Origin of the sequence: Streptomyces phaeochromogenes (genome assembly GCF_001418655.1) — a bacterium.
GTDB classification, from domain to species: Bacteria; Actinomycetota; Actinomycetes; order Streptomycetales; family Streptomycetaceae; genus Streptomyces; species Streptomyces phaeochromogenes.
In genome coordinates this window covers 1-56404 of record NZ_LIQZ01000036.1, presented here as the reverse complement: position 1 = coordinate 56404, position 56404 = coordinate 1, and the positions used below count along the sequence as shown (strand labels likewise).

Below are 56404 nucleotides of genomic sequence, written 5' to 3'. Positions count from 1 at the left end.
GGCCATCGCGTCGCTGGCGCTGGTGCTGCCGCGTGACGACTCTCATGCCCCCGCCGCCGGACTGCGTGGCGAACTGGCCGCGCTCAAGTCGCTGCCGGTGTGGCTGGCTCTGGGGACCACTGTCGCGGGATTCGGTGCGCTCTTCTCGGCGTACAGCTACATCACGCCGATGCTCACGGACTCCGCCGGTTACGCCGACTCCAGTGTGACGCTGCTGCTCGCGCTGTTCGGTGTGGGCGCGACCATCGGCAACCTGCTCGGCGGTCGCCTGGCCGACCGGTCGATGCGGGGCACGTTGTTCGGCGGGCTCGTCTCGCTGGTGGCGGTGCTGGCTCTCTTCCCGGTTCTCATGGGTACGGCCTGGAGTGCGGCCCTGGCCGTGGTGCTGCTCGGTATGGCGGCCTTCGTCACCAGCTCGCCGCTTCTGCTGATGGTCATGGAGAAGGCTTCCTCGGCCCCGTCCCTGGCCTCCTCCGCCAATCAGGCCGCGTTCAACCTCGCCAACGCCGGTGGCGCGTGGATCGGCGGCCTCACGCTGGCGGCGGGCTTCGGCACGACGTCGCCCGCGCTGGCGGGCGCGGGGCTTGCGGTTCTGGGTCTGGGGGTCGCCGTGGTCGCGTACGCGGTGGACCGCCGCCGGGTGACCGTCCGTGCCGGACGGGTTGTCGCCGGGGGTGTTCCGCGACCTGTGGAGACTGCCGCCCGTCGGTGACGTCCGGCGGTTGCCCGCGGGCCGGGGGTGGCCGGTCGCGCAGTTCCCCGCGCCCCTGAAAGCGGGCTGCGCCCTTGCTTTTCTCTTTGGGGCGACAGCCCCTGCTTTTAAGGGGCGCGGGGAACTGCGCGCTCAGCCCTCACCCACCTCAGGGGTGCGGGGAACGGCGCGACCAGCCCTCGCACCCCGCAGCCGACGAACATGCGAAACGCACCCCACGCCCCGATCATGGGCGTCAATGACCACGTCACGCACGGCCGTCGCCGCCCTCCTGGGCCTCGGCGCGCTCACCTACACCGCGTGGGCACTCGAAGCCGTCCTGACGACGGACCTCGCCCCCGCGCACACGTACGTGAGCGAACTGGCCGCCCGGAACCAGCCGCACGGCACCCTGTTCCGCACGGCGGACCTGCTCGCGGGCACCCTGGTGTGGGCCGCGGGCCTGCTGGCATCGCTTCGGCCGCCCTCCCCGGGGCGGTGGACCAGGGCCGGCTGGGTCGCACTCGTCCTCTTCGGCACCGCCACCGCCGTGGACTCCCGCCTGCCACTCAGCTGCGCACCCACCGCGGACCCGGAGTGCGCCGCACAGGAGCGCGCGGGCCTGCTGCCGTTGGCCCATTCCGCGCACTCCGTGAGCAGCACGGTCGCCCTGTGCGGCATCCTCGTCGCCATGGTGGCCCTCACCCTCAACGCCCGCCGGTACGCGCCCCGGGCGCCCCTCGCCCGCTCCGGCCCCGCCCTGGTGACGCTCGAACTGGCCGCCACCGTCTGGACGCTGGCCGCCATCGCCGCGCTGGAGGCGGGCCACGACGGCTGGGGCCTCGGAGTCGCCCAGCGCCTTCAGGTGGGCGTCATCGCGGTCTGGCTGGGCGTGCTGGCCGTCTCGTTCGTGCGCCCCACGACAGCCGGTACACCTCTTCGGAGCCGGGGCCTGGACGTGCGCGGCAAGGAACGGGTTGCGTCCGGTTCCGGAGACACCCGCCCATGACCTTCGTACGCATCCTCGGAGTCCCCCACCACATCCGCGTCGACGGCACCGGGCCCGTCTGCGTGCTCAGCGCCGGGCTGGGGATGGCGTGGTTCGACTGGGACCCGGTCGTCCCGCTGCTCGCCCCGCACCGCACGGTCGTCCGCTTCGACCGGCCGGGGCTCGGCCTCAGCGGCCACGCGCGCGCGTGGCCCACGCTCACCGGTGAGGCGGAGCGCATCGCGCGCGTGCTCGACGCCGCCGGGGTCGGGGCCGGTGTGCCCGCGACCCTGGTGGGGCACTCGCTCGCCGGGTTCCACTGCGAGGCGTTCGCCCGGCTGTTCCCGGAGCGGACGGCCGGGCTCGTGCTGGTCGACTCCAGCGTCGAGGAGGCGCCCCGGCCCAGGAGGGCCCCCGAGTTCGCGGACGCGTGCACGCGCGCGTGCGGCACGTTGCTGTCCACTGCCGGTGTCCCACGCGCGCTGGGCCCCTTCCTGCGGCGTACCGCGGTCCGGGCCGGACGGCACACGGGAGGTGACCCGGCCCCGTACGACCTCGTCCGCCGCGCCTACTCCACCAGCCGTTTCCTGCACGCCGTCCTCGCCGAGAACGGCCGCTACCGGGACCAGGCCGTCGAACTGGCCTCCCTGAGGGGACGGGTTCCGCTGGACGCGCTGCCCGTGACCGTGCTCGCGGCGTACGAGGGTGGCTCACGGCACTGGCTCGATCGGCAGAGAGTCCTCGCCGAGCGGCTCGGCGGAGTGCTGCGTGTATCTGCTCCAGCCGGTCATCTTGTGATGCTCGATCGTCCTCAGGATGTCGTGGACGCGATCCTGGGGACATGAGCGCGCCCGTCCCTCGTCGAGAAGATGGCGAGGGACGGGCGCCGAACACATGGGAAAAGCGTCAGCGACGGTATGACGTCACATAGCCGGGGGCGGGCGAACCCACCCCGGTGACGTCGTCGTAGCCCCGCACGGCCTTCAGCGAGCTGTCCTTGCCGAGGCTGCGGACGGAGGTCAGCAGACCCTCCGACGCGTCGAACGCGTTGACGAAGTCGACGCGCGCCACCGCGAGATCGCGGCCCGTCGGGCGGTCCGTGACGTCGTGGTAGAGCTTCGAGCCGTACCGGTCGTAGATCGCCGGGTTGGCGAAACCGATCGGGTGACCGCCGCGCTGCTGCTGGGCGAGCGCCTGGATGCCCGCGATGACGGGCGAGGCGAGCGAGGTGCCGCCGATGCGGTACTCGTCGTACTTCTGCGTTCCGTCAGGGAAGGTCTGCGACTGCCCGACCAGGAACCCGGTGTTGGGGTCGGCGATCGCGGAGATGTCCGGCACCGTCCGCATGGCCTGCTTGCCGTTCGCCTTCGCGAGCGCGGAGGGGACCACGCCACGCTGGTAGAACGGCTGCTTCACCGTCGCGCTGGTGCCGCCGCCCGCGCCCGAGGTGTACGCGCCCGGGAAGTCGGTCCAGCTCTTGCCGTCGTCCGACAGGGTGGCCCTGAGCGTGCCCCAGCCGGTCTCCCACTTGTACGTGTCGCCCTTGCCGACGGCCAGCGAGGTGCCGCCGACCGCCGTCACCCACGCCGAGTTGGCCGGGGTGTCGACCTGCTTCGTACCGGTGTTCGCGACCTCGTCGCCGTTGTCGCCGGACGAGAAGTAGAAGCCGATGCCCTCGATCGCGCCCAGCTGGAAGACCTGGTCGTAGGCGGCGGCGAGGTCCGGCGTCTGGTTGGCCTCGATGTCGCCCCACGAGTTGGAGACGATGTCGGCCAGATGACCGTCGACGATCTTGCCGAGCGAGTCGAGCAGATCGTCGTCGTAGCAGGACTCGGCGCCCACGTAGACGATGTTCGAGGCGGGCGCGACGGCGTGCACGGCCTCGACGTCGAGGGTCTCCTCGCCGTACCAGCCCGCCGCCCCGCACTCCTCGGTCCGCGTGTACTGCGTCGGCAGCACCTGGCTCAACTGCCCGCCGCGGTACGCCGCGTCGCCGTGCTTCGCCGCGTACGTGGCCGCGTCCGCCGCGATGGTCGGCGAGGCGTACGCGTCCGTGATCGCCACGGTCACGCCCTTGCCGGTCGCCCGGCCCGCCCCGTAGGCGGCCCGCAGCTGCTTGCCGGTGTAGCCCTTGACGGCGTACGGGATCTTCGTGCCGTACGCCTTCGGGAGCGTCGTCGCGGTCTTCGAGCCGTAGTACGAGGAGAACGGCCCGGCGTTGTGGAACACGGCGTCCGGCGGCGGCAGCGTGTCGGAGTGGTTCGCCTTGTGCGGGGCGTTGTCCAGGCCGGTGACGGTCAGGACGGCGCCGTTCAGGCCCGCGGGCGCCGAGGCGGTCTTCGAGGGCGCCCGGTAAGTCTTCTTGCCCTTGGCGTAGTTGTGCAGCTGGGTGCCGAACGCCTTCTCCGCGTCGGCCACTTCACCCGTCACCGAGAGGTAGTGCCGCGTCGTGTCCGTGACGGTCAGACCGGCCGACTTCAACCACGCGGTGACCTGGGCCACTTGGGCCTTGGTCGCGCCGAAGCGGGCGTCGGCCTGCCCCGCGCTCAGGTACTTCCCGTACGAGGCCGACGACGGGTCGGAGACGGCCTTGGCGTAGGCGCTCAGGCCCGCCGCGTCCCGGCCGGCGAGATAGACCCGGGCCGAGACCCGGGAGGCGTCCGCCGTGGCTCCCTTGTCCGCCTGGGCGGTGGCCCACAGCGGTTTGGTGCCCTGGAGCGTGTCGCGGCCGTCCGGGTCGGTCGACGCATGGGCCGCGGGTATGCCGAGTGCCAGCGCGCCGGCGAGCAGAGGCAGTGTCGCCGCCATGCTCACTCCGGCTCGCACCGCGGCTCGGTTGGATCTCATGGAGAACCCCCTAATGGATCTCTGGATGGGGGTCACTCTTGCGATGAACCATTCATGCCAGGGGAATGGCGGGGGCATGGCTGGGCCAAGAAGCGCCCAAGGAACCGCATGTGCAAAGGATTTGGGGCGCGATGCCCGACATAAAGCGGGTCGCGCCCCAGTGGCCTCCCGGCCGGGAGGCTTCCCGCCGGGCTCGGCTCGGAGGCTCAGCGCCGGGCGTAGGCCTGCGGCTTCGGAGCAGGCCTACGGACGTGGGCGCAGGCCTACAGGCTTGGGCTCAGGCCTGCGGCTTCGCGCCGCGCTTCTTCAGCAGGTCGGTGATGAGCTGCATCTCCGACTCCTGCGCCTGGACCATCCCCTGCGCGAGCCGTCGCTCGACGCCGACCTGGCAGCGCTCCACACAGCCCTTGGCCATGTGCACCCCGCCCATGTGGTGGGCGTACATGAGCTGCAGATAGCGGATCTCGGCGGCCTTGCCGTCGAGCTTGCCCAGCGACTCCATCTGGGCCGTCGTCGCCATGCCCGGCATCAGCGAGCCGTCCCCGGCGGACGGCATGCCACTCATGTCCATCCACGCCATCGGCTCCTCGGCCGACACCTTGGGCAGCTCCCACAGGTCCAGCCAGCCGAGCATCATGCCGCGCTGGTTGGCCTGCGTCTGCGCGATGTCGTACGCGAGACGGCGTACCTCTTCGTTCTTGGTCCGGTCGCGCACGATGTACGACATCTCGACGGCCTGCTGGTGGTGCACCGCCATGTCACGCGCGAAGCCCGCGTCCGCGGAGTCGGCCGCCGGGGCCTTCATACCGGAGTCGTCGCCGTCGGCGACCGCGTACGTGATCGCCCCGACCGCCACGACGACGGCCGCGGCGACTCCGGAGATCCAGCCGGCGAACCTCATCTTCCTCACTGCGACAGGCCGTTGGTGCAGGCGGCGCCCGGCTCGGGCGTCTGCTTGCCCTGGACGTACGTCTCGAAGAACTTGGCGGCGGCCGGGTCGCTCGCACTCGTCACCGTACGCTGATGGCCCCACGCGGAGAGCATGATCGGGTCCTTCTGGTCCTCGACCGGGCTCATCAGCGTGTACGGGGTCTTCTTGACCTTCTCCGAGAGCGCCTTCACGTCCGCGTCCGACGCCTTGCTGTTGTACGTCACCCAGACCGCGCCGTGCTCGAGCGAGTGCACGGCGTTCACGTTCTTGATCGCCTTGGTGTAGACGTCGCCGTTGCAGTTCATCCACACCTGGTTGTGGTCACCGCCGACCGGGGGCTCCATCGGGTACTTCACGTCCTTGGTGACGTGGTTCTGCGTGAGCTTGGTGCTCCACGTCTTCACCCCGTCCTTGCCCGTGACGAACTTCCCCGACGTCGACTTCGAGTCGCCCGACGCGCTGTCCTTGTCGTCGGACTGCGAGTTGATCAGGAACGCACCGCCGGCCACGAGACCGGCGACGACGATCACGCTCGCGGTGATCGTGAGGATCCGGTTGCGGCGCTCACGGGTCTGCTCGGCGCGCCGCATCTCCTCTATCCGCGCCTTGCGCGACTGGGACTCTGTCTTCTTGGCGGAACCCATGGGGTGGTCCTTCTGGGGAAAAGGGACAGTCAAGTGGTCAGCTGATCGTAGTGGGGGAGGAGTGGGTGTACGCGGGGAGGCCGGAGGAATGGCCAAATGAGGGTTTCGTCCCCTGCCCCGGAGACGGCAGTGGCCGGCCATTACATGTGTGGCACGCAACAGGCAAGATGGGCGTCAGAGCAGTACACCTGCCGTATGTCAGGCGTTCAGGCGGAGGTCGGCCGGGCGATCTGGGTCCGCAACGCGCATGAAATGCTGTTGTGGTGTGATGCGCAGGTGCCCGACCGCCTCCCTGGGACGGGAGCAGGCGGCCTGACCAGCAAGATTGGGTGGAAGCGGAAGATGGACAAGCAGCAGGAGTTCGTGCTCCGTACTTTGGAAGAGCGCGACATCCGTTTCGTACGCCTGTGGTTCACGGACGTGCTGGGCTTCCTCAAGTCGGTGGCCGTGGCCCCGGCGGAGCTGGAGCAGGCCTTCGACGAGGGCATCGGCTTCGACGGGTCGGCCATCGAGGGCTTCGCCCGCGTATACGAGTCCGACATGATCGCCAAGCCGGACCCCTCGACCTTCCAGGTCCTTCCCTGGCGTGCGGAGGCCCCCGGCACGGCCCGGATGTTCTGCGACATCCTCATGCCGGACGGCTCGCCGTCCTTCGCGGACCCGAGGTACGTGCTGAAGAGGGCCCTGGCCAAGGCCTCCGACCTGGGCTTCACCTTCTACACCCACCCGGAGATCGAGTTCTTCCTGCTGAAGGACAAGCCGGTCGACGGCTCGCGCCCGACGCCCGCCGACAACTCCGGCTACTTCGACCACACGCCGCAGAACGTCGGCATGGACTTCCGCCGCCAGGCGATCACCATGCTGGAGTCGATGGGCATCTCGGTCGAGTTCTCGCACCACGAGGGAGCCCCGGGCCAGCAGGAGATCGACCTCCGCTACGCGGACGCGCTCTCGACGGCGGACAACATCATGACGTTCCGCCTGGTCATGAAGCAGGTGGCGCTGGAGCAGGGCGTGAACGCGACCTTCATGCCGAAGCCGTTCTCGGAGCACCCGGGCAGCGGCATGCACACGCACCTCTCGCTCTTCGAGGGCGACCGCAACGCCTTCTACGAGTCGGGCTCCGAGTACCAGCTCTCCAAGGTCGGCCGCTCCTTCATCGCGGGCCTGCTGAAGCACGCGGCGGAGATCGCGGCGGTCACGAACCAGTGGGTCAACTCCTACAAGCGCATCTGGGGCGGCTCCGAGCGCACGGCGGGCGCCGGCGGTGAGGCCCCCTCGTACATCTGCTGGGGCCACAACAACCGCTCGGCCCTCGTCCGCGTCCCGATGTACAAGCCCGGCAAGACGGGCTCGGCGAGGGTGGAGGTCCGCTCCCTCGACTCGGGCGCGAACCCGTACCTGGCGTACGCGATGCTCCTCGCCGCCGGCCTCAAGGGCATCGAGGAGAGCTACGAGCTCCCGCCGGGCGCCGAGGACGACGTCTGGGCCCTCTCCGACGCCGAACGCCGCGCGATGGGCATCGAGCCGCTTCCCCAGAACCTCGGTGAGGCCCTGACCCTCATGGAGCGCAGCGACCTCGTCGCCGAGACCCTCGGCGAACACGTCTTCGACTTCTTCCTCCGCAACAAGCGCCAGGAGTGGGAGGAGTACCGCTCCGAGGTGACGGCCTTCGAGCTGCGGAAGAACCTGCCGGTGCTGTAAGCGCAGGTCAGCGAGGTATCCAGCTGACCAGCCGATTCGACACCTTGGGGCCGACGGTCGTGGACCGGCGGCCCCAAGGTGTCCTCCCGGAAGGAAACGGCCGACCCCAGACGCTCGCCGGGGCCCGGCCGATGCCGGGGCGGCGAAAAGGTTGGTGCGCGGGGCCGACGGAACCGGGTACCGTCTTTGTCATGTTCTTCCAGACGCCGATTTACGAGTGAGAGCGTGACGGGCCCCGCCCGTCCCCCACCGACGAAGCCGTAGATCATTTCACTTCATTACCGGGAGAACCCGTGACCGTGAGCAAGAACATCAACAATCCCGTGGGCATGGGCGGCGGCCAGCGCAAGAAGCAGTCCCGCGCCGAACGGCAGAACAACGGCCCGTACCGCAACCTCGACCGCCAGGGCGCCGCCGAACAGAAGGCGGAGCTGGTACGCAAGATGCGCGAGAAGGCCGCCGCAGCCGAGGGCGCCGAGCCGACGGGCGACGACACCACACAGAGCTGACACACCGCCGCCGCAGGGTCGGCGGCACCGCACGGGGCAGGGCCCGGACCGCGAGGCGCGGTCCGGGCCCTGCTGCCGTATCGGGGTTCTGGTGCCGTGGGGCGGAGCCTAGCCTCCGGACCGGCGAAGGCGACCGGACCGGGGTGGCCGCTACAGTCGCGGTATGGGTGGGGATCCAGTGGAGCGAACGCGGCCGTGCAAGTGGTGTGGTGTTCCGGTGCCGCAGCCGAGGGGTCGGTGGCGCAGGCGGCGGTTCTGCAGCAAGAGCCATCGTCGGCGGAACCGTGTCGTGTCGGCGATCATGAATGTTCTGGACGGCCTGTGACCGACGGCCTGCGACCGTCGGGCGGCGTGCTGCGACATCGGCCGCCTTGCGCCCGTGGTCTGCGCCTGGCTGGAACGCGGTGTCGAGCCGGCAGTCGTACGGCGCACGCTGACGGCCTCCCTGCCCCGGGAACTCGGCAATTCGGCCGGGCTCATGGCGCACCGTCCCGCCACGCTGCCACCGCCACCACGCTGCCATCGCCACCTGGTGGACGCGGTGAAGGGGGCACTTGCCGCCGAGTACGGCGCGGACGCCGTTCTGGCCCGGGACCTCCGCGACTTCCGGAACGTCCGTCCGCTCGGCGGCAGGCACACCCACTTCCGGATCCTCCCCGACGATCTCTGATCGTGGGGTCAGCCGGTGTGCGGACCTGTCACGGGGTCTGCTCGGCCAGGTCCGTCATCAGCTTGTGCAGGGGCTTTGTGGCGCGCTCGCGGAATTCCTGGATGGCCCAGCCGTTGCCGTCCGGGTCCGTGAAGTGCATGAAGGTGCCGCCGTCCTGGGGGGCGTACTGGACGGGCTCGCTGACGTCCAGGCCCCGGGCGGTGAGCTCCTCGTAGGCCGACTTGGCGTCCGCCACGACCAGCTGCAGGCCGTGGTACGTGCCCGGCTGCGGTGTTCCCGTCGGGATGGGTACGCCCTCGGCGAGCGCGATCGAACAGCCGGAACCGGGGGGTGTCAGCTGGACCACGCGGGCGCCCGGCATCACCTCGGTGTCGATGTCGACGTGGAATCCGACCTTGTCCTGATAGAAGGCCTTCGCCCGGTCGATGTCGGTGACGGGAAGCGTGATCACTTCAAGGGCCATGTCCATGGACGACTCCTTTGTCGTACGCATTGTCTTAGGCGTTCGTCGTAGCTGTCGTGTCTCTTGCAGCTGTCGTAGCTGTCGTAGCTGTCGTAGCTGTTGTCTTGGGCGTTGTGCCTTCAGGTCCTGCGTCCGTCGAACCGCCAGCGGGTCTGGCTGAACGGCTCTCCCTTACCGAAGCCGAAAACGGTCCCGGGCGCCACCGAGAAAACGAGGGCCTTTCCGGCGCCGTGCTGGAAGTGCCCGTCGCCGACCTCGAAGTGCCAGAAACTGCCGTACTTGCGCTCCCACTCCTCGGCCAGCTCGCGCAGCCTGGCGTCGTCGGACACCCGGACCGCCTCGCCCTCCACCACGAGGTCGTACCCCTTGTTCCAGGTGTTGGTTCCTGTGGTCAGTACGACGCTCGGGTTCAGCGCGAGGTTGCGCGCCTTGCGCTCCTCGGGCCCGGTGCAGAAGTGCAGCGCGCCGTCCGACCACACCGTCGGCAGGGGCGTCACATGCGGCCGTCCGTCGGGGCGTACCGTCGAGATCCAGAACAGCTCGGACTCGGCCAGCAGCGCCTCGGCCTCGGACCAGGGGCGTGCGGTGGCGGTCTCGTCGCTGTAGCGCGTGTCCAGCTCGGACCGTGCTTTCATGAGCTCTCCTCCGGACCTGGTGGATGACTGGATGATTCCTCACCAGGACAGACCCCGCCCGCCGACGGAACTCATCGGTCCCGCGGCCACGGCGTGGGCCGGCGACCGGCCACAGGACCTCCGCCCCGGGACATCCGCTCGCCGCGGCCGGCAGACCGGACGGGCTCGTGGACCCGCGCCGACCGGCCACGATGGTCGTGGCCCGCTGAAACCGCTGTCCCGCGTCCAGGCGCTTCCCCCAGGCTCTCCGGTTAGGCTCAGGGCCGTACGACCTTGATCCGTGGGAGGCAGGAGGCCGGGGATGATGGCGCCGGGGCGCAGGAGCAGTACCTTCTCGCGGCTGCTGCGGCACGGTTTCACCGATCCGTCCGCCGCGGAACGGCTCATGGAGAGCGCGGAACTCGCGCCGATACGGAACGATCCGGTGCTGCTCGACGCGCTCGGAGCCACCGCCGATCCGGACCTGGCGCTGCTCGGGCTCGTACGGCTCGTCGAGGCGCAGGACGGTCACACGGCCCAGCGCGAGCTGCTCGACACGCTGATCGCGGCCAAGCCGCTGCGCGACCGGCTGCTCGGGGTGCTCGGCGCGTCCGCCGCGCTCGGCGACCACCTCGCGCGGCATCCGCTCGACTGGCAGGTCCTCGTGACGTACGAGCCGCAGGACCTGCACCCGGGCACCGCGGAGTTCGAACGCGGGCTCGCCGAGGCCTCCGACCCCGTGACGCTGCGCGTCGCCTACCGGCGGTGCCTGCTGTCCATCGCCGCACGTGACGTGTGCGGGACGACCGACGTCGCGCAGACCGCCGCCGAGCTCGCCGATCTCGCGACGGCCACCCTGCGGGCCGCGCTCGCCATCGCACAGGCGGCCGCGCCCGAGGACGCCGCGATGTGCCGGCTCGCGGTGGTCGCGATGGGCAAGTGCGGTGGACACGAGCTGAATTACGTGTCCGACGTCGATGTCATCTTCGTCGGGGAGGCCGTCGACGGGGCCGACGAGGGGAAGGCCCTGCGGGCCGCCACCCGGCTGGCCTCGCATCTGATGCGGATCTGTTCCGAGACCACGGTGGAGGGGTCGATCTGGCCCGTCGACGCCAATCTCCGGCCCGAGGGGCGGAACGGGCCGCTCGTCCGGACGCTCAGCAGCCACCTCGCCTACTACCAGCGGTGGGCCAAGACCTGGGAGTTCCAGGCCCTGTTGAAGGCCCGGCCCGTTGCCGGGGACCTCGACCTGGGGGAGTCCTACGTCGCCACGCTCGCGCCGCTCGTCTGGCAGGCCGCCGAGCGGGAGAACTTCGTCCCCGACGTGCAGAAGATGCGGCGGCGGGTGGTCGAGAACATCCCCGTTGCCGAGATCGAGCGCGAGCTGAAACTCGGTCCCGGCGGTCTGCGGGACGTCGAATTCGCCGTGCAGCTGCTGCAGTTGGTGCACGGGCGGGCCGACACGTCGTTGCGCAGCGGGACCACGCTGGACGCCTTGAACGCGCTGGCCGCGGGCGGGTACGTGGGGCGCGTCGACGCCGTGCTGCTGGAGGACGCCTACCGGTTCCTGCGTTCCATGGAGCACCGCATACAGCTCTTCCGGCTGCGGCGTACGCATCTCGTGCCCGAGGAGGACGCCGATCTGCGGCGTATCGGGCGGTCGTTGGGGCTGCGCACCGACCCCATCGCCGAGCTGAACCGGGAGTGGAAGCGGCACGCCTCCGTGGTGCGGCGGCTGCACGAGAAGCTCTTCTACCGGCCGTTGCTCGACGCCGTCGCCCAACTGGCGCCCGGCGAGAGCCGGTTGAGTACGAACGCGGCGCGGGAGCGGTTGGTCGCGCTGGGGTACGCAGATCCTGCCGCCGCGTTGCGGCATCTGGAGGCGCTCGCCTCCGGGGTTTCCCGGAAGGCCGCCATCCAACGGACCCTGCTGCCCGTGTTGTTGGGGTGGTTCGCGGATTCCGCGGATCCCGACGCCGGGCTGTTCAACTTCCGCAAGGTGTCGGACGCGTTGGGCAAGACCCCTTGGTATCTGCGGCTGTTGAGGGACGAAGGGGCCGCGGCCGAGAACCTCGCCCGGGTGCTGTCCGCCGGGCGGCTCGCCCCCGATCTGCTGATGCGGGCGCCCGAGGCCGTGGCACTGCTCGGCGACGGCGACGGAGGCGGGCTCGAACCCCGCAGCCGGGCCCATCTGGAGCAGGAGATCCTCGCGGCCGTCGGGCGTGCCAGCGGGGGCGAGGCCGCGGTCACCGCCGCGCGTGGCGTGCGGCGACGGGAGTTGTTCCGTACGGCCGCCATCGACATCGTGAAGTCCTACGGGACGGAGGAGACGCCGGCCGACGCCGACCAGGGTGCGCTGGTCGACCTGGTCGGCGGGGCCGTCTCGGATCTGACGGCGGCGACACTCGCGGGGACCTTGCGGGCCGTGGTGCGGGACCGGTGGGGGGACACCCTGCCCACCCGGTTCGCAGTCATCGGGATGGGGCGCTTCGGCGGGCACGAGCTGGGTTACGGGTCCGATGCGGATGTGCTGTTCGTGCACGAGCCCTGGGAAGGGGCCGACGAGCAGGAGGCCTCCCGGGCCGCGAACTCCGTGGTCTCCGAGATGCGGCGGCTGTTGCAGGTGTCCAGTGCCGATCCGCCGTTGTTGATCGACGCGGATCTGCGGCCCGAGGGGAAGTCCGGGCCGCTCGTGCGGACGCTGAAGTCGTACGAGGCGTACTACCGCCGGTGGTCTCTCGTGTGGGAGGCGCACGCCCTGCTGCGGGCCGAAGTCGTCGCCGGGGACGAGGAGTTGGGGCAGAGGTTCATCGAGCTGGTCGATCCGCTGCGGTATCCGGCGGAGGGTCTTGGCGAGGATGCCGTGCGGGAGATCCGGCGGTTGAAGGCCCGGATGGAGTCCGAGCGGATGCCTCGCGGGGCGGATCCGACCTTGCACACCAAGCTGGGGCGCGGGGGGCTGTCCGATGTGGAGTGGACCGTCCAGTTGCTTCAGCTGCGGCACGGGTGGGAGGAGTCCGGGCTGCGGACCACTCGTACGCGGGAGGCTCTCGCGGCGGCCTGCGCGGCGGAGTTGATCTCCGGTGAGGATGCTTCGACGCTGGACGAGGCCTGGGTACTGGCTACGCGGGTGCGGAATGCCGTGATGCTGGTGCGGGGGCGGGCGGGGGACACGTTCCCCTCGGACGGGCGTGAACTTGCCGCCGTGGGGCGCTACTTGGGGTACGGGCCCGGGCATGTGGGGGACATGCTCGATGACTATCGGCGTACTACTCGGCGGGCTCGGGCCGTTGTCGAGGAGCTGTTCTACGGGGCCGCTGAACGGTAGGGGCGGGGTCGGACGGACGCCCCGCCACGTCCCCTCCTGATGTCTTGCGGGTGCGGGTCATCGCCACGCCGGCCAGGACCACTGCCATGCCCGCCCAGATGCGGGGGCCCGTGGACTCGTCGAGGACCAGGGCGCCCAGCGCGACGGAGACGACCGGGAGCAGGTAGCCGACCGTTGCCGCGCTGGTGGGGCCCTCGTCCGCGATGAGGCGGTAGTTGAGGTAGAACGTGACGCCCGTGCCGAGGATGCCCAGCGCCGTGATCGCCAGCAGGCCCGTGGTGTCGGTGTGCAGGGGGCCGGCGGTGGGGACGGAGAGGGTCGTCCAGGCTGTGGCGGCCAGGAGTTGGGCCGCCGACATGGCGATCGGGGCGCCCCGGTCGGTGAGTTTGCGGGCCATGTACGCGAAGGCGATGGCGTAGCTCGCCGCGGCGGCCAGGAGGGACAGGGCGCCCCAGGTCAGCAGGCCCGCCGAGCGCTGCCAGGGGGCGAAGATCAGGAGCGTGCCCGCGAAGCCCAGGAACAGGCCGGTCAGGCGGACGCGGCCCAGTCCGCGGTCGGTGCCCAGCAGGATGCCGAGCAGCAGGGACCACAGGGGAGTTGTCGCGTTCAGTACGCCCGCGATGCCCGAGTCGACCGTCTGCTCGCCGATGCTGAAGAGGGCGAAGGGGATCGCGTTGCAGAAGAGGGCCGCGACGGCGAGGCGGGTCCAGGTCGCACGGTCGCGGGGGAGGCGCTGGCCTGCCGAGCGGGCCAGGAGGAGGAGCACCGCCGTGCCCAGGGCGCAGCGGGTGATCGTGATCTGGGCGGGGGACAGGCCGTGGTTCAGGGCCAGCTTGATCCACAGGAAGCCGGAGCCCCAGAGGAGCGCCAGGGCGGCCATGCGGAGGGTCGATGTGAGCGGCATGCGTCCACGGTGGGGCAGACTGTGGTGTAAGGACAAGTGAAGGATCTTGCATGCACTGTTAAGCTCTGCTGCATGCTTGATGTGCGACGCATGCAGATGCTGCGGGCCGTGGTGACCAGCGGTTCCGTGACGGCGGCTGCCGCGCGGCTCGGCTATACGCCGTCCGCCGTCAGTCAGCAGATCGCCGTCCTGGAGAAGGAGGCTCGTACGCCCCTGCTCGAACGGGTCGGGCGCGGTGTGCGGCCCACCGCGGCGGGGCTGATGCTCACCGAGTACGCGGACGTCATCGGGCGGCAGGTCGCCGAGGCCGAGACCGCGCTCGTCGACTTGCTGGAGGGGCGTACGGGGCGGCTCGCCGTGCGGTACTTCGCCACCGCCGGGGCCGCGCTGGTGGCTCCGGCCGTGGCGAAGGTACGGGCCGAACATCCCGGTGTGCAGGTCGAGTTGAAGCTCGTCGACTACGAGGACTCGCTGCCGGACGTGAAGGAGGGGCGGGCGGATCTGGCGCTCGTGGTCCGGCCCTCGGAGGAGGCGGGGCCCGACGGTGTGCGGCTTGTGCGGCTGCTCGACGATCCCTACCTCGCCGTGCTGCCCAAGGGGCATCCGCTGGCCGGGCGGCGGACCGTCGCGCTGGCCGACCTCGCCGAGGAGCCGTGGGTGGGGAGCGAGTGGCCCGGGCCGTGCCTCGATGCGCAGCTCCTGGCGTGCGAGGCCGCCGGGTTCCGGCCGCGGGTCGTGGTGGACAGCGGGGACTACGCGACCGCGCAGGGGTTCGTCGCGGCGGGGCTGGGCGTGAGCCTTGTGCCTCGGCTGGGGCTGGGCAGCCGGCATCCGGGTGTGGTGGTGCGGGAGGTCCGGGGGCCGGAGCCGGTGCGGTCGATTTTCGCCGCGGTCCGGGAGGGGGCGCCGCGGCAGCCTGCCCTGCGGAGCTTCCTGGGCGCGCTGAGGGAGGCCGGCGGCGCGACCTGAAGGGGTCGGCCGGGTCGTGGCCGACGGCCGGTGGGGGCTAAGCCTTCGTCGGCAGCAAGCGGCGCCTCGGCGGTGTCTCCGGGACCAGTTGCGGCAAGGCGTACGGCATCGATCCGTACCAGAGCCTTGCCACCGTGTAGCCGAAGGCCAGGCAGATCATGCCGCCCACCGCGTCGAGCCAGAAGTGGTTGGCCGTTGCGACGATGACCACCAGGGTCAGCGTGGGGTAGAGCAGGCCGAGGACGCGGACCCAGGGGACCGAGGCCAGGGCGAAGATCGTGAGGCCGCACCAGAGGGACCAGCCGATGTGCATGGACGGCATCGCGGCGTACTGGTTCGACATGTTCTTCAGGTCGCCGGAGGCCATGGAGCCCCAGGTCTGGTGGACGACGACCGTGTCGATGAAGTCGCTGCCGTTCATCAGACGGGGCGGCGCCAGCGGATACAGGTAGTAGCCGACCAGGGCCACACCGGTGGTGGCGAAGAGGACCATGCGCGTCGCCGCGTAACGGCCCGGATGGCTGCGGTAGAGCCACACCAGGACGCCCAGCGTCACCACGAAGTGCAGCGTCGCGTAGTAGTAGTTCATCCCGACGATCAGCCAAGTCACCGAGTTCACGCCGTGGTTGACGGACTCCTCCACGGCGATGCCGAGGTGGTGCTCGACCTTCCAGATCCAGTCGGCGTTCTCCAGCGCCTTCGCCCGCTGCTCGGGGACCGCGTTGCGGATCAGTGAGTACGTCCAGTAACTCACCGCGATCAGCAGGATCTCGAACCACAGCCGGGGGCGGCGAGGCGTACGCAGGCGGCGCAGGAAACCTTGCCCCGCGCGGCTGTTCGCCTCGTCCGCGACGGGCTGGTGTGCGGCCTGCTCCTGGCCTTCCAGTGTCGTCACGGTGCTCTCACCCATAGAGACAGAGTCTGCCAGATAAGCCCTTCCCCACCGATCATCCCTCGGGTGGGTCCTGCCCGCACGTTCTACACCCGGAGTATGTGGGGCACTACTGCTTACGTACGATTTCGGTCCCCAGGAGCCGAAGCGGTGGAACCCCGCACCACCAGTTCCGGCATGAACACGAACTCACTGTGGGGCGCCGGTGTCCCGCCGATCTCCTCCAGCAACGTACGTACCGCGGCCTGGCCCATGGCCGGGACCGGCTTGCGGACCGTGGTGAGGGGCGGGTCCGTGAACGCGATCAGCGGGGAGTCGTCGAAACCGACGACGGAGATGTCCTTGGGGACGTCGAGACCGCGCTGCCGTGCGGCCCGTATGGCACCGAGCGCCATCATGTCGCTCGCGCAGACGATGGCCGTGCAGTCACGGTCGATGAGCGCCGCGGTGGCCGCCTGGCCGCCCTCCAGCGTGTACAGCGAGTGCTGGACCAGGCGCTCCTCGATGTCGGCCGCGGCCAGCCCCAGCAGGTCCTGCATCGTGCGGACGAAACCCTCGATCTTCCGCTGGACCGGCACGAACCGCTTCGGGCCGAGCGCCAGACCGATGTTGGTGTGACCCAGCGAGACGAGGTGGGTGACCGCGAGCGCCATCGCAGCCCGGTCGTCCGGCGAGATGAAGGGCGCCTGCACCTTTGGCGAGAAACCGTCGACGAGGACGAACGGCACACCCTGGCCGCGCAGCTGCTCGTAGCGCTGCATGTCCGCGGAGGTGTCCGCGTGCAGTCCGGAGACGAAGATGATGCCGGCGACGCCCCGGTCGACCAGCATCTCGGTCAGCTCGTCCTCGGTGGAGCCGCCCGGAGTCTGGGTCGCGAGGACCGGCGTGTAGCCCTGCCGCGTCAGCGCCTGGCCGATGACCTGGGCCAGGGCCGGGAATATCGGGTTCTCCAGCTCCGGGGTTATCAGCCCGACGAGCCCCTCGCTGCGCTGCCGCAGCCGTACGGGCCGCTCGTAGCCCAGCACGTCGAGCGCGGCGAGAACGGACTGGCGGGTGGTGGCGGCGACGCCCGGCTTCCCGTTCAGGACGCGGCTGACGGTCGCTTCGCTCACCCCCGCCTGGGCTGCGATGTCGGCAAGCCGTGTGGTCACAGGACTGGACTGTACCGGCCGGGTCTCGCCCTGCCCACCAAACGAACGACGGGTGCGGGCACTTGATCGGCCCGCTCGGGGCTGCTGCGTCATCGCGTTCCCTCGTGATTCTGGTCGGCACTTCGGTCGGCATTCCGGGCTGTGTCCGTCGCGTACACCGTGTGTGCGCCTGCGGGACGGGTGGTTCCTGCAAGGCGCCGCCGGGGCGATGATCCCCGTGACCGACGGGTATGGCAAGAGCTTGCAGAGTCTTGCACAGTGGTCCCGTTCCCGGTGAATGCCCATGAATCAAGGCTCAGGACGGTCGAGAAGAGGTCACGCCCGGGTAACTGTCCGTCGTTCTTGCACTTTTTTGCTGCAAGGTCTTTCGCGGCGCTTACATCGCTGTTACGTTCACGTCGCCCGGCGGCGGCAACGGTGCGGTCGGAGAGTCGGCAGGGACGGCGGACGGGGCCGATCCCTCAAGCACACGGGCTTTCACCCTCAAGGAGAACTCATGCGGCGTGGCATAGCGGCCACCGCACTGGTGGCGTCCCTCGCCCTCGCGGCGACGGCCTGCGGCGGCGACAGCGACGACAGTGGCAAGGCGGACGGCCCGGTCACCATCACGTGGTGGGACACGTCCAACGCCACCAACGAGGCACCGGTCTACAAGGCCCTCGCGAAGGAATTCGAGAAGGCCAACCCGGGCATCAAGGTCAAGTACGTCAACGTGCCGTTCGACCAGGCGCAGAACAAGTTCGACACCGCCGCCGGTTCCAAGGGCGCCCCGGACATCCTGCGTTCCGAGGTCGGCTGGACCCCCGCGTTCGCCAAGAAGGGCTTCTTCCTGCCGCTCGACGGCACCGAGGCCCTCGCGGACCAGGGCAAGTTCCAGCCCAGCCTGATCGAGCAGGCCAAGTACGACGGCAAGACGTACGGTGTGCCGCTGGTCACCGACACCCTCGCGCTGGTCTACAACAAGGCGCTCTTCGAGAAGGCCGGCCTCGACGGGGCGCCCACCACCTGGGCCGACCTCAAGACCGACGCCGGCACCATCAAGAAGAAGACGGGCGTCGACGGCTACTGGGGCTCCACCCAGGCCTACTACGCGCAGTCGTTCCTCTACGGCGAGGGCACCGACACGGTCGACGCCGACGCCAAGAAGATCACCGTCGCCTCGCCCGAGGCCAAGAAGGCCTACAAGACCTGGCAGGGCCTCTTCAGCGGCAGCGGCCTGCACAAGGCCGACACCACCGCGGACGCGTACGCCCACATCCAGGACGCGTTCGTCAACGGCAAGGTCGCCGCGATCGTCCAGGGCCCGTGGGAGATCACGAACTTCTACAAGGGCTCGGCCTTCAAGGACAAGGAAAACCTCGGCATCGCCAAGGTCCCGGCCGGTTCCAGCGGCGAGGCGGGCGCCCCGACCGGCGGCCACAACCTCTCCGTGTACGCGGGCTCGGACAAGGCCCACCAGGAGGCCTCGCTCAAGTTCGTGAAGTTCATGACCTCGGCGAAGTCCCAGGAGACGATCGCCCTCAAGAACTCCACGCTGCCGACGCGCGACGACGCCTACACCACCGAGGTCAAGGCCGACCCGGGCATCGCCGGCTACCAGGGCGTGCTCTCCGCCGCCCAGCCGCGCCCGGCACTGCCCGAGTACAGCTCGCTGTGGGGTCCCCTCGACACCGAACTGCCCAAGATCGCCGGTGGCAAGGAGTCGCTGGACAAGGGCCTGGGCAACGCGGAGACCGCGATCGCCAAGCTGGTGCCCGACTTCAGCAAGTGACCCGTGTGGCCGTCGGATCCGCCGGGCCCCCGCGAGACGGGGGTCAGGGGGGACGGATCCGGCGGCCATCGGCCGTGTCTCCAGAACGTGCGCCCAACCCCTGATTTTCCAGAAGGTGTCGAATCATGACAGTCGTCATCGACCGCGCGACCGGCAAGCGCCGCGGTGAGCGGGCTCCGCGCCCCGGACCGCTCCAGCGCATGAAGCACTCGTACCAGCGGTACTGGTACGCGTACGCGATGATCGCCCCGGTCGTCGTCGTGCTCGGTGTACTGGTGCTCTATCCGCTGGCGCGGGGCATCTACCTGACGTTCACCGACGCCACGAGCCTCAACTCGGCCCGCACGATCGGCGTCAACCACATCGACGCGACGTACAAGTTCATCGGCCTGGACAACTACGCCGACATCCTGTGGGGCCCCACCGCGTACGACCGCTTCTGGTCGCACTTCATCTGGACGATCGTGTGGACGGCCCTGTGCGTGCTGCTCCACTACGCCATCGGCCTCGGCCTCGCGCTGCTGCTCAACCAGAAGCTGCGCGGCCGGACCTTCTACCGGCTCATCCTGGTCCTGCCGTGGGCGGTGCCGACCTTCGTCACCGTCTTCGGCTGGCGCTTCATGCTCGCCGACGGCGGCGTCATCAACTCCATGCTGGACGCGGTGCACCTGCCGTCGCCCCTGTGGCTGGAGGACACCTTCTGGCAGCGGTTCGCCGCGATCATGGTCAACACCTGGTGCGGTGTGCCGTTCATGATGGTCTCGCTGCTCGGCGGCCTGCAGTCCATCGATGGCGTCCTGTACGAGGCCGCCGAGATGGACGGGGCCAACGCCTGGCAGCGCTTCCGGCACGTGACCCTGCCGGGGCTGCGGTCGGTCAGCTCCACCGTCGTACTGCTGGGCATCATCTGGACGTTCAACCAGTTCGCCATCATCTTCCTGCTCTTCGGCGACACCGCGCCGGACGCGCAGATCCTCGTGACCTGGGCCTACCAACTGGGCTTCGGCCAGCAGCCGCGCGACTACGCGCAGTCCGCCGCGTACGGCGTGCTGCTGCTCTCCATCCTGATCGTCTTCACCTCCGTCTACCGCCGCTGGCTGGCCCGCAATGAGCAGCAGCTCGCGATCTGAGGCAGGAGTCCCCATGAGCACCACCACAGTCACGTCCCCCGCTCCGGCGGACCGGGACCCCGCGGACACCGCCCCGGCGGGCAAGGGGCCGCGGCGCGGCGAGCGCAGCCTCGCCGGCTCCCTGACCTCGCACGGCATCCTCGTCGTCGCGAGCCTGATCGCGCTCTTCCCGATCGCCTGGCTCGTCTATCTGTCCCTCGGCCCGGACAAGGACGACTACCTGCACCCCGGGGACATCCTCGGCAAGATGACGTTCGACAACTACTCGTTCGTGCTGCAGCACACGCCGTTCTTCGACTGGATGTGGAGCACGCTCCTCGTGTCGCTCGGCACGACCGTCATCGGCGTCCTGGTCGCGGCCACGACGGGTTACGCGGTCTCCCGCATGCGCTTCCCCGGCTACAAGAAGTTCATGTGGGTCCTGCTCGTCACCCAGATGTTCCCGGTCGCCGTGCTGATGGTCCCGATGTACGAGATCCTTTCGGAACTCCAGCTCATCGACAACTACTTGGGCCTGATCCTCGTCTACTGCTCGACGGCCGTGCCGTACTGCGCCTGGCTGCTCAAGGGGTACTTCGACACCATCCCCTTCGAGATCGACGAGGCCGGGCGCGTCGACGGGCTCTCGCCCTTCGGCACGTTCTTCCGGCTGATCCTGCCGCTCGCCAAGCCGGGTCTCGCCGTCGCCGCCTTCTACAGCTTCATCACCGCGTTCGGCGAGGTCGCCTTCGCCTCGACGTTCATGCTGTCCGACACGAAGTACACCTTCGCCGTCGGTCTGCAGAGCTTCGTCAGCGAGCACGACGCGCAGCGCAACCTGATGGCGGCCACCGCGGTGTTGGTGGCGATTCCGGTCTCCGCGTTCTTCTACCTTGTGCAGAAGAACCTGGTGACCGGGCTCACCGCGGGCGGTACGAAGGGATGACGCCGGCTGATCGCGCCCACGCGGCGGAAGCCGCAGATCGATAGAGTCCCGCGCCCCTGAACGGGGGCGCGGGTGGCGGTCGCGGTGTCCATCCGACCCCGCTGACACCGCGACCGCCTCGTCAGCAGTTCACGCAGTCCCACATCAGTGGTCACACAGCAGCAGTCCCACAAACGAAGAAGACACGCGCCGCCACGGCGACTCCATGACCCGAACTCCGTTACGCCTCAAGGATGTTATGAGCCAGCACTCCGCCGACCCGGCCCCGACCTCCGCTCTCGCCACTGTCGCCGACCGTCGCGACTGGTGGCGCGACGCGGTGATCTACCAGGTCTATCCGCGCAGCTTCGCCGACAGCAACGGCGACGGCATGGGCGACCTGGAGGGCGTACGTTCCCGACTCCCGTATCTGCGCGACCTCGGCGTGGACGCCGTGTGGCTCAGCCCCTTCTACGCCTCGCCGCAGGCCGACGCCGGCTACGACGTGGCGGACTACCGGGCCGTGGACCCCATGTTCGGCAACCTGCTCGACGCCGACGCGCTGATCCGTGACGCCCACGATCTCGCCCTGCGGATCATCGTCGACCTCGTGCCCAACCACTCCTCGGACCAGCACGAGTGGTTCAAGCGGGCCCTCGCGGAGGGGCCGGGCTCACCGCTGCGGGAGCGCTACCACTTCCGCGCGGGCAAGGGTGTGAACGGCGAACTGCCGCCCAACGACTGGGAGTCCATCTTCGGCGGGCCCGCCTGGACGCGGGTGACCGAGCCGGACGGTACCCCGGGCGAGTGGTATCTCCACCTCTTCGCGCCCGAGCAGCCCGACTTCAACTGGGACCACCCGGCCGTCGGCGACGAGTTCCGCTCGATCCTGCGGTTCTGGCTCGACATGGGCGTCGACGGATTCCGTATCGACGTGGCCCACGGGCTGGTCAAGGCGGACGGACTGCCGGACCTGGGGTCCCACGACCAGGTGAAGTTGCTGGGCAACGATGTCATGCCGTTCTTCGACCAGGACGGCGTCCACGAGGTCTACCGGGCCTGGCGGATCGTCCTCGACGAGTACGCCGGCGACCGCATCTTCGTGGCCGAGGCATGGACGCCGACGATCGAGCGCACCGCCAACTACGTGCGCCCCGACGAGCTGCACCAGGCCTTCAACTTCCAGTACCTGAGCACCCATTGGGACGCCGCGGAGCTGCGCTCCTGTGTCGACCGGACCCTCGACGCGATGCGGCCCGTGGGCGCGCCCGCCACCTGGGTGCTGTCCAACCACGACGTGACCCGGCACGCGACCCGGTTCGCCAACCCGGCCGGGCTCGGCACCCAGATCCGTACCGCCGGAGACCGCGAGCTCGGTCTGCGCCGGGCGCGGGCGGCCACGCTGCTGATGCTGGCGCTGCCCGGGTCCGCGTACCTGTACCAGGGCGAGGAGCTGGGCCTGCCGGACGTCGTCGACCTGCCGGACGAGGTGCGCCAGGACCCGGCGTACTTCCGGGGCGCGGGCCAGGACGGGTTCCGCGACGGGTGCCGGGTGCCGATCCCGTGGACCCGGGACGGCTCGTCGTACGGCTTCGGCAGCGGTGGCAGCTGGCTGCCCCAGCCGTCCGGCTGGGGCGAGTTGAGCGTCGAGGCGCAGAGCGGCGTCGCGGGCTCGACCCTGGAGCTGTACCGGTCCGCGCTCGCCGTCCGGAGCGAGCAGGCCGACCTCGGCGCGGGCGACCGTGTCGAGTGGTTGAAGGCGCCCGAGGGCGTACTCGCCTTCCGCCGTGGGGCGTTCGTCTGCACGACCAACACCGGCGGCGAGGCGGCGACCGTCCCGGCGCACGGGCGGGTGCTGCTCGCGAGCGGCGAGGTCACCGTGACGGACGACGGCGAGGCGAAGCTGCCGGCCGACACCACAGTGTGGTGGATCGCTGACTGACCGTTCATCAACTCGGGGGTTCTGCAAGAACTTTCCGGAATTTTCAGAAGCCCGCCTTCCGCTTCGGGAGGCGGGCTTCTACTATCTGGCGCACCGCACGGCCGTTGAATCTTGCAGCAAGAACCTTCAACGGCCCACCCCTTCAATGGAGAAGGACCCCCACATGGCCAAGAGAGCTCTGTCCGGTGCGCTCGCACTCGCCGCCGCCGCGTTCGTCGTCCCCGCGAGCACCGCGGGCAGCGCGTACGCCTCCCCGCCCGGCACCAAGGACGTCACCGCCGTCCTCTTCGAGTGGAACTTCGCCTCGGTCGCCAAGGAGTGCACCAACCGTCTGGGCCCCGCCGGTTACGGATACGTCCAGGTCTCGCCGCCCGCCGAGCACATACAGGGCTCGCAGTGGTGGACCTCGTACCAGCCCGTCAGCTACAGGATCGCCGGCCGGCTCGGCGACCGAACGGCCTTCCAGAACATGGTCAGCACCTGTCACTCGGCCGGTGTGAAGGTCGTCGCCGACACGGTGATCAACCACATGTCGGCGGGCAGCGGCACCGGTACGGGCGGCTCGTCCTACACGAAGTACGACTACCCGGGCCTGTACTCCTCGCCCGACTTCGACAACTGCACCTCGCAGATCAGCAACTACCAGGACCGCGGCAACGTCCAGAACTGCGAACTCGTGGGGCTCGCCGACCTGGACACCGGTGAGGACTACGTCCGCGGGGCCATCGCCGGGTACATGAACGACCTGCTCTCCCTCGGTGTCGACGGCTTCCGCATCGACGCGGCCAAGCACATCCCGGCCGCCGACCTCGCCAACATCAAGGGCAGGCTGAGCAACTCGTCCGTGTACTGGAAGCAGGAGGCCATCTACGGCGCCGGCGAGGCGGTCCAGCCGACCGAGTACACCGGCACGGGCGACGTCCAGGAGTTCCGGTACGCGTTCGACCTCAAGCGGGTCTTCAACAACGAGAACCTCGCCTACCTGAAGAACTACGGCGAGGGCTGGGGCTACATGAGCAGCGGCGTCTCGGGCGTCTTCGTCGACAACCACGACACCGAGCGCAACGGCTCCACGCTCAGCTACAAGGACAACGCCAACTACACCCTGGCGAACGTCTTCATGCTGGCCTACCCGTACGGCGCGCCCGACATCAACTCCGGCTACGAGTTCTCCTCCACGGACGCGGGCCCGCCCAACGGCGGCACGGTCAACGCCTGTTGGCAGGACGGCTGGAAGTGCCAGCACGCCTGGCCGGAGATCCAGTCGATGGTCGCCTTCCGCAACACCACCCGGGGCGAGTCCGTCACCAACTGGTGGGACAACGGGGGCGACGCCATCGCCTTCGGCCGCGGCAGCAAGGGCTTCGTGGCCATCAACCACGAGTCCTCGTCGCTGACCCGCACCTACCAGACCTCGCTCGCGGCAGGCACGTACTGCAACGTCCAGGCCAACACGACGGTGACGGTGAACAGTTCGGGCCAGCTCACGGCGACGCTGGGCGCGAACACGGCGCTGGCGGTCTACTCGGGCAAGTCGAGCTGCTGAGCGGCAGAAGGGGGCCTGTTCACCGATCTCGTGGTGAGCAGGCCCTCGGTCCCGACCGAATGTGAAAGTTCTTGCCATCGGTTTCAGGACTCTTGCTGCAAAGCTTACGTAAGCGATACGGTCACGCCGGCGCCCGGCAACGTAGCCGTGCCGCGGCGTGGGGTCGGACCCAAAAGAGCCGTAATCGCAAGGAGTTCACGCCTGTGATACCGAGATGGCCGACGCCCTGGGCGCGCCGCAGCACGCAGCCCGGACGAACCCCGCATCGCGGAGGAGTCGCGGCCGTTGCCGTGGCCGCTCTCGCGGCAGCGCTCGTCCAGCCCCTCGCCGCGCGCGCAGCGACCCCGCCCGCACCCCCGTCGGACGCGGCGCTGGCCAAGACGCCCGCCCGCAACGACCTCACCCGTGAGCAGTTCTACTTCGTCCTGCCGGACCGTTTCGCCAACGGCGACACGTCGAACGACAAGGGTGGCCTCACCGGCTCCCGCCTCGAAACCGGGTACGACCCCACCGACAAGGGCTTCTACCAGGGCGGCGACCTCAAGGGCCTGACGAAGAAGCTCGACTACATCAAGGACCTCGGCACCACCGCCATCTGGATGGCGCCGATCTTCAAGAACCAGCCCGTGCAGGGCACCGGCAAGGACGCCTCGGCCGGCTATCACGGGTACTGGATCACCGACTTCACACAGGTCGACCCGCACTTCGGCACGAACGCGGACCTTGAGCGGCTGATCGACAAGGCCCACGACAAGGGCATGAAGGTCTTCTTCGACGTCATCACCAACCACACGGCCGACGTCGTCGACTACAAGGAGAAGTCCTACTCGTACCTCTCCAAGGGCGCCTTCCCGTACCTGACGAAGGACGGCGAGCCCTTCGACGACGCCGACTACGCGGACGCGGACGGGGCCGGGGACTTCCCGTCCGTCGGGAACGGCTCCTTCCCGCGTACGCCCGTCGTGCCCGCCGAGAAGAAGAACGTCAAGGTGCCCTCGTGGCTCAACGACACGTCGATGTACCACAACCGCGGAGATTCGACCTTCGCCGGCGAGAACTCCACGTACGGCGATTTCGGCGGCCTCGACGATCTGTGGACCGAGCGTCCCGAGGTCGTCAGCGGTATGGAGAAGATCTACCAGCGGTGGGTCAGGGACTACGACATCGACGGCTTCCGGATCGACACGGTGAAGCACGTCAACACGGAGTTCTGGACCCAGTGGGCCACCGCCCTCGACAAGTACGCCGCTCAGCAGGGGCGTGACGACTTCTTCATGTTCGGCGAGGTGTACTCGGCCGACACGTCGATCACCTCGCCGTACGTCACCGAGGGCCGCCTGGACTCCACGCTGGACTTCCCCTTCCAGGACGCGGCACGGGCGTACGCCTCCCAGGGCGGCAGCGCGAAGCGGCTCGCCTCGGTCTTCGGGGACGACTACAAGTACACGACCGACAAGGCCAACGCGTACGAGCAGGTCACCTTCCTCGGTAACCACGACATGGGCCGTATCGGCACCTTCCTCAAGCAGGACAACCCGAACGCGTCCGACGCCGAGCTGGTGAAGAAGGACGGGCTCGCCAACGAGCTGATGTTCCTCGGCCGTGGCAACCCGGTCGTCTACTACGGCGACGAGCAGGGCTTCACCGGCGCGGGCGGCGACAAGGACGCCCGCCAGACCATGTTCGCCTCGAAGACGGCCGACTACCTGGACGACGACGAGCTGGGCACGGACCGTACGCACGCCGAGGACGCGTACGACACGAGTGCACCGCTCTACAAGCAGATCAGTGCTCTCGCGAAGCTCCGAAAGGCCAACCCGGCTCTCGCGGACGGCGTTCAGACCGAGCGGTACGCGGCCGACGGCGCCGGCGTCTACGCCTTCTCCCGCACGGACCCGAAGACCGGCATCGAGTACGTCGTCGCCGTGAACAACGCCGACAAGGCGAAGGAGGCGACCTTCGCGACCGGTTCGGCGGGCATGACGTTCCGCGGGATCTACGGGACGGACGGCACCGGTACGGGCGACGGGGGCGAGTCCCTCAAGAGCGGCGCGGACAAGAAGGTCACCGTCACCGTCCCGGCCGGCTCCTCGGTCGTGTTCAAGGCGGCGGGCAGGCTCGCCCCGCCCGCGACCAAGCCGACTCTCACGCTGAAGGCCCCCGCCGAGGGCGCCACCGGCACCGTCGAGCTGGCGGCCGATGTCGACGGCGGACAGCTCAACCGAGTCGTCTTCGCCGCCCAGATCGGCACCGGCAAGTGGAAGAGGCTCGGCTCCGCCGACCACGCCCCGTACAAGGTCACCCAGGTCGTCGGCAAGGACGTACCGGCCGGAACCGCCCTGCGCTACAAGGCGGTTGTGATCGACTCCGCCGGACGTACGGCGAGCACGACGGCTGCCTCCACCACCGGCACTCCGCCCGCCGAGGAGATCCCGAGCGCCTCCTCGCGCGAGTACGCGGTCGTCCACTACAAGCGCGAGGACGGCGACTACACCGACTGGCGGCTGTACGCCTGGGGCGACCTCGCCGACGGCGAGGCGACCACCTGGCCGGAGGGGCACGACTTCATCGGCCGGGACGCCTACGGGGCCTTCGCCTACGTGAAGCTGAAGCCGGGCGCGTCGAACGTCAACTTCCTCGTCATCGACAAGGACGGCAACAAGGACGTCTCCGCCGACCGCACGATCGACGTCACCAAGACCGGCGAGATCTGGGTCGAGCAGGGCAAGGAGGCCGTACGGACCGAGCGGCCGGCCGCCGACTACCCGGCGCCGGACAAGACCAAGGCCGTACTGCACTACCAGCGCGCCGACGGGAACTACGACGGCTGGGGACTGCACACCTGGACCGGCGCCGCGGACCCCACGGACTGGTCGAAGCCCCTGGAGCCGGTGAAGACTGACACGTATGGCGCTGTCTTCGAGGTGCCGCTCACCGAGGGTGCCACCAGCCTCAGTTACATCATCCACAAGGGCGACGAGAAGGACCTGCCCACCGACCAGTCGCTCGACCTCACGGCGAACGGCCATGAGGTGTGGCTGTTGAGCGGCCAGGAGAAGTACCTCCTCCCGCAGCCCGCGGGCAGCGCCGCCGCGCTCGACCTCACCACCTCCAAGGCGGTCTGGATCGACCGGAACACCGTCGCCTGGAACGGCAACGAGGCCGCCGCGTCGACCCAGTTGCTGTACTCGCGCGACGGATCCATCAAGGTCGAGGACGGCGCACTGGCCAGCGACGACGAGCGTTGGCTGCGGCTCGACAAGGCGACGCTCACCGACGCCCAGAAGGCGAAGTTCCCGCACCTCAAGGACTACCAGGCATGGTCCGTCGACCCACGTGACCGCGACCGGGTACGCGAGGCGTTGCGCGGCCAGCTCGTGGCCTCCCAACGGGCCGCGAACGGAGCCGTGTTGGCGGCCACCGGCGTACAGATCGCGGGCGTGCTCGACGACGTGTACGGCGGCGCCACGAAGGCGGACCTCGGTCCGACGTTCGACAAGGGACGGCCGACGCTCTCCGTGTGGGCGCCCACCGCGCAGGACGTGAAGCTGGAGATCGGGGACACGGGCGCGTCAGCGAAGACCGTGCCCATGAAGCGGGACAACGCCACCGGCGTCTGGTCCGTGTCCGGCCCCAAGTCCTGGCAGAACAAGGCCTATCGGTACGTCGTGAAGGTGTGGGCGCCCAGCGTCCGCGAGGTCGTCACCAACAAGGTCACCGACCCCTACTCGGTCGCCCTCACCACGAACTCCGAGCGCAGCCTCGTCGTGGACCTGGGCGCCAAGTCCCTTGCCCCGAACGGCTGGTCGGGCCTGCGGAAGCCCAAGGCCGTACCGCTGAAGGACGCGCAGATCCAGGAGCTGCACATCCGGGACTTCTCCGTCGACGACGAGACGGTCCCGGCGAAGGACAAGGGCACCTACCTCGCCTTCACCGACAAGGGCAGTGCGGGCTCCAAGCACCTCAAGAAGCTTGCGGAGTCCGGGACTTCGTACGTCCATCTCCTGCCCGCCTTCGACATCGCCACCATCCCGGAGAAGAAGGCGGACCAGGCGACGACCGACTGCGACCTCTCCTCCTACGCCGCCGACTCCGAGAAGCAGCAGGAGTGCGTGGCGAAGGTGGCGGCGAAGGACGCGTACAACTGGGGCTACGACCCGTACCACTACACGGTGCCGGAGGGTTCGTACGCCACCGATCCCGACGGGACGGGCCGTACGGTCGAGTTCCGGAAGATGGTCAAGTCGCTGAACGAGGACGGTCTGCGGGTCGTCATGGACGTGGTCTACAACCACACCACCGCGAGCGGCCAGGCGGACACGAGCGTGCTCGACAAGGTGGTCCCCGGCTACTACCAGCGGCTCCTCGCCGACGGCAGCGTCGCCACCTCCACCTGCTGTGCCAACACGGCACCCGAGAACGCCATGATGGGCAAGCTGGTGGTCGACTCGATCGTCACCTGGGCCAAGGAGTACAAGGTCGACGGCTTCCGCTTCGACCTGATGGGCCACCACCCGAAGGCCAACATCCTGGCGGTCAGGAAGGCCCTCGACGCACTCACCCCCGCCAAGGACGGCGTCGACGGGAAGAAGATCATCCTCTACGGCGAGGGCTGGAACTTCGGCGAGATCGCGGACGACGCCCGTTTCGTCCAGGCCACCCAGAAGAACATGGCCGGAACAGGCATTGCCACCTTCTCCGACCGGGCCCGTGACGCCGTGCGCGGCGGCGGTCCGTTCGACGAGGACCCGGGCGTTCAGGGCTTCGCGTCCGGCCTCTACACCGACCCCAACTCCTCGGACGGCAACGGCACGTCGGCCGAGCAGAAGGCCCGCCTCCTGCACTACCAGGACCTGATCAAGGTGGGGCTGTCCGGCAACCTCGCGCGGTACCGCTTCACCGACACCGGCGGCAAGGAGGTCGAGGGCTCCGAGGTCGACTACAACGGGGCGCCCGCCGGATACGCGGACGCGCCCGGCGACGCCCTCGCGTACGTGGACGCGCACGACAACGAGTCGCTGTTCGACGCGCTCGCGTTCAAGCTGCCCAAGGGCACGTCGGCCGCCGACCGGGCCCGGATGCAGGTCCTCGCGATGGCCACGGCCGCGCTCTCACAGGGCCCGGCACTGTCCCAGGCGGGCACCGACCTGCTGCGTTCCAAGTCGCTCGACCGCAACTCGTACGACAGCGGCGACTGGTTCAACGCGATCCACTGGGACTGCCGGGACGGCAACGGCTTCGGGCGCGGGCTGCCGATGGCCACCGACAACGAGTCCAAGTGGCCCTACGCCAAGCCCCTGTTGACGTCCGCCGGCCTCAAGGTGGGCTGCGCACAGATCGACGGCGCCTCCGCCGCGTACCAGGACCTGCTGAGGATCCGTACGAGCGAGAGCGTCTTCGGGCTCGGCACCGCCGGGCAGGTGCAGTCGAAGCTGTCCTTCCCGCTGTCCGGCAAGGACGAGACCCCCGGGGTGATCACCATGGAACTCGGCGATCTCGTCGTGGTGTTCAACGCGACCCCCGAGAAGCAGGAGCAGCGGGTCGCCTCCCTGGCCGGGACGGCGTACGCCCTGCACCCGGTGCAGCGGACGGGAGCGGACTCCACCGTCAGGTCCTCTTCGTACGATCCGGAATCGGGCAGTTTCGCCGTTCCGGGACGGAGCGTGGCCGTATTCACCCGGACCGGCTGACAAGGCATTAATTTGGTGGGGCGGAACCCGAACCCTGGTCCGCCCCACCACTGTGCCCCGGGGGCCGCGCAGATGGACGGCAACGCCAACAGGACACGTACGACCGTGCTGATCGTCGACGACATGCCGGCCAGTCGCTACGCGCTGGGGGCGGTGCTGCGCCGAGCCGGTCACCGGGTCGTCCCCGTGGCCACCGCCGGCGAGGCGCTCGCCGAACTCGACGTGCGGCTGCGCGCCGGATCCCTGCCCGACGTGGCCCTCATCGACGACGGACTGCCGGACATGAGCGGCTTCGAACTGTGCCGCCGGCTCAAGGCGCAGCCGCCCATGGCCACGCTGCCCGTCGTCCACTTCTCCGCCGCCGCCGTGGCACCCGCCGACCGGTGCGAGGGCCTGGAGGCCGGCGGCGAGGCGTATCTGACGGTGCCCGCCGAACCCGAGGAGATCCGGGCCGTCGTACGGGCCGCGGTGCGCGCCGCCCAGACGCGCTCCGGCGCCGAGATGCTCGTACGCCGGCTGACCCTGCTGTCCGGGATGATCGTCACCGTCCAGGCCGCGCGCAACCTCACGGAACTCGCCGACGCGTCCGCCGAGGGCGCCGCCCGGCTCACCGGCGGCCCGGCCGCCGTCTTCGTCCTCGGTCCGGACGGCGAGCTGTACTACAGCACCTCCAAGGGCCGCAGCCCCTTGGCCGTGCCGGACAGCCACGCGCAGGAGGCCGTCGTCCGGCTGATCAACCAGATGAGCAAGGGGCGCACCGGGGTGTTCCGGACCGTCGTGCCCGCGCACATGTGGCCCATGGGCTTCTTCCGGCCCGGCGTCCGGGACGACGCCCGCCTCGTGCTCACCCTGACCCAGGACGGCCGGGCACCGGTGTGCTTCGCGACGCTCCTGCACATACCCAGGCCCGGCGAACCCGACGACGCCGAGCCGGTCGGCCGCCTCGCCCAGGCCACCGCGCTCGCCGCCGAACCCCTGCTGATGTACCAGGTCGAGCGCCATGTCGCCCTCACGCTCCAGCACAGCTTCCTGCCCCAGCCGCACCGGCTGCCCGACCTGCCCGGCGTCGACGTCGTGGTGCGTTATGTGCCCGCGTCCCGGCAGACCGAGATCGGCGGCGACTTCTACGCCGCGCTGCGCACCCAGGACGGGGTGCTCACCGCGGTCGGGGACGTCGTCGGGCACTCGCTGGAGGCGGCCACCGTCATGGTCGAGATGCGCCATGCCCTGCGCGCCTACTGCGTCGAGGAATCCGATCCCGCGGTGCTCGCCGACCGGCTCGACCACATGCTGCAGCGCTACCACCCCGAGGTCACGGCCACCGTCTGCCTGGTCCACGTCGACCCGGCCACCGGGCGCACCCGGATCGCCAACGCGGGCCACATCCCGCCGCTGATCGTCCGTGACTCGGGCAACGCCGAGTACGCCAAGGCCGCCGGGCCGCTGCTCGGTCTGGCCCTCGGTCTGCCCAGGCAGCCGCCCGTGGAACTGTTCCTCGATCCCACGGACCGCCTCCTCATGGTCACCGACGGGCTCATCGAGACCCGCGGCATCGATCTGGCGGTCTCCATGGAGGAACTCCGCACGGCCGCGGCCGAGGCGCCGCCCGGGGTGTCCGCCCTGTGCGACACGCTTCTGGAGCGGTTCGGCGGGGCTCCGGACGACGACATCGCGATGCTTGCCCTGCGGTTAGGGTGAGCGCGTTGACCTAGAACAGGAGTGCCCGTGCCGCAGATCACCGTCGACTACTCGACGTCTCTCACCGACGCGTTCGACCGGCAGGGGTTCGCTGTCGCGCTGCACGCCGTGGTGGTGGAGACGGCCGCCGCGAAGATCGAGGCGTGCAAGACGCGGTTCCGGCCCGCGGAGGATGTCGTCGTGGGGTCGGAGGTGACCGGGCATGGGCTCGTCCATGTCACGCTCGCGCTGCTGGCCGGGCGGTCCGACGAGACGAAGCTCCTCCTGACCGAGCGGACGCTTGAGCTTTTGCGGGCGCATGTGAAGCCGGTTGACGGTGTGGCGTTGCATGCGTCCGCGGAGGTGCGGGACCTTGACGCGTCCTACCAGAAGTTCGTGGACTGACGTCCGGCCTCACAGATGCGCAGTTCCCCGCGCCCCTAAAAGCTAAAGGATTGCGCAGTTCCCCGCGCCCCTAGAAGCCGAAAAGACTGCGCCGTTCCCCGCGCCCCTGAAGGGGGGCGGCCCTGTCTACGACGCCAGTGAGACCAGGCGGCCGATCAGGTCTGTGAACGGGCCCTCTGCCGGTTCTTCCGCGAGCATGTGGCGCAGTAGGTCGGCCATTTCGGGGTCGTAGGCGGCGCTGACGGCGGCGAGGGCCGCGAAGTCGTGGACGAGTTGGGCCTCCAGCTCGGCGCGGGGGATCCGGCGGCCGTCCAGCCAGATGAGGGCGGTCGACTCGGCCAGGGAGATCCAGGAGCGGACGACCAGTTCGAGCCGGGCGGGCGGCCGGTCGATCCGCAGATGCGCCAGGATCTGGAGGTACGCGGCCTGCCGTACGCCGTCGATGAGGGCGTTCGTGTTGGTCGTGCCGACCGAGGGGCCGCCGCGCATCAGGGCCGAGAAACCGGGCCCGTGCTGGTCCACGAAGTCGAAGTACCGCCGCATGACCCGCAGCAGCCGCGCGCCCAGCGGGCCCTCCTGAGGCTCGATGAAACGTTCCGCCAGATCGTCCGAGGCCCGCTTCAACGCGGCTTCGTACAGGCTGAGTTTGCCCGGGAAGTAGTGGTAGACCAGCGGACGCGAGATGCCCGCGGCGGCTGCTATCTCGTCGATGGAGACGTCGTCGGGCGAGCGTCGGCTGAACAGGTCGAGGGCGACGCCGATCAACTGCTGCCGCCGCTCCTCGACACCCATCCTGCGGCGTACCCCGGTTGTCATACGAACACCTTACCGATCGGATCCGGCCGCGAACCGGTCGGATCCGCGCGGGTGTTCACCCGCGTCAGCGCAGGCCGCCGATCGACCTCCCGTCGGCCAGGGTCCCATTCAGGCCTGCCTGCGCGCCCTGTTGGGCCCGTACGGCAAGGAGATTGCCCTCGGTGGATCCGTCGACCCCGCCCGTCGCGCGGATCGACTCGGTGTCCTTGCTTCCGGCGGCGAGGAGATACCAGTCACCCGTACCGGACTTCCACAGCACACCCGCCAGGACGTGGGAGTCCTTCGCGCCGCAGGCGGCCACGTTCTCCGCCTTCGCCGCGACCGCGCCGTACGGCTGGCCCTGGGCGTGGAACTGGGCCAGCACCCGTGTCCCGCCGCCGCGCCAGGTGTCCGCGCGGGTGCACAGCCAGTTCGCGGTGCCGCTCGCGTCGGGCAGCGGCTGCCGGGCGTACTGCCAGGCGTTCACCGCGCGTACGCCCTGACCGCGGACGGCCGCCAGGGAGCAGGCGAGCGGGGACCAGGTCGCCGCCGACGCATCACGGGGCTGCCCGGGGCGGCCCGCGGTGAGGCGGGCCGGGGTCAGCTCACCGAGGTCGGTCGTCAGCCGGGTGCCCGAACGGTCCGTGAGCTCCAGCGCGTTCCACGAGCGGCACTCCCCGGTCTGCAGAGCGGGGCCGGCGAACGGCTCGGTCACCCCGTCCGCCGACCGGTCGAGACGCGTCCCGCCGGAAGCCCCGGGGGAGTCGGAGGCGCCTGATGTGCCGGCCGCCGACTTCAGCAGGTCGCGCACCACGGCCTTACGCACCCACGGTGCCGTCAGATAGCGGACGTTGCCGTCGGCGCGGCCGAGGACCACCGCGTTCGCCTCGGCACCCGTGGCGCCGTCGACCCGGGCGAAGTCCAGGGCGGCGCCCTGCGTGCCGTCCTTCGCCTCGGCGTAGCGCACGATGCGCAGTCCGTCGTGGAGCAGCACGACCCGGCTCTGGTCGACCTCGCCCGCGTACAGCAGCTGGGGCGGTCCCGGCGGTGCGCCCGACGGGGTGCCGGGGGTGGCCGAGACCTGTACGGACTCGCCGGGGCGTGCCCAGACGGCGAGCGCGCGGCGCAGCAGCGCCTTGTCACCGGTGAGGGCGCCGCGCGCGGGCCACACGGAGAAGTCGGTGCGCGTCGACGACTGCCACGCGGCGGCGGGGACGAGCGTCAGCTTGCCGGGATCCAGGGCGGCCTGGGCCGAGGGGTTCTGCGCGTACGGGGGCGCCGCCGCGCCGTCGGGGCCCCAGCCGTCGCCGGGCAGCCCGAGCAGCGCCCCGCACACCGCCACGGCGGCCGTCGCGGCGAGCGCCGCCTTCATGTGCTGGCGCCGGCGCATCAGGTCCGGCGGCCGGGCCTGCAGCGAGCACGGGTCGAACTCGGGGGACGTCAGCAGCCCGTACTTCGCCTCGATCTCGTCGGCCTCGTCAAGTGCGTCCTCCGGGTCCTCCTCGCCCGCCGCGGCCAGCACCCTGTGCACGTCCGCGTCGGACAGCCGCTCAAGACCGCGCAGGACGTAGGCGGCGCGGGCCGGGGCCGACAGGGCCGACAGCCGCTGGTCCAGGGCGAGTTCGTCGGCGCCGCCCGAGCGCGGGAAGAGCCGCAGGCCCCACACCTGGGGGAGCAGCGGCGGCAGTTGCGCCCGCTTCGGCCAGGCCCTGAACGTCAGCGGGCGGCCCGCCTCCAGCGCCGTACGCAGCACCCGCAGGCGTACGTACGCGTATCCCGGATCGGCGTCGCGGCCCTCGGCGGTCTTCTGGGCGGGGAGGACCGAGGCGTCGCCGGACGTCCGGCCCCGGGGCAGCGCGCGCTGGGTGAGCGCGTGCGCGGTGAGCACCCGGCGGTTGCGGCCGAGGCTCGGCGGCAGCACCAGATAGGCGAGCCGGACGAGCCGCGGATAGTGCTCGACGAGCGCGGCCTCGGCCTGCTCGACGTCGACGACCGGTCCGGGGCGGGGGTCCGGTGCGGGGCGCGGGGCGACATCCTGTGACTGCACGTTCAGCAAAACGAGCGAATCCGTGGTTGGTCACCTGGACTGCCCCGAGTCCGTGGGGAGTTACGCCTCCGGCTCCACGAGATCGCGGGCGTAGTTCGCCATGGACCGCTGGTAGCGCGGCAGATGAGCGGCCAGGGCGCCGAGGACGAGCGCGAGTCCCTCGCGCTCGCGGCCCAGGCTCGCCAGGCACAGCGCGAGTGTGGCGCGTACGGCGTCGTCCAACTCGTCGGAGGGCGCGACGAGTTCCGGCGTCAGCAGCTTGACGCCCTCCTCCGGCTGTCCGGTGTTCCGCAGCGAGCTGGAGAGCTGGATCTTCGCGCGCCGGCGGCGGTAGCCGTCGAGCCCGCGCGCCAGCGCCTCCCGGTACAGCGGCACGGCCCGGTCCGAGTGGCCCGTCGAGTCCCAGGCGCAGGCCCGCTCGAACGGGCCGACCGGGCTGTCGGCGGGCAGCTCGGCGACCAGCGCGTCGATCACCGCGCGGAAGTCGGCCTCCTGCGCCTCGGCGTAGTCGTCGAAGGTGGCCCAGGCGGCCGTCACTCGCTCGTCCCAGTCAGCATCGATGGTGGTCACGGGCCCACCCTCGCACAGGCGTGCCCGCGAACGACATCGGCTTTACGCGCCCGTCGACAGCCCTGTGCCCGGCCCTGTCCGACAACGGAGGGCCGCCGATGTGGCGTACGTCACTGTGATGCGTCCGGTGATGCCGTAAACACGGAGACGATTGAGCGCCGGGCGTGCGGGAGCCGTATCCGAAGGCAGAGCCTCTGACCGGGGCTCTCAACGGCGTGGGCCGGAACCGACCCGGAGGTACGTACGAATGCGTTTGACGAGGAAGAGGCTCGCGGTCGGTACGGCCGGGGCGGTAACGGCACTGCTGGCGGTGACCGGCTGCGGCTCGGACGGCGGCGGGGAGAAGAAGGTCCCCGAGACCGCGAGCGGGAGCCTGGAGCAGATCGCGAGCGAGGCGGGCTGCAAGCCGGACATGCAGACGGACGCCGACACGATCCGGCAGGCCATCTGCAAGACCTCCGGCGGCAAGTACATCCTCGCGACGTTCGCCACCGACCGCGGCCAGCGCGAGTGGCTGAACGGGGCGAAGGACTACGGCGGCTACTACCTCGTCGGCCGCAAGTGGGTCGCCGTCGGCGAGCAGAAGACGGTCACGGCACTGCGCGGCCAGCTCGGCGGGACCATGGAGGAAGGCTCCGAGCACATGAACCCCGGTGGCAGCCACAACAGTGGCGGTCACAGCAGCTGACGGACGGCATCGCCCCGCGCCGGCCACGCGGGGCCGAGGGCATTCGGTCGAAGGCATTCGGGATTCGGGGATTCGGGGACAAGCGAAAGCCGGCGGTGGGAAATCCCACCGCCGGCTCTCTTGTGCTTACTGCCTGTTGCTCACTGCCTCTGTGTTACTGGCAGTCCTGACCGCTGTTGATGCAGTCGACCACCTGGTTCATCGTGTTCCCGTCGAAGAAGTTGATGAAGTCGTTGTGGTCGGTGATCGGCTTGTGCAGCTGGTCCGGGAAGGAGTCCACCGCGAAGGCGTTCTGTACCTGACCGTTCTGGATCTGCGGGGCGTCCACGTCATAGACCAGACGGACCTGCAGCTGGGGGATGGCCTGGAAACCGTTGCCACAGGTGCCGTCCGCCTGGACGAAGGACACGTGCGTGCGGTGGTTGGCCGAGTCGATGTTCTGACCGTCCCAGCAGCTCTGGAAGTTGGTCGTCCGCACCACGGAGCTGCCCTCGGGGCAGATCGGGTACTTGTCCGTCAGCTGACGGTCCTCGAAGCCGGTGCAGCTCCAGTTGGTGTTGGCGTTGGCGAGGCCGTTCACGAAGGACTTGGCGTCACCGGTGATGATGCGAAGGGCCGTGGGCATCGCGACCACATCGCCCTTCTGGTTGCCGACGAACTTCAGCTGAGCCTCGCTGGCCTGGAGGATCGTGCCGACGTTGCCGTCCTGGCCGCCACCGGGCGCGTTCGCGTCGATGTCGTCCTGACCGTCCTGCACACGCAGCACCGGCCAGAAGTACGACGACTTGTCGCCCTGGTTCTGGCAGCTGGTGTCGGCCGCCGCCAGGTCCTGGTCGCTCGCGAAAGCGTCGTTGTCCTGGTTGCCGACGTAGTCGTGCTGGTGCTGCGCACCGTTGCTGACACCGGGAGCGACGATCACGTTGTCCGAGTTGCGGTTCTCGTTCTCGTTCGTGCCACAGTTCGTGGTGAACGTGCCCGTCGAACCGGAGTCCCCGTTCGCGGGAAGCCCGTTCGGACCGACGCCCTTCGCGCCACCGGTCGGCTGGACCTGGGTGATGTCCTGGAAGTCGGCAGCCGCGGGGCCGTTGCCGTCCTGGCCACCGTTGCCCTGGTCCTGACCCTGGTCCTGGCCATTGTCCTGGCCCTGGTCCTGACCGTTGCCCTGGTCCTGACCCTGGTCCTGGCCGTTGTCCTGGCCCTGGTCCTGACCGTTGCCGCCCTGGCCCTCACCTGCGGCGGGCTGGTCGGCCGGCACACCCTCACACCCGGCGAGCTGGTCGGCTCCCTGCGGGGCCTTGCCCCCCTTGCGCTTGATGCTGTTGTTGATCCGGTCGATCGTGGCCGTCCGCTTGGACTTCAGCGGACTGAGGATCGCGTTGTTGACGTAGCTGGAGTCCCCCGCCTGGGCCTGGCGCGTGTCGGCGAGGCGCTTGTAGGCCTCGGTGACCTGCTGGTCGAGCTTCGCCAGCTCCTTGTCGACACCGGCGCGAGCGCCCTTCGGCACATCGGTCAGCTGCTGGCCGACGTCCGGACATTTGATCGTCGCCACTCCGGCAGCCGTCGTCTGCGCGTTCTGCGTCGAGTTCTTGCCCTCGCCCGCAGAAGCGTAGATGTTGGCCGCCAGCAGACCGCCGCCACCCAGCGCGAGAGCCGCCGATGCGGCTATCGCCCGGTTGGCGAGCGTGGAGCGGCGTTTACGGTTTGTGCGTCCCATGGAACTCCTCTGGCTTCCTTGCGGGGGCATTGAGGCGCCCGACAGGAGGTGAAGCGGCTCCGTTCAATACGGAGGGGGTTCCTGAGGTGTTCAGTGGTCCAAGAAATTGGTGAGAGTTCGGGGACACAATCCCGGCGCAAGGGGCCCAGAAGCCCCTGAAACAACGGCAGTTGTGCGGGGCTTATTGAATATCATTCAGCGAAAGCGGAACTTCGGGCCCGCCTCCTGACGGGTCTCCGTACGACCGCCGCCGATCTTTCTCGATCCTCTTTCGGGACCCTTTCAGTGGTCCTGGTCCAAATAGGCGAGAACGGCCAGGACGCGACGGTTGTCGTCGTCCGAGACCTCAAGACCCAGCTTCGCGAAGATGTTGGACGTGTGCTTGGCGATCGCCCGCTCCGTGACCACCAGTTGGCCCGCGATCGCCGCATTCGACCTGCCCTGTGCCATCAGTTCCAAAACCTCCAGCTCGCGCGGAGTCACCCGACCCAGCGGCCGGTCGTCCGCCTGCCGCCGCGTCAGCAGCTGCTGGATGACCTGCGGATCCATCGCCGTACCGCCCGCCGCGACCCGCCGTACGGCGTCGATGAACTGCTCGGCGTCGAACACCCGGTCCTTGAGCAGATAGCCGACCCCGCCGGCCCCGTCGGCGAGCAGCTCGCGCGCGTACAACTGCTCCACGTGCTGCGAGAGGACCAGCACCGGCAGGCCGGGTCTCGCCCGGCGGGCCGCCAGCGCGCACTGCAGTCCCTCGTCCGTGTGCGAGGGCGGCAGACGCACGTCGACGACGGCGACGTCCGGGTTCAACTCGGCCAGAGCCCGGGTGAGTTCGGGCCCGGTCTCGACGGCCGCGGCGATCTCGAAGTCGTACGCCTCCAGCAGCCGGACCAGTCCGTCGCGCAGCAGGAACAGGTCTTCGGCTAGGACAACTCGCAAGGGATCTCCATGGTCACCATGGTGGGGCCGCCCACGGGACTGCTGACGGCCAGGACGCCGTCGAATGTACCCAGTCGCCGCTCGACTCCGGAGAGTCCCGAACCCGCGCCGATCGAGGCGCCCCCGCCGCCGTCGTCGGTGACGGCGATCCGCAGCATCCCGCCGTGCTCGGGGGAGTGGTGGATGTCGACCCAGATCCGGTCCGCCCCCGAGTGCTTGACGGCGTTGGTGAGGACCTCGCTGACGGCGAAGTACGCGGCGGCCTCCACCGGTTCGCCCGCCCGGCCCGCCAACTCCACGTCCACCTCCGTGCTGATGGGCAGCCGCAGCGCCAACGCCCGTACCGCGTCGCCGAGTCCGCGCTCCGCGAGCACGGGCGGGTGGATGCCGCGTACGAGGTCACGCAGTTCGGTGAGCGCCTCGGCGGAGGACTTGCGGGCCTGTGCGAGCAGCTGCTTGGCCTTCGCGGGGTCCTTCTCGACCAGGGCCTCGATGGTGCCGAGATCCATGCCCATCGCGACCAGCCTGGCCTGCGCCCCGTCGTGCAGGTCCCGTTCGATACGGCGCAGTTCGGCCGCCGAGGTGTCGACGGCGTCGCGCCGGGTCTCGGTGAGCACACGGACGCGCTCGGCGAGCTCGCCCTGGCCGGACCCGAGGACGGACCGGGTCAGCAGGAAGTGGGCGCGCAGCAGCAGGGGAGCGGTGTAGACACCGGTGACGAGCAGGGCCGCTCCCAGCGCGGCGGCGGCGAGGGCGCTGAGCTGCCCGCTGACCGGCACGAACCCGTACCACCAGCCGACACGCGTGCCGTCCGTGAAGACCCGCCACAGCCCGGCGCCGAGCGCGAACCCCTCGAAGGGATAGGTGAGCAGCGCGGCGGGCAGCAGCGCCGTGACGAAACCCGCGATCATGTCGACCGGCAGCCACATCAGGTCCCGCCAGGTCGCCGGATCGCCGAGCAGCCGGAAGCACCGCGTCCAGGGGTTCGCGTCCTTCGGCACCGGCCGGTACGCGGGCGGGATCCGCACCCCGCACCACTGGGCCGCCACCAGCCGCCGCCAGTTGGCGAAGCCGCGTACGCCCGCCAGCACCCACGGTGTCGTGACGATGCCGATGCCCACCGGCACGAGGACGATCGACACGACGGACAGGACGAAGAGGGTGATCGACCCGGCCAGCGCCACAACGGCCAGCACCAGGGCCCGTGCCCCGGTGAGCGCGGCGGTACGCAGCCTGCCGCCGACGCTGCCGTCCCCGTTCGTGCTGTCCTCGTTCGTGCTGTCCCCGTTCGTGTTCATGCCCTCAGTCTCGCCGAGCCCGCGCCCGCGGTCACTGGGCCGAACCACCCGGCGGGGGTGGTGCCAACGCCACCCCCGCCGGTGCTCAGCCGCCCAGGACCTTCGCCTCCACCGAGGGGTCGAGCCCGACCACCGGCCGGTCGGGGCGCTGGGGAGCGATGCCTCCTATGCCCTGGAGCCAGCTCCACGTGTCGGCCACCGTCTCGGCGACCGGCCGGCACCGCAGCCCGTCCCCTACCGCCCTGGACACATCAGCCCGGTGCATCGCGTCGTACGACTCCGAGCCGGGCGGCACCCACACCGGCAGCTGGATCCACGGCTCGATCCCGGCCGCGAGAACCACCTCGGGATCGGTCCACCGGAGCTCGGCCGGACCTTCCGCGGCCGGACTGCCTGTGGCCGGACCTTCCGCGACCTGGACGCACGCGTCGAGCAGCGCCCCCATGGTCGCGTGCCCCGACGGGCTGATGACGTTGTACGCGCCCTCCGCCCCCGCCTCCACCGCCCCGAGGGTCCACTCGGCCAGATCGCGGACGTCGACGTACTGGAGGGGGAGTTCACGGGGGCCGGGCGCGAGGACTGGCCCGCCGCGCGCCATGCGGTCCAGCCACCACGGCAGGCGCCCGATGTTCTCGTACGGGCCGAGGATCAGGCCGGCCCGTACGAGAAGCGCCCGTTCCTTGCCGAAGGCCTCCAGCACGGCCAGTTCGCCGCCCCGCTTGTCGCGCGCGTAGTCGGTCTGCTCGGCGTCCGCGGAGGCGCCCTCCACCACCGGGCTGTGCTCGTCGTACCCCGCCGCGGGCGGCCAGGCGTACACGGAACAGCTCGACACGTACACGTACCGCCGGGCGCGGCCCGCCAGCAGCCGCGCCGAGTCCCGCACTACCCGAGGTGCCGCGGACCAGGTGTCGACGACGACGTCCCACTCCTCCTCGGTCCCGGCCAGGGCCGCGAGTCCGTCGGGCGCGGTGCGGTCGCCGTACAGGGACCGCACCCCTGCCGGAGGTTCGTGGCGCCCGCGGTGGAAGACGGTCACGTCCCAGCCGCGGGCAAGGGCCGCCTCCACGACGGCCCGGCCCACGAACTCCGTACCGCCCAGCATCAGAAGTCTCATACGGGTGACTCTGCCCGGCGGCCTCGCGCGACGGAACGCGAATCTGCCGACAGACGAACCGTTCCGCCGACGGACGAATCCCCGAGCGGTACGGCTACGGGTTCGGGTACGGGGTCGGTTACCGGGTTCGGGATCAGCTCGCGGTCGGCGGCGTGTACTTGTACCCCACGCGCCGCACCGTCTGGATCGCCTCCCGGTGCTCCGCCCCGAGCTTGCGGCGCAGCCGGGCGATGTGGACGTCCACGGTCCGGCCGTCGCCCACGTGCCCGTAGCCCCACACCGTGGTGACCAGCTGGTCACGGCTGTGCACGCGGTGCGGATGCGCCACGAGATGCGCGAGCAGTTCGAACTCCAGATACGTGAGATCGAGCGGTCGCCCGCCCACCTCGGCCGTGCGCCGCACGGTGTCGACGCGTACGAGGGAGTCGTCGCCCGCGTCCTCCGGCCCCGCCGGGTCCGCGTCCGGCACGGCGACCGGCAGGAGCGACGGCTGGTCGGCCGGTACGAGGACCAGGTACCCGATCATCGGCGGCCGGCCCGGCAGCGTGGGCAGGGTGTGCGGGGGAGCGGGCAGCCAGGTGGCGCCCGGCGGGAGAAGGGCCGTGACGTCGACCACCTCGTCCCGGTCGACGGCACGCAGTCGATGGCGCGCCGAGCCCGCGGCAGGGACTGGGGAAGGTGCCGTGGAGGGGGCGGTGGCAACGGACGAGAAGGAACGGGTGTTCGCCATGAGAGGTCAGCTCTTTCGCGCGAGAGGTCGTCGGAGGACGTACGTCGTGCGCGCTGGCCGAAGGCCGGGATGTACGGCTTTAGAGGGCCCGCGCGTTCACCGCGCGACAACACACCCGGTCGAAGTCGTGATGCTGCCGGGAAGGCCAGAAGGGCTCAAGATCACGACGCCCCGTCGCGATGAACTCCTGGAAGCCGGTCATGCTCCCATTGAAGCAGAGTCCCGATCCCGACAGCACCCTTCTCTCACTGGTCGGACGCCGACCGGCCAGGGGCGCGGGGCTCCCGGCACCACCCCTGACGGAACGCGGAAGGGGTGCCCACCACGAAGGTGGGCACCCCTTCCGAAGAGCAACAGCCGAATCAGACCTGCCCGGCCTTCTCAAGGGCGGAGCAGCACGTGTCGACGATCAGCCGCGTCACCACGTACGGGTCGACGTTGGCGTTGGGCCGACGGTCCTCGATGTACCCCTTGCCGTCCTTCTCGACCTGCCACGGGATACGCACCGAGGCACCACGGTTGGACACACCGTAGGAGTACTCGTTCCACGGGGCGGTCTCGTGCAGACCGGTCAGCCGGTCGTCGATGCCGGCGCCGTAGTTCTTGACGTGGTCGAGCGGCTTGGAGCCCTCGCCCAGCGACTCGCACGCGGTGATGATCGCGTCGTAACCCTCGCGCATCGCCTTGGTGGAGAAGTTGGTGTGCGCACCGGCGCCGTTCCAGTCGCCCTTCACCGGCTTCGGGTCCAGCGTCGCGGAGACGTCGAAGTCCTCGGCGGTGCGGTAGAGCAGCCAGCGGGCCACCCACAGGTGGTCGGAGACCTCCAGCGGGGAGACCGGGCCGACCTGGAACTCCCACTGGCCGGGCATGACCTCGGCGTTGATGCCGGAGATGGCGAGACCGGCCTTGAGACAGTTGTCCAGGTGGGCCTCGACGATCTCACGGCCGAAGATCTCGTCGGCGCCGACGCCGCAGTAGTAGCCGCCCTGCGGGGCCGGGAAGCCGCCGACGGGGAAGCCGAGCGGGCGCTCGCCGTCGAAGAAGGTGTACTCCTGCTCGATGCCGAAGATCGGCTCCTGCGCGGCGAACTTCTCCGAGACCTCGGTGAGCGCGGCACGGGTGTTGGACTCGTGCGGCGTCATGTCGATGTTGAGGACCTCGCACATGACGAGTACGTCGTCGCCGCCGCGGATCGGGTCCGGGAAGGTCGCGACCGGCTTGAGCACGCGGTCGGAGGCGTGACCCTCGGCCTGGTTCGTGGAGGACCCGTCGAAGCCCCAGATCGGCAGCTCCGCACCCTTCGCGTCGTCGGCCAGTATCTTCGTCTTCGAACGGAGCTTGGCCGTCGGCTCGGTGCCGTCGATCCAGATGTACTCAGCCTTGAAGGTCACGGGCCACATCCTTCGGGGTGGGTCTCTCAGCGCAATGCGGGTGCTGCGGCGCTGCGGCAGCGGGGCGCCGCGGGGATGCCGGGAAGCCTGTCAACAGGCGATTTCCCGATCATTGCTCGAACGTGAACCCCGTGTTACCTGGTGCCTCTGTGCTGCGACTCACTCGCTGAGAGCGTTCGCGCGCCGCGCACCCGCCTCCCGAACAGCGGATTCCGCACGACGCCCGCCCCGCCCCGGATCCTCGCCCAGGTCCTCGTATGCGATGGGTTTCGCCCCGGCGGCCGGACAGTCGCACGGGCGAACGACCACCGGACTCGGCCGCGGGTCCGGATCACCCATCCGGCTCCGCGCCCGACGCCGCGCCCGACGCGGCCTCCCGTACGCCCGTCAGGAAGCCCCGGATCGCGGCCAGTTCACGCTCGTCGTACCCCCGGAGCAGTTCCACGGACCGGCCGATGAGCGGGCCGAAAAAGGCCTGGCCCAGTTCGACCGCCCGTTTCTCCACCTCGACGAGCACCCGGCGCCGGTCGCGTCCGTCCCGTACCCGCCGCGCGTGCCCCAGCCGTTCGAGCCGGTCGACGACGGCGGTGGTCCCCGCCGAGTTGAGTCCGAGCAGACCGCCGAGCCGGCCCGCCGTCATCTCGGTCCCGTCCCTGCGGGCGTCCATGAGGCAGATCAGCGCCCGGACGTCCGTGGCGTGCATGCCGTTGTCGTGTGCGAACCGGGCGCTGTGCAGGCCGAGTTCGACGGTGGCCGCGCGCAGGAGATGGACGATCTCCATCTCGGGCCCCAGGTCCTTCACACCGCGTCCCCGTCTATCATCTCGATGAGTGAGTATCTCGTTCAGCGAGATAATAGAGGGAACATGGGGGAGGGGAAGGGCAGCATGAACTTCAGCGTGGCGTACGACAAGGTCATGGCCAAGTGGCCCGCCGACCGGGAGGAGATCAGCGTCCGCACCGCCTTCGGCGAGACGGTGGTCAACGTCTGCGGTCCGCGCGACGGCGCCCCGCTCCTCCTGTTACCGGGCGGAGGCGGCGCCACCTCGGCCTCCTGGTTCGCCAACGCGGCCGAACTCGCCCGTACGCACCGGGTCCACGCCGTCGACCTGATCGGCGAACCGGGCCGCAGCGTACGCGATACCGAGAGCCCCCTGCGCACGGTCGAAGACCTCACCGCGTGGCTCGACGAACTCGTCGGCGCGCTGCTGCACGACATGGGCGCCGCCCCGGCCGCCCGGATCCACCTGGGCGGGCACTCGTACGGCGGCTGGATCGCCCTGCAGTACGCGCTGTACGCGCCGGAGCGGGTGAGCCGTCTGTTCCTCCTCGACCCGACGAAGTGCTTCTCCGGGTTCAGGGCGGCCTACCTGCTGCGTGCCGGGTCGATGATGCTGCGGCGCTCGCCCCGCCGGCTGCGCGCCTTCCTGGAGTGGGAGACCGGGGGAGTCCCGCTCGACCACGACTGGCTGCGTCTTCAGGAGGAGGCCAGCACGTTCCCGCTCGTACGGCCGGTGACGGGCCCGGCCCCCGAGCCGGAGGCCCTGCGCGCGCTCGGTCTGCCGGTCCTGGTCCTGCTGGCGGAGAGGAGCAGGGCCCATGACGCACGACGGGTGGCGGCTCGCGCCGCCACCCTGTTGCCGCGCGCGGAGGTGGCCGTCCTGCCGGACGTGTCGCACCACGCGCTGCCTCACACGGACCCCGCCGAGCTGAACCGCAGGCTGACCGGCTTCCTGGCGGCCTGAACGGTCACTCGCGGCGGGGTCTCACCGACGGGAGCCGTCCCCCGTCAGCCCACCTTCTCGATGAGGGCCCTGCGGATCAGGAACTTGCCGGGCTCGCGGACCTGCTCGAACGCCGCGTTGTTCAGGAGCGCGCAGCTGCCGGAGACCGAAGTGACCTCCACGGTCGTGGACTTGTTGTTGTCCAGGTTCGTGACCTTCAGCTTCGTACCGGCCGGGAACTGGTTGCTGGACGCCGCGGGGGCGCCGTCCTCGCCGGAGAGGGTGACGGTGGAGCCGTTGCAGACCTGCTGGCCGCCGACAGCGTTGTCATCGCCCGCGTCACCGGCGGCGGGCGATGACAACGCTGTCGAGGGCTGCTCGGCGGGGTCGGCGGCGGGCGGGGCCGACTCGGCGGGCGTCCCCTGGGGCGCGCCTGCCTGTGAGGACTCGCCGACCTCACAGCCGGAGGCCTCCTGCTGGACCTTGATCTGGGCGATCACCGCTTCGCGGTTGGCGATCCGCGCCTCGGACTGGGCGTCCGGGCTGGTGCGCTGCCCCTCGATGAACTTCTCGTTGTTGCCGAGCGCGGTGGCCAGACCGTCGCAGACCACCGAGGACTGCGCGGCCGGAGCGTTGGTGCTCGCGTTCGAGGTGGCGGCGAAGGCGAAGGCCCCGCCGCCGGCCACGGCCGCCGCGCTCACCAGCAGCGCGATCTTCTTCTTCGGGCCGAGAGTTCTCCTGCGTGACATGAACGGCTCCTGTCCCCGGCCACCCCTGGCGGTGACCGTCCGCCGCTATGTACGAGATACCGAACGGGGTTGCTCATCAGCTCACACGAGTCACCCAAGTAACAAAGATCACACGGAAGTTGAGGGATCCTCATCTTGACTTCGGCCCAGCGCGTCCCGTACAGCCTCGTCCGTACGTGCCACGACGGCGGTTCCGTCGTCCGCGGTGATGATCGGCCGCTGGATGAGCCGAGGATGCTCCGCCAGCGCCGCGACCCACCGCTCCCGCGAACCGGCGTCCCGGGCCCACTCCTTCAACCCCAGCTCCTTCGCGGCGGCCTCCTGGGTCCTGGTGATGTCCCAGGGCTCAAGCCCGAGCCGCTCCAGGACCTCCCGGATCTCGGCCTCGCTCGGCACGTCCTCCAAGTACCGCCGAACCGTGTACGCGGCCCCCTCCTCGTCCAGCAGATTGATGGCGCTGCGGCACTTCGAACATGCCGGATTGATCCAGATCTCCATACCGCACAAGGTATGCCCGGCCGCCTCGCCCCCGCCTCAAGGGCGGCGCCGCCATGTCACAGATCTCCGCCGTCCGGCGTCTCCATGCCCGAACCCCACCGGAGCGGTGGAGCGAGACGCCGAGCAACAGGAGCGTGACCCCCATGAACCTCGCGTTGTGGATCTGTGCCGGACTGCTGGCCGCGGTGGCCCTGGCCGGCGGCATCAGCAAGACGTTCGTGCCCAAGGAGACGCTGGCCGCGGCCCACGGCGGGGGATGGACCGAGGACGCCGGCGTCGGCTTCGTCAAAGGCCTCGGCGTCCTCGAACTCCTGGCCGCGGTGGGCCTGATCCTGCCCGCCGCACTCGACATCGCCCCCGTCCTGGTGCCGGTGACCGCCGTCTGCTGGGTCCTGCTGATGATCGGCGCGATGGTCACCCACGGCCGGCTCGGCGAATCCAGGTTCGTACTGCTGAACCTGGCCTATCTCGCACTCGCGGCCTTCATCGCGTGGGGCCGCTTCGGGCCCAACTCCTTCACCGGCTGACCGGCTGACCGGCTGACCGGCGGCGGCGACGGCGACCGGCCGAGCGGAGTTCGGCGCGCCGCTCAGTAGCCGGGCGGAATCCGGTCCTGCGGTCCGTCGGACACCTCCGCCGTACTGTCCTCCGCCGCACTGTCCTCCGGCGCAGCGTCCTCCGGCACGGCGTCCTCTGCTACAACGTCCTCCGTCCGCGCCCGCTCGGGCGCGGACGGATCGGTCGTGTCCGAGATCAACTCCGCGACGCGCAGGGAACACTCCCACTTCGTCAGCCTGCCTTTGATCACCACCAGGTACGACTCCTGGCCGGCGAGGCGGTACACCTGGCGCCACTGCTCGACGACGTGCTTGCTCGGCAGGTACGTGTGGACGGCGGCGCGGAGCTCCTCCAGCGCCTGTTCCTCCGTCTCCAGCCCACGCCGGATGAACTCGGTCCTGTACGTGTCGCTGTAGTACTGCACGACGACGACCCAGTTGCCCATGCACCCTCCCCCTCGACCGGATCGCCAGTCAGCCACAGCTCGGCCGCCGGGACAAGAACGACGACGGGTGAGGGGGTGGCTCTGTTCGAATTGGCGCCGCCCCACGCACATCTCGCAAACCATGTGTGACACGGCACCAATTGCCTTGCCCACCTGGGCATTTACTGGACGTCCTGGGCTCGCTGATTGTCAGTGGTGGCCGGTAAACTATAAGTAGTGTTCGAGGGGGCCGCCGGAGAGGCCGGACGGTTCCCTGACCGCGACAGGAGGATGCCTGTGCCCGCTGCCGCACTCAGCCCGCTGCCCACTCAGTCCACATCCAAGAGGGCGGTCCTGCTCGACCTGCCGTACGAGCCCGTCGAGAAGCGCCCGCTGCCACCGGGCCGCCCGCGCGACTGGTACGTGACGCACAACCGCCGTCTGAAGGCGATGCGACTCGCGATCGCCCTCCTCGACTCGGGTGTGTACGTACCGAACCAGGCCCGCAACGAGAAGATCCGCAGCACGGCCCAACTCGTCGGGATCCACCCGCCGTCGGACACCACGTGCCACATGGTCCGAGCCCTGATGAGGTACGCCCGCTGAGCTCATGCCTGGTGCGCCGCCCGTTCGTCGGGGCGGGCGGCGCACCGGGTCGTGGCCGCCCTTCGGTGTGCGACGAGTCGGGGCTGCGATGACTCCCGGCGTCAGGCCGCCGCCAACTCCCGTTCCAGCGGCGTCCGGAAGCGCGGTGTCACCCTGGTCGGGCCCACCCAGGCGTGCAGCCGCGCGGCCTCCGCCTCGATCGACGTCCGCGCCTCGCGGCCCACACCCTCGGTGTCCAGCAGCCGCCAGGCGATCTCGCCGTCGGGCCGCTGGGCCCACCCGCCGACGATCCGCCCGTCCCACCACACGGTGGGCCCGATGTTCCCGCTGCGGTCGAAGAGCGCGGACCGCAGCTCCGGCGGGCAGTACCAGTCCCGCTCCTGCCAGCCCATCGCCGTCGGATCCAGGCCGGGCAGCAGCGCGGCCCACGGCTCGACCGCCCCGACCGGCTCCACGGCGTCGGCGAGGACGTATCCGACGCCCTCGTCCACCGACACGGTCACCGCCCCGACCGCCTTGAGTGCGGCGCGTACGTCACTGACCTTCCAGCCCGTCCACCACTTCAGGTCCGCCTCCGTGGCCGGCCCGCACGCGGCGAGCCACCGCCGCACCAGCTCCGACTGGGCCTCGGCGACCGGCAGTTCGGGGGAGGGAGGGGCCACCGCCCACCGGAACTGCGTGGACGTCCACGAGCCCAGTGGCCGTCCCCGTACGACCCGGCCCTCGACGCCCAGCACCCTCCACAGCCGCGAGGAGACGGTGTGCACACCCTCGTAGCTCTTCCCCGCCGCGTAGACGAACTGTTCCCTCAACCGGGGCTCGTCCTGGGCCAGTTCGACGGCGGTGGCCTCCCCGCGGCGGGCCAGCGCGGCCAGCGCCGACGCCTCCACCTCCGCGAGCCACTCCGCGTCCGGTGCCCCCGCCTTGGCCATGTCCTTGATCAGCGCGGCCCGTGCCCGCGCGGCGACGGTGAGCCCGGTGGAGGCGTGCACGACCGGTACGAGCCCGGTGGGGAACACGAACACGGTGTGCCGCATGCCGTGCATCCGCACCAGCGTCCGGTCCTCGTACAGCGCGCGCTCCGTCTCCGGCACGGTCTTCGCCGCGTCCGCCAGGCGTGCGCCCACGGCGAGGAAGACGCTCGCGGGATCCGTCCCGTGCAGCGCCACCAGCGACTCCGCGACCTCCTCCGGCGAGTCCGCCCGCGCGGCCCCGGCCAGCCGCTGCCCGACGGCCAGCCGGGCCCGCCGCTCCGCCACCTCGATGTACCGCAACTGTCCGCTCACTCGACCCCCTGTGCCGCTCCGTAGCCCTGCCCTGCCGCGCCTTGCACTGTCCTGTCCCGGAGTCCTGTCCCGGCCCCACCCCAGGATTCTCGCTCCGAGTGCCGATTTTGTTCGACTTCAGGAGTTCTGTGAGCGTTGGCCCTCGAAGGCTGGCGTTATTCGTTTCCGTCGGACAGGCATCACCCGGCATCCTGAGGGCTACTCTCAACGCACCGACGGACGGGTGCCCGCCCCCAGCGCCGCGTCGGACATCTCAAGGTCCCACCACCCACGCACAAGGAGACCCATCATGGGTACCTTGATCATTTTGGCGATCCTCGCTCTGGTCGTCCTCGGTTTCAACAACCCGCTCTGGTGGTTCGCCGGGGCCGCCCTGCTGTACCTGCACTTCCGCTACGGCCGCACCGGCCAGGGGACGACGGGCTCCTCGTCGCCCCGCGGCCCCTCGGGTCCGGCCGGCTCGTCGGGTTCGTCGGCGCGCGGCGACAACGACTACCGCGCGTACCGCCAGCGCCGTGACCAGCAGGCCAGGTGGGAGCGCCGCTACCGCCGCGAGCGTCCCTGGATGACCCGCCAGAAGCGGAACTAGCGGAACTGGCCCGACGGGAGGAGCGGCTAGCCCAGGCCCGGCGCTCCCCACAGCGGGAACCATCGGCCCAGGTCCTGCTCCACCCGCAGGTCGTTCCCGAGGGCGGCCCTGACCTGCAGCTCCAGCGCGTTGTCGCGCCGCTGGCCGTCACCGGGCAGCGGCGCGAACGGGTAGAAGGTCCCGCGCTTGTAGAGATAGACGAGCCCGAGCCGCCGCCCGTCGCCGTGGTGGAACCCGACCACCGAGCACAGCAGTTGCGGGCCGAAACCGCTGCCCTCCAGCGTGCTGTTCACCGCGTGCAGATCACCGACGAGCGCGGGCAGATCGTCCGGCTCCCGCCGCGACACCAGCCAGGTGTACCCGTAGTCGTCCCGGCTCACCTCCACCGGCGGCTCCGAGTCCGCGTCGATCAGCTCCCGCACTTCCTCCCGTACGTCGTCGAAGGCGGCCCCCTCGACGGACGCGAAGCACACCGAGCCGTGCCCGGTCGGTGTGAACCCGGCCACCGCCTCCAGCGTCACGGCGGCCGACGGCAGCCCGAAGAGCTGGTCGAGATCGGGCGCGACGGGCCTGCTGCGGCCGAGGAGGATGTCGAGGAACCCCATGCTCAGCCCGCCTTCCCGGGGGCCGGCGCCTCGCCCAACTCGCTGGAGATACGGCCGAGTTGATCAAGCCGGTCCTCCAGGCTCGGGTGCGTCGACAGCAGGGACGAGAAGTACCGCTGGGCACCCGGCGCGGCACCGAACGCGGGCGTGAAGTAGAAGGCGTTGAAGGCCTGCGCGGTCCGCAGATCACGCGTGGGGATCTTCGCGATGTCCCCGGTCAGCTTGGTCAGCGCGGAGGCCAGCGCCGAAGGACGCCCTGTGAGCATGGCCCCGGCCCGGTCGGCGGCCATCTCGCGGTACCGGGACAGGGCCCGGATCAGCAGGAAGCTGAGCGCGTAGACGGCCGCGGACACCGCCATCACCGTCATCAGGACGACGACCGTGTTCTGGTCCTTGCGCCCCCGCCCGCCGAACACCTGCGAGTAGAGGGTGAAGCGCACGACCAACCCGGCGAGCACGCCCAGGAACGAGGCCACCGTGATCACCGCGACATCGCGGTGCGCCACATGCGACAGCTCATGGGCGAGTACGCCCTCCAGCTCGGCCGGGTCGAGGCGGCGCAGCAGCCCGGTCGTGACGCAGATGGCGGCGTGGTCGGCGTTGCGCCCGGTGGCGAAGGCGTTCGGCATCTCCATGTCGGAGACGGCGACCACGGGCTTCGGCATGTCGGCGGTCGCGCAGAGCCGGTCGATGACCCCGTGCAGCTGCGGATACTCCTCGCGCTCGACGACCCGCCCGTGCATCGCGTACAGCGCGATCCGGTCCGAGAACCAGTACTGCGCGCCGAGCAGCGCCGCGGCGATGACCACGACCAGCACCCAGGACTTCAGCAGCACGATCAGCACGGCCACGAAGGCCACGTACAGCAGCCCGAGCAGGAACAACGTGATGCCCATCCGCGCGGTCAGTCCCCGGTCGGCCCGGAAGCGGCTCTGCATATCGATCACCTCGAAATCGGGCACTCGTCCCGATTCCAGTGTGCACCCGGGCCTTTCCACGAATTGATCTGGATCGGCCCTCCACCAGGCAAAGAACGACAAAGCCCTGTCACTGCCCGAGGGCGGTGACAGGGCTTCGTTCGTCAGCTGTTCGTCAGCCGTGACGCGCTACGCGTACGTGTCGGTCACGGAGTCGATCACACGTCGTAGTACAGCTCGAACTCGTGCGGGTGCGGACGCAGCTGCAGCGGAGCGATCTCGTTCGTGCGCTTGTAGTCGATCCACGTCTCGATCAGGTCCGGCGTGAAGACGTCGCCCGCGAGCAGGAACTCGTGGTCGGCCTCGAGGCGGTCCAGGACGGCCGGGAGGGAGGTCGGGACCTGGGCGACGCCCGCGTGCTCCTCGGGGGCCAGCTCGTAGAGGTCCTTGTCGATCGGCTCGGCCGGCTCGACCTTGTTCTTGATGCCGTCGAGGCCCGCGAGCAGCAGCGCCGAGAAGGCGAGGTACGGGTTGCCGGAGGAGTCGGGCGCGCGGAACTCGACGCGCTTGGCCTTCGGGTTCGAGCCCGTGATCGGGATACGCATGGCCGCGGAGCGGTTGCGCTGCGAGTAGACCAGGTTGATCGGGGCCTCGAAGCCCGGGACCAGGCGGTGGTAGGAGTTCACCGTCGGGTTGGTGAAGGCCAGCAGCGACGGGGCGTGCTTGAGGATGCCGCCGATGTAGTAGCGGGCGGTGTCCGACAGGCCCGCGTAACCGGCCTCGTCGTAGAACAGCGGGTCGCCGTTCGTCCACAGCGACTGGTGGACGTGCATGCCCGAGCCGTTGTCACCGAAGATCGGCTTCGGCATGAAGGTCGCGGTCTTGCCGTTGCGCCAGGCGACGTTCTTCACGATGTACTTGAAGAGCTGGAGGTCGTCGGCCGCGGCGAGCAGCGTGTTGAACTTGTAGTTGATCTCGGCCTGGCCGGCGGTTCCCACCTCGTGGTGCTGGCGCTCGACCTGGAGGCCGGACTTGGCCAGCTCCAGGGAGATCTCGGCACGAAGGTCGGCGAAGTGGTCGACCGGCGGGGTCGGGAAGTAACCGCCCTTGTAGCGGACCTTGTAGCCGCGGTTGTCCTCACGCGCACCGGTGTTCCAGGCGCCCGCCTCGGAGTCGATGTGGTAGAAGGCCTCGTTCGACTTGGTCTCGAAGCGCACGCTGTCGAAGACGTAGAACTCGGCCTCGGGGCCGAAGTACGCGGTGTCGGCGATGCCGGTCGACGCGAGGTACGCCTCCGCCTTCTTCGCCACGTTGCGCGGGTCACGGGAGTACTGCTCGCCCGTGATCGGGTCGTGGATGAAGAAGTTGATGTTGACCGTCTTGTCGCGGCGGAAGGGGTCGACGCGCGCGGTGGACAGGTCGGCGCGGAGCGCCATGTCGGACTCGTGGATGGCCTGGAAGCCGCGGATGGAGGAGCCGTCGAAGGCCAGTTCCTCGGTCGGGTCGAAGGCCTCTGCCGGCAGGGTGAAGTGCTGCATCACACCCGGCAGGTCACAGAAGCGGACGTCGACGAACTTGACGTCTTCGTCCTTGATGAACTTCTTGGCCTCGTCGGCGTTCTGGAACATCCAGCTCCTCCTACTCCCGCTCACTGTGGACCGGGGTGGTAGTTCGTTCGTGCGGCCAGTGCGGTGGCACACGCTGAGCCCGACCTTAGGGACGGGTGATTTCTCAAGCGTGACCCATTTGTTTCGCCCAAGTTAACCGGACCGGGCCGGGAACACCCCACCTGTACGCGTGCCAAAACGGGCGCAGTACCGTGGACGGGTGGACAACAGGCAAGCAATCGGATCGTGGCTCTCCGGACCCCGCGCAGCCGCGGAAGAAGCCGGTGCCGACTTCGGATACCGCGGCGAGCAGCTGGGTCTGCCCGAGTCGGGCCCCGGCTCGATCGCCCGCCCGGGGAGGCGTCTGGGCGCCCTCGCCGTCGACTGGGGCCTTTGCCTCTTGATCGCATACGGCCTGATCACCGACGGCTACGGCCAGGCGACGGGCAACTGGGCGCTGGCAGTCTTCTTCGTCGTGAGCGTCCTGACCGTCGGCACGCTCGGCTTCACCCCGGGCAAGCGGCTGTTCGGCCTCCGGGTGCTCGCCCTGGACACCGGCACGGTCAACCCGCTCCGCGCCCTCCTGCGCACGGCCCTCCTGTGCGTCGCCCTCCCGGCCCTGATCTGGGACCGCGACGGCAGGGGCCTGCACGACCGCCTGGCCCGCACGGTCGAGGTCAGGATCTGACGGATCCCGGCCGATGGCTCTGACAGGTCCCGGCCGGTAGATCTGACGGATCCCGGTCCGTACGACGATGGGGGCGCCCCCATCGTCGTACGCGGAGTGCGTCTTCGTCGTACGGGAGTGTGTCAGCGCATCTTGGGGCCGCCGCGCGGCATCCGCATTCCCTTGGGCATCGGGCCCTTCGGGAGGGGCATGTTCGACATGAGGTCGCCGAGTGCGCGCAGCCGGTCGTTGGTCGCGGTGACCTGGGGGCCGGACAGGACGCGGGGCAGCTTCAGCATCGTCGTGCGGAGCTTCTTGAGCTCGACCTGGCCCTCGCCCGTGCCGACGAGGATGTCGTGCACTGGCACGTCCGCGACGATGCGGGCCATCTTCTTCTTCTCGGCGGCCAGCAGGCTCTTCACCCGGTTCGGGTTGCCCTCGGCGACCAGGACGATGCCGGCCTTGCCGACGGCCCGGTGGACCACGTCCTGGCTGCGGTTCATCGCCACGGCCGGGGTGGTCGTCCAGCCGCGTCCGACGTTGTCGAGCACCGCGGCGGCTGCACCCGGCTGGCCCTCCATCTGCCCGAACGCCGCACGCTCGGCCCGGCGTCCGAAGACGATCGCCGACGCGAGGAAGGCGAGCAGGAGGCCGAGAATGCCGAGATAGATCGGGTGACCGATCAAGAAGCCGATCGCGAGAAAGACACCGAGGGTGCCGATTCCGACAGCCGCGAGTACAAGACCGATCATCTTGTCGGCCTTGCGGGTCATCTTGTAAGTCAGGGCGATCTGCTTGAGTCGCCCGGGGTTCGCAGCGTCCGCTGCGGATTCCTTCCTCGCCATGCCGTGAAGTCTACGTGGCGTGGGAAGTGCCGACGACGGCGGTGCCGGGTCGGCGGCTCAGTGACGGCCGCTGAGGCTCTTCTCGATGACGAGCTGTGCCTCGACGCGGTCCTTGGCGCGGCGGCGGTCCTCCAGGACGGAGGTCCAGGCGTTGCGGCGGGCGGTGCGCTGGCCGCTGCTCAGGAGCAGCGACTCGACGGCACGGAGTGCATCGCCGAACGACGGAATCGGTGTGGCGCGTACGGGTGCGGTCTGCATGGTGGAGGTCCCCCCTCGGGATGGCGGCTCTGGCTAGGGCTCTACGTGGCGTAAGACCAGGGTCACTGAATGGTGTTACCAGGGCGTGACCGACCGGTCAAACGCCAATGAAGCCTTGATGCGCGGGCCGAAAACACTGACGCGGCCCTGATGGGGTCCCCATCTGCGGGGACGGTCAGGACCGCGTCGTATGGGCCACTACCGGTGGGTAGTTGCTTGTGCTCGGATTCACACGCCGAGGGTGGCACTGCGTGCCATCCCGCAGGTCGCGCAACGTGTCGCGCGACCCCCTCCCGCCTCGCCTCAGACGGCCTGCGAGGCGACGTACGAGCCGCGCTTCTCGATCGCCATCTGGTACAGGCGGCCCGCGCGGTACGAGGAGCGGACCAGCGGGCCCGACATGACTCCGGAGAAGCCGATCTGGTCGGCCTCCTCCTTCAGCTCGACGAACTCGTGCGGCTTGACCCAGCGCTCCACGGGGTGGTGGCGCACGGTGGGCCGCAGGTACTGCGTGATGGTGACGAGCTCGCAGCCGGCCTCGTGGAGCTGGCGCAGGGCCTCGCTGACCTCTTCGCGGGTCTCGCCCATGCCGAGGATCAGGTTCGACTTCGTGACCAGACCGTAGTCGCGGGCGTCCGTGATGACCTTCAGCGAGCGCTCGTAGCGGAAGCCCGGGCGGATGCGCTTGAAGATGCGCGGGACCGTCTCGACGTTGTGCGCGAACACCTCCGGCCGGGAGGAGAAGACCTCGGCCAGCTGCTCGGGGACCGCGTTGAAGTCCGGGGCGAGGAGCTCGACCTTGGTGGGGCCGCTCTCGCGGTTCGCCGTCTGCGCGTGGATCTGGCGCACGGTCTCGGCGTACAGCCAGGCGCCGCCGTCCTCCAGGTCGTCGCGCGCGACGCCCGTGATGGTCGCGTAGTTGAGGTCCATGGTGACCACGGACTCGCCCACGCGGCGGGGCTCGTCGCGGTCCAGGGCCTCGGGCTTGCCCGTGTCGATCTGGCAGAAGTCGCAGCGCCTCGTGCACTGGTCGCCGCCGATGAGGAACGTGGCCTCGCGGTCTTCCCAGCACTCGTAGATGTTGGGACAGCCCGCTTCCTGGCAGACCGTGTGCAGGCCCTCGCTCTTCACGAGGTTCTGCATCTTCGTGTACTCGGGGCCCATTTTCGCCCGGGTCTTGATCCACTCGGGCTTGCGCTCGATGGGGGTCTGGGCGTTCCGGACCTCCAGGCGCAGCATCTTGCGTCCGTCGGGTGCGACTGCGGACACATCGGCTCCCTGTAGCTTCGATTCTTCGGCGTACACCAGGGTACGCCCGTTCGCTTCTCGGCCCCCGGGGTGGGCAACCTTCGGGAACGGGGGTGCATTCCCGGGGGTTTCTTCGCCCCCGCCGCCCCTACCCGTCCCATCCCGTTCCTG

Annotated in this window: 50 protein-coding genes and 1 pseudogene (1 of these 51 cut by a window edge); 22 read left to right on the top strand and 29 right to left on the bottom strand. The window is 69.8% G+C overall.

Going from position 1 to position 56404, the window contains the following annotated elements; genetic code table 11:
* From AOK17_RS05510 to AOK17_RS05500, 3 genes are all read left to right on the top strand, one after another.
* Positions 1-712 carry the 3' portion of an MFS transporter gene (locus tag AOK17_RS05510; RefSeq protein WP_055611161.1) on the top strand. The gene continues 506 nt to the left of window position 1, outside the view, so only the last 712 of its 1218 coding nucleotides appear in the window; its start codon lies off the left edge, out of view; the stop codon is at positions 710-712.
* Positions 713-950: 238 nt separating this feature from the next.
* Positions 951-1700 carry a DUF998 domain-containing protein gene (locus AOK17_RS05505; protein WP_055611160.1) on the top strand — a complete coding sequence of 250 codons (750 nt, stop codon included), beginning with the start codon at positions 951-953 and terminating at the stop codon, positions 1698-1700.
* Positions 1697-2524, top strand: a complete 828-nt coding sequence (locus tag AOK17_RS05500) for an alpha/beta fold hydrolase (RefSeq protein WP_055611159.1) — start codon at positions 1697-1699, stop codon at positions 2522-2524. Before AOK17_RS05505 ends, AOK17_RS05500 begins: the two co-directional genes overlap by 4 nt.
* Positions 2525-2585: 61 nt before the next feature.
* On the opposite strand, the gene AOK17_RS05495 is transcribed toward AOK17_RS05500, so the two are convergent.
* From AOK17_RS05495 to AOK17_RS05485, 3 genes are all read right to left on the bottom strand, one after another.
* Positions 2586-4526: a S53 family peptidase gene (locus AOK17_RS05495; protein WP_055611158.1), complete on the bottom strand. Its 1941-nt coding sequence runs from the start codon at positions 4524-4526 to the stop codon at positions 2586-2588.
* 277 nt (positions 4527-4803) lie between these two features.
* Positions 4804-5427 carry a DUF305 domain-containing protein gene (locus tag AOK17_RS05490; protein ID WP_055611157.1) on the bottom strand — a complete coding sequence of 208 codons (624 nt, stop codon included), beginning with the start codon at positions 5425-5427 and terminating at the stop codon, positions 4804-4806.
* A 5-nt stretch (positions 5428-5432) separates the two neighbouring features.
* Entirely contained in the window at positions 5433-6101 is a 669-nt protein-coding gene (locus AOK17_RS05485; RefSeq protein WP_055611156.1) for a thioredoxin-like domain-containing protein, read from the bottom strand.
* A 342-nt stretch (positions 6102-6443) separates the two neighbouring features.
* Between AOK17_RS05485 and glnA (AOK17_RS05480) the strand changes: the two genes are divergently transcribed.
* From glnA (AOK17_RS05480) to AOK17_RS05470, 3 genes and pseudogenes are all read left to right on the top strand, one after another.
* Entirely contained in the window at positions 6444-7805 is a 1362-nt protein-coding gene (gene glnA / locus AOK17_RS05480) for a type I glutamate--ammonia ligase (RefSeq protein ID WP_055611155.1), read from the top strand.
* A 293-nt stretch (positions 7806-8098) separates the two neighbouring features.
* A complete protein-coding gene (locus AOK17_RS05475) occupies positions 8099-8314 on the top strand; it encodes a DUF6243 family protein (protein ID WP_206190682.1) in 216 nt (71 codons plus the stop codon).
* A gap of 529 nt (positions 8315-8843) precedes the next feature.
* Positions 8844-8984: pseudogene (locus AOK17_RS05470) on the top strand (VapC toxin family PIN domain ribonuclease); the annotation flags it as partial.
* Positions 8985-9012: 28 nt separating this feature from the next.
* Here the strand turns inward: AOK17_RS05470 and AOK17_RS05465 are convergent.
* Both AOK17_RS05465 and AOK17_RS05460 read right to left on the bottom strand, forming a co-directional pair.
* A complete protein-coding gene (locus tag AOK17_RS05465; protein WP_055611154.1) occupies positions 9013-9453 on the bottom strand; it encodes a VOC family protein in 441 nt (146 codons plus the stop codon).
* 113 nt (positions 9454-9566) lie between these two features.
* The gene (locus AOK17_RS05460; protein WP_055611153.1) at positions 9567-10082 is read right to left on the bottom strand and encodes a pyridoxamine 5'-phosphate oxidase family protein; all 516 of its coding nucleotides are present in this window, start codon (positions 10080-10082) and stop codon (positions 9567-9569) included.
* A gap of 301 nt (positions 10083-10383) precedes the next feature.
* Here AOK17_RS05460 and AOK17_RS05455 point away from each other — a divergent pair, with 301 nt between their 5' ends.
* Positions 10384-13389 carry a bifunctional [glutamine synthetase] adenylyltransferase/[glutamine synthetase]-adenylyl-L-tyrosine phosphorylase gene (locus AOK17_RS05455; RefSeq protein ID WP_055611152.1) on the top strand — a complete coding sequence of 1002 codons (3006 nt, stop codon included), beginning with the start codon at positions 10384-10386 and terminating at the stop codon, positions 13387-13389.
* Here the strand turns inward: AOK17_RS05455 and AOK17_RS05450 are convergent.
* Positions 13331-14293: a DMT family transporter gene (locus tag AOK17_RS05450; protein WP_055611151.1), complete on the bottom strand. Its 963-nt coding sequence runs from the start codon at positions 14291-14293 to the stop codon at positions 13331-13333. The two genes, AOK17_RS05455 and AOK17_RS05450, sit on opposite strands and share 59 nt — an antisense overlap.
* A 72-nt stretch (positions 14294-14365) precedes the next feature.
* On the opposite strand from AOK17_RS05450, the gene AOK17_RS05445 reads away from it, so the two are divergent.
* Positions 14366-15262, top strand: a complete 897-nt coding sequence (locus AOK17_RS05445; protein WP_245697020.1) for a LysR family transcriptional regulator — start codon at positions 14366-14368, stop codon at positions 15260-15262.
* Positions 15263-15299: 37 nt separating this feature from the next.
* On the opposite strand, the gene AOK17_RS05440 is transcribed toward AOK17_RS05445, so the two are convergent.
* Together AOK17_RS05440 and AOK17_RS05435 are read right to left on the bottom strand one after the other, a co-directional pair.
* Complete coding sequence (locus tag AOK17_RS05440) at positions 15300-16172, bottom strand: phosphatase PAP2 family protein (protein WP_055611149.1); 873 nt, start codon at positions 16170-16172, stop codon at positions 15300-15302.
* Between the two features lie 98 nt (positions 16173-16270).
* Positions 16271-17305, bottom strand: a complete 1035-nt coding sequence (locus tag AOK17_RS05435; RefSeq protein ID WP_055611148.1) for a LacI family DNA-binding transcriptional regulator — start codon at positions 17303-17305, stop codon at positions 16271-16273.
* A 496-nt stretch (positions 17306-17801) separates the two neighbouring features.
* On the opposite strand from AOK17_RS05435, the gene AOK17_RS05430 reads away from it, so the two are divergent.
* The 8 genes from AOK17_RS05430 to AOK17_RS05395 all read left to right on the top strand — a co-directional run bounded on the left by AOK17_RS05430 (position 17802) and on the right by AOK17_RS05395 (position 32370).
* Positions 17802-19076: an extracellular solute-binding protein gene (locus AOK17_RS05430; RefSeq protein WP_055611147.1), complete on the top strand. Its 1275-nt coding sequence runs from the start codon at positions 17802-17804 to the stop codon at positions 19074-19076.
* Between the two features lie 125 nt (positions 19077-19201).
* The gene (locus AOK17_RS05425; RefSeq protein ID WP_055611146.1) at positions 19202-20206 is read left to right on the top strand and encodes a carbohydrate ABC transporter permease; all 1005 of its coding nucleotides are present in this window, start codon (positions 19202-19204) and stop codon (positions 20204-20206) included.
* A gap of 13 nt (positions 20207-20219) precedes the next feature.
* Entirely contained in the window at positions 20220-21131 is a 912-nt protein-coding gene (locus AOK17_RS05420; protein WP_055611145.1) for a sugar ABC transporter permease, read from the top strand.
* A gap of 238 nt (positions 21132-21369) precedes the next feature.
* Positions 21370-23052 (top strand): glycoside hydrolase family 13 protein, encoded by a 1683-nt coding sequence (locus tag AOK17_RS05415; RefSeq protein WP_055611144.1) that lies wholly within the window; start codon positions 21370-21372, stop codon positions 23050-23052.
* A 163-nt stretch (positions 23053-23215) separates the two neighbouring features.
* Positions 23216-24598, top strand: a complete 1383-nt coding sequence (locus AOK17_RS05410; RefSeq protein WP_055611173.1) for an alpha-amylase — start codon at positions 23216-23218, stop codon at positions 24596-24598.
* A 203-nt stretch (positions 24599-24801) separates the two neighbouring features.
* The gene (pulA, locus tag AOK17_RS05405) at positions 24802-30288 is read left to right on the top strand and encodes a pullulanase-type alpha-1,6-glucosidase (protein ID WP_055611143.1); all 5487 of its coding nucleotides are present in this window, start codon (positions 24802-24804) and stop codon (positions 30286-30288) included.
* A 72-nt stretch (positions 30289-30360) separates the two neighbouring features.
* Positions 30361-31986 carry a fused response regulator/phosphatase gene (locus AOK17_RS05400; protein WP_055611142.1) on the top strand — a complete coding sequence of 542 codons (1626 nt, stop codon included), beginning with the start codon at positions 30361-30363 and terminating at the stop codon, positions 31984-31986.
* 27 nt (positions 31987-32013) lie between these two features.
* Complete coding sequence (locus AOK17_RS05395; protein ID WP_055611141.1) at positions 32014-32370, top strand: 5-carboxymethyl-2-hydroxymuconate Delta-isomerase; 357 nt, start codon at positions 32014-32016, stop codon at positions 32368-32370.
* A 126-nt stretch (positions 32371-32496) separates the two neighbouring features.
* On the opposite strand, the gene AOK17_RS05390 is transcribed toward AOK17_RS05395, so the two are convergent.
* From AOK17_RS05390 to AOK17_RS05380, 3 genes are all read right to left on the bottom strand, one after another.
* Positions 32497-33186 (bottom strand): TetR/AcrR family transcriptional regulator, encoded by a 690-nt coding sequence (locus tag AOK17_RS05390; protein WP_107102304.1) that lies wholly within the window; start codon positions 33184-33186, stop codon positions 32497-32499.
* Positions 33187-33250: 64 nt separating this feature from the next.
* Positions 33251-35212, bottom strand: coding sequence for a hypothetical protein (locus tag AOK17_RS05385; RefSeq protein WP_055611172.1), 1962 nt, complete (start codon positions 35210-35212; stop codon positions 33251-33253).
* Between the two features lie 60 nt (positions 35213-35272).
* Positions 35273-35782: a tetratricopeptide repeat protein gene (locus tag AOK17_RS05380; protein ID WP_425424593.1), complete on the bottom strand. Its 510-nt coding sequence runs from the start codon at positions 35780-35782 to the stop codon at positions 35273-35275.
* A gap of 247 nt (positions 35783-36029) precedes the next feature.
* On the opposite strand from AOK17_RS05380, the gene AOK17_RS05375 reads away from it, so the two are divergent.
* Positions 36030-36470: a hypothetical protein gene (locus AOK17_RS05375; protein ID WP_055611138.1), complete on the top strand. Its 441-nt coding sequence runs from the start codon at positions 36030-36032 to the stop codon at positions 36468-36470.
* A gap of 154 nt (positions 36471-36624) precedes the next feature.
* On the opposite strand, the gene AOK17_RS05370 is transcribed toward AOK17_RS05375, so the two are convergent.
* The 8 genes from AOK17_RS05370 to AOK17_RS05340 all read right to left on the bottom strand — a co-directional run bounded on the left by AOK17_RS05370 (position 36625) and on the right by AOK17_RS05340 (position 44434).
* A complete protein-coding gene (locus AOK17_RS05370) occupies positions 36625-38184 on the bottom strand; it encodes a DUF1996 domain-containing protein (RefSeq protein WP_055611137.1) in 1560 nt (519 codons plus the stop codon).
* A 282-nt stretch (positions 38185-38466) separates the two neighbouring features.
* A complete protein-coding gene (locus AOK17_RS05365) occupies positions 38467-39120 on the bottom strand; it encodes a response regulator transcription factor (protein ID WP_055611136.1) in 654 nt (217 codons plus the stop codon).
* A complete protein-coding gene (locus AOK17_RS05360; protein WP_079052805.1) occupies positions 39105-40418 on the bottom strand; it encodes a sensor histidine kinase in 1314 nt (437 codons plus the stop codon). The genes AOK17_RS05365 and AOK17_RS05360 overlap by 16 nt, the downstream gene beginning before the upstream one ends.
* An 85-nt stretch (positions 40419-40503) precedes the next feature.
* Positions 40504-41532 (bottom strand): NAD-dependent epimerase/dehydratase family protein, encoded by a 1029-nt coding sequence (locus tag AOK17_RS05355; protein WP_206190681.1) that lies wholly within the window; start codon positions 41530-41532, stop codon positions 40504-40506.
* Positions 41533-41665: 133 nt separating this feature from the next.
* Positions 41666-42262: a winged helix-turn-helix domain-containing protein gene (locus AOK17_RS05350; protein WP_055611134.1), complete on the bottom strand. Its 597-nt coding sequence runs from the start codon at positions 42260-42262 to the stop codon at positions 41666-41668.
* A gap of 79 nt (positions 42263-42341) precedes the next feature.
* Entirely contained in the window at positions 42342-42464 is a 123-nt protein-coding gene (locus tag AOK17_RS53495; RefSeq protein WP_281198580.1) for a hypothetical protein, read from the bottom strand.
* A gap of 160 nt (positions 42465-42624) precedes the next feature.
* On the bottom strand, positions 42625-43653 hold the full coding sequence (gene glnII, locus AOK17_RS05345; protein ID WP_055611133.1) for a glutamine synthetase: 1029 nt from the start codon (positions 43651-43653) through the stop codon (positions 42625-42627).
* A 331-nt stretch (positions 43654-43984) separates the two neighbouring features.
* Positions 43985-44434 carry a MarR family transcriptional regulator gene (locus tag AOK17_RS05340; protein ID WP_055611170.1) on the bottom strand — a complete coding sequence of 150 codons (450 nt, stop codon included), beginning with the start codon at positions 44432-44434 and terminating at the stop codon, positions 43985-43987.
* A gap of 105 nt (positions 44435-44539) precedes the next feature.
* Between AOK17_RS05340 and AOK17_RS05335 the strand changes: the two genes are divergently transcribed.
* The gene (locus tag AOK17_RS05335; RefSeq protein ID WP_245697019.1) at positions 44540-45397 is read left to right on the top strand and encodes an alpha/beta fold hydrolase; all 858 of its coding nucleotides are present in this window, start codon (positions 44540-44542) and stop codon (positions 45395-45397) included.
* 44 nt (positions 45398-45441) lie between these two features.
* Here the strand turns inward: AOK17_RS05335 and AOK17_RS05330 are convergent, their stop codons facing one another.
* Positions 45442-46125 (bottom strand): RlpA-like double-psi beta-barrel domain-containing protein, encoded by a 684-nt coding sequence (locus tag AOK17_RS05330; RefSeq protein WP_055611131.1) that lies wholly within the window; start codon positions 46123-46125, stop codon positions 45442-45444.
* A 108-nt stretch (positions 46126-46233) separates the two neighbouring features.
* Complete coding sequence (locus AOK17_RS05325) at positions 46234-46623, bottom strand: arsenate reductase family protein (RefSeq protein ID WP_055611130.1); 390 nt, start codon at positions 46621-46623, stop codon at positions 46234-46236.
* A gap of 143 nt (positions 46624-46766) precedes the next feature.
* On the opposite strand from AOK17_RS05325, the gene AOK17_RS05320 reads away from it, so the two are divergent.
* Positions 46767-47150 carry a DoxX family protein gene (locus AOK17_RS05320; protein ID WP_055611129.1) on the top strand — a complete coding sequence of 128 codons (384 nt, stop codon included), beginning with the start codon at positions 46767-46769 and terminating at the stop codon, positions 47148-47150.
* A 62-nt stretch (positions 47151-47212) separates the two neighbouring features.
* Here AOK17_RS05320 and AOK17_RS05315 read toward each other — a convergent pair whose 3' ends face one another.
* Positions 47213-47626 carry a hypothetical protein gene (locus tag AOK17_RS05315; RefSeq protein ID WP_055611128.1) on the bottom strand — a complete coding sequence of 138 codons (414 nt, stop codon included), beginning with the start codon at positions 47624-47626 and terminating at the stop codon, positions 47213-47215.
* Between the two features lie 276 nt (positions 47627-47902).
* Here AOK17_RS05315 and AOK17_RS05310 point away from each other — a divergent pair, with 276 nt between their 5' ends.
* A complete protein-coding gene (locus tag AOK17_RS05310) occupies positions 47903-48211 on the top strand; it encodes a hypothetical protein (RefSeq protein ID WP_055611127.1) in 309 nt (102 codons plus the stop codon).
* A 101-nt stretch (positions 48212-48312) separates the two neighbouring features.
* Here AOK17_RS05310 and AOK17_RS05305 read toward each other — a convergent pair whose 3' ends face one another.
* Entirely contained in the window at positions 48313-49497 is a 1185-nt protein-coding gene (locus tag AOK17_RS05305; protein ID WP_055611126.1) for a winged helix DNA-binding domain-containing protein, read from the bottom strand.
* A 289-nt stretch (positions 49498-49786) separates the two neighbouring features.
* Here AOK17_RS05305 and AOK17_RS05300 point away from each other — a divergent pair, with 289 nt between their 5' ends.
* Positions 49787-50086 (top strand): hypothetical protein, encoded by a 300-nt coding sequence (locus tag AOK17_RS05300; RefSeq protein WP_055611125.1) that lies wholly within the window; start codon positions 49787-49789, stop codon positions 50084-50086.
* Between the two features lie 26 nt (positions 50087-50112).
* Here AOK17_RS05300 and pspAB read toward each other — a convergent pair whose 3' ends face one another.
* The 3 genes from pspAB to glnA (AOK17_RS05285) form a co-directional block, all read right to left on the bottom strand.
* Positions 50113-50691, bottom strand: coding sequence for a PspA-associated protein PspAB (gene pspAB, locus AOK17_RS05295; RefSeq protein WP_055611124.1), 579 nt, complete (start codon positions 50689-50691; stop codon positions 50113-50115).
* 2 nt (positions 50692-50693) lie between these two features.
* Positions 50694-51629 carry a zinc metalloprotease HtpX gene (gene htpX, locus AOK17_RS05290; RefSeq protein WP_055611169.1) on the bottom strand — a complete coding sequence of 312 codons (936 nt, stop codon included), beginning with the start codon at positions 51627-51629 and terminating at the stop codon, positions 50694-50696.
* Positions 51630-51826: 197 nt separating this feature from the next.
* Positions 51827-53236 (bottom strand): type I glutamate--ammonia ligase, encoded by a 1410-nt coding sequence (gene glnA / locus AOK17_RS05285; protein ID WP_055611123.1) that lies wholly within the window; start codon positions 53234-53236, stop codon positions 51827-51829.
* 199 nt (positions 53237-53435) lie between these two features.
* Here glnA (AOK17_RS05285) and AOK17_RS05280 point away from each other — a divergent pair, with 199 nt between their 5' ends.
* Positions 53436-53903 (top strand): RDD family protein, encoded by a 468-nt coding sequence (locus AOK17_RS05280; protein WP_055611122.1) that lies wholly within the window; start codon positions 53436-53438, stop codon positions 53901-53903.
* A 122-nt stretch (positions 53904-54025) separates the two neighbouring features.
* Here the strand turns inward: AOK17_RS05280 and AOK17_RS05275 are convergent, their stop codons facing one another.
* From AOK17_RS05275 to lipA, 3 genes are all read right to left on the bottom strand, one after another.
* Positions 54026-54727, bottom strand: coding sequence for a DUF4191 domain-containing protein (locus AOK17_RS05275; RefSeq protein ID WP_055611121.1), 702 nt, complete (start codon positions 54725-54727; stop codon positions 54026-54028).
* 57 nt (positions 54728-54784) lie between these two features.
* Positions 54785-54985: an SCO2195 family GlnR-regulated protein gene (locus AOK17_RS05270; RefSeq protein ID WP_055611120.1), complete on the bottom strand. Its 201-nt coding sequence runs from the start codon at positions 54983-54985 to the stop codon at positions 54785-54787.
* Between the two features lie 303 nt (positions 54986-55288).
* Positions 55289-56254, bottom strand: coding sequence for a lipoyl synthase (lipA, locus tag AOK17_RS05265; RefSeq protein WP_055611119.1), 966 nt, complete (start codon positions 56252-56254; stop codon positions 55289-55291).
* Positions 56255-56404: the final 150 nt, after the last annotated feature.

What these genes read in the sequence shown, in the direction of transcription:
- AOK17_RS05445 (WP_245697020.1), top strand. Translation starts at nt 14,366, where the DNA reads ATGCTTGATGTGCGACGCATGCAGATGCTGCGGGCCGTGGTGACCAGC.
- AOK17_RS05325 (WP_055611130.1), bottom strand. Translation starts at nt 46,623, where the DNA reads ATGGAGATCTGGATCAATCCGGCATGTTCGAAGTGCCGCAGCGCCATC.
- pspAB (WP_055611124.1), bottom strand. Translation starts at nt 50,691, where the DNA reads ATGGGGTTCCTCGACATCCTCCTCGGCCGCAGCAGGCCCGTCGCGCCC.
- AOK17_RS05465 (WP_055611154.1), bottom strand. Translation starts at nt 9,453, where the DNA reads ATGGACATGGCCCTTGAAGTGATCACGCTTCCCGTCACCGACATCGAC.
- AOK17_RS53495 (WP_281198580.1), bottom strand. Translation starts at nt 42,464, where the DNA reads ATGACCGGCTTCCAGGAGTTCATCGCGACGGGGCGTCGTGATCTTGAG.
- AOK17_RS05495 (WP_055611158.1), bottom strand. Translation starts at nt 4,526, where the DNA reads ATGAGATCCAACCGAGCCGCGGTGCGAGCCGGAGTGAGCATGGCGGCG.
- AOK17_RS05390 (WP_107102304.1), bottom strand. Translation starts at nt 33,186, where the DNA reads ATGACAACCGGGGTACGCCGCAGGATGGGTGTCGAGGAGCGGCGGCAG.
- AOK17_RS05300 (WP_055611125.1), top strand. Translation starts at nt 49,787, where the DNA reads ATGGGTACCTTGATCATTTTGGCGATCCTCGCTCTGGTCGTCCTCGGT.
- AOK17_RS05330 (WP_055611131.1), bottom strand. Translation starts at nt 46,125, where the DNA reads ATGTCACGCAGGAGAACTCTCGGCCCGAAGAAGAAGATCGCGCTGCTG.
- AOK17_RS05460 (WP_055611153.1), bottom strand. Translation starts at nt 10,082, where the DNA reads ATGAAAGCACGGTCCGAGCTGGACACGCGCTACAGCGACGAGACCGCC.
- AOK17_RS05370 (WP_055611137.1), bottom strand. Translation starts at nt 38,184, where the DNA reads ATGGGACGCACAAACCGTAAACGCCGCTCCACGCTCGCCAACCGGGCG.
- AOK17_RS05350 (WP_055611134.1), bottom strand. Translation starts at nt 42,262, where the DNA reads ATGGCGAACACCCGTTCCTTCTCGTCCGTTGCCACCGCCCCCTCCACG.
- AOK17_RS05270 (WP_055611120.1), bottom strand. Translation starts at nt 54,985, where the DNA reads ATGCAGACCGCACCCGTACGCGCCACACCGATTCCGTCGTTCGGCGAT.
- AOK17_RS05400 (WP_055611142.1), top strand. Translation starts at nt 30,361, where the DNA reads ATGGACGGCAACGCCAACAGGACACGTACGACCGTGCTGATCGTCGAC.
- AOK17_RS05425 (WP_055611146.1), top strand. Translation starts at nt 19,202, where the DNA reads ATGACAGTCGTCATCGACCGCGCGACCGGCAAGCGCCGCGGTGAGCGG.
- AOK17_RS05415 (WP_055611144.1), top strand. Translation starts at nt 21,370, where the DNA reads ATGAGCCAGCACTCCGCCGACCCGGCCCCGACCTCCGCTCTCGCCACT.
- AOK17_RS05505 (WP_055611160.1), top strand. Translation starts at nt 951, where the DNA reads ATGACCACGTCACGCACGGCCGTCGCCGCCCTCCTGGGCCTCGGCGCG.
- AOK17_RS05375 (WP_055611138.1), top strand. Translation starts at nt 36,030, where the DNA reads ATGCGTTTGACGAGGAAGAGGCTCGCGGTCGGTACGGCCGGGGCGGTA.
- AOK17_RS05275 (WP_055611121.1), bottom strand. Translation starts at nt 54,727, where the DNA reads ATGGCGAGGAAGGAATCCGCAGCGGACGCTGCGAACCCCGGGCGACTC.
- AOK17_RS05450 (WP_055611151.1), bottom strand. Translation starts at nt 14,293, where the DNA reads ATGCCGCTCACATCGACCCTCCGCATGGCCGCCCTGGCGCTCCTCTGG.
- AOK17_RS05500 (WP_055611159.1), top strand. Translation starts at nt 1,697, where the DNA reads ATGACCTTCGTACGCATCCTCGGAGTCCCCCACCACATCCGCGTCGAC.
- AOK17_RS05455 (WP_055611152.1), top strand. Translation starts at nt 10,384, where the DNA reads ATGATGGCGCCGGGGCGCAGGAGCAGTACCTTCTCGCGGCTGCTGCGG.
- AOK17_RS05335 (WP_245697019.1), top strand. Translation starts at nt 44,540, where the DNA reads ATGAACTTCAGCGTGGCGTACGACAAGGTCATGGCCAAGTGGCCCGCC.
- AOK17_RS05355 (WP_206190681.1), bottom strand. Translation starts at nt 41,532, where the DNA reads ATGAGACTTCTGATGCTGGGCGGTACGGAGTTCGTGGGCCGGGCCGTC.
- AOK17_RS05440 (WP_055611149.1), bottom strand. Translation starts at nt 16,172, where the DNA reads ATGGGTGAGAGCACCGTGACGACACTGGAAGGCCAGGAGCAGGCCGCA.
- htpX (WP_055611169.1), bottom strand. Translation starts at nt 51,629, where the DNA reads ATGCAGAGCCGCTTCCGGGCCGACCGGGGACTGACCGCGCGGATGGGC.
- glnA (WP_055611155.1), top strand. Translation starts at nt 6,444, where the DNA reads ATGGACAAGCAGCAGGAGTTCGTGCTCCGTACTTTGGAAGAGCGCGAC.
- AOK17_RS05410 (WP_055611173.1), top strand. Translation starts at nt 23,216, where the DNA reads ATGGCCAAGAGAGCTCTGTCCGGTGCGCTCGCACTCGCCGCCGCCGCG.
- AOK17_RS05430 (WP_055611147.1), top strand. Translation starts at nt 17,802, where the DNA reads ATGCGGCGTGGCATAGCGGCCACCGCACTGGTGGCGTCCCTCGCCCTC.
- AOK17_RS05490 (WP_055611157.1), bottom strand. Translation starts at nt 5,427, where the DNA reads ATGAGGTTCGCCGGCTGGATCTCCGGAGTCGCCGCGGCCGTCGTCGTG.
- AOK17_RS05320 (WP_055611129.1), top strand. Translation starts at nt 46,767, where the DNA reads ATGAACCTCGCGTTGTGGATCTGTGCCGGACTGCTGGCCGCGGTGGCC.
- AOK17_RS05485 (WP_055611156.1), bottom strand. Translation starts at nt 6,101, where the DNA reads ATGGGTTCCGCCAAGAAGACAGAGTCCCAGTCGCGCAAGGCGCGGATA.
- AOK17_RS05420 (WP_055611145.1), top strand. Translation starts at nt 20,220, where the DNA reads ATGAGCACCACCACAGTCACGTCCCCCGCTCCGGCGGACCGGGACCCC.
- AOK17_RS05315 (WP_055611128.1), bottom strand. Translation starts at nt 47,626, where the DNA reads ATGGGCAACTGGGTCGTCGTCGTGCAGTACTACAGCGACACGTACAGG.
- AOK17_RS05340 (WP_055611170.1), bottom strand. Translation starts at nt 44,434, where the DNA reads ATGGAGATCGTCCATCTCCTGCGCGCGGCCACCGTCGAACTCGGCCTG.
- AOK17_RS05360 (WP_079052805.1), bottom strand. Translation starts at nt 40,418, where the DNA reads ATGAACACGAACGGGGACAGCACGAACGAGGACAGCACGAACGGGGAC.
- glnA (WP_055611123.1), bottom strand. Translation starts at nt 53,236, where the DNA reads ATGTTCCAGAACGCCGACGAGGCCAAGAAGTTCATCAAGGACGAAGAC.